The organism is Streptomyces sp. NPDC049627, from assembly GCF_044465645.1.
Taxonomy (GTDB): Bacteria; Actinomycetota; Actinomycetes; order Streptomycetales; family Streptomycetaceae; genus Streptomyces.
Genome location: NZ_JBITLW010000010.1, coordinates 1 through 57671 on the forward strand (window position 1 = coordinate 1; position 57671 = coordinate 57671).

48 protein-coding genes and 1 pseudogene (1 of these 49 running past the window's edge) are annotated in these 57671 nt (G+C 67.7%); 22 read left to right on the forward strand and 27 right to left on the reverse strand.

What is annotated here, in order from left to right:
* Window positions 1-273 precede the first annotated feature (273 nt).
* From ACIBU0_RS26475 to thyX, 3 genes are all read right to left on the reverse strand, one after another.
* Complete coding sequence (locus ACIBU0_RS26475) at window positions 274-1959, reverse strand: ribonuclease J (RefSeq protein WP_398822819.1); 1686 nt, start codon at window positions 1957-1959, stop codon at window positions 274-276.
* A gap of 154 nt (window positions 1960-2113) precedes the next feature.
* A complete protein-coding gene (gene dapA / locus ACIBU0_RS26480) occupies window positions 2114-3013 on the reverse strand; it encodes a 4-hydroxy-tetrahydrodipicolinate synthase (protein ID WP_398822822.1) in 900 nt (299 codons plus the stop codon).
* Between the two features lie 212 nt (window positions 3014-3225).
* Window positions 3226-3966, reverse strand: coding sequence for an FAD-dependent thymidylate synthase (gene thyX, locus ACIBU0_RS26485; protein ID WP_398822825.1), 741 nt, complete (start codon window positions 3964-3966; stop codon window positions 3226-3228).
* Between the two features lie 210 nt (window positions 3967-4176).
* On the opposite strand from thyX, the gene ACIBU0_RS26490 reads away from it, so the two are divergent.
* Both ACIBU0_RS26490 and ACIBU0_RS26495 read left to right on the forward strand, forming a co-directional pair.
* Window positions 4177-4413, forward strand: coding sequence for a hypothetical protein (locus ACIBU0_RS26490; protein WP_398822828.1), 237 nt, complete (start codon window positions 4177-4179; stop codon window positions 4411-4413).
* Between the two features lie 91 nt (window positions 4414-4504).
* Entirely contained in the window at window positions 4505-5059 is a 555-nt protein-coding gene (locus tag ACIBU0_RS26495; protein WP_398822831.1) for a hypothetical protein, read from the forward strand.
* Between the two features lie 87 nt (window positions 5060-5146).
* On the opposite strand, the gene ACIBU0_RS26500 is transcribed toward ACIBU0_RS26495, so the two are convergent.
* From ACIBU0_RS26500 to eccD, 6 genes are all read right to left on the reverse strand, one after another.
* A complete protein-coding gene (locus tag ACIBU0_RS26500) occupies window positions 5147-5599 on the reverse strand; it encodes a hypothetical protein (protein WP_398822834.1) in 453 nt (150 codons plus the stop codon).
* Between the two features lie 17 nt (window positions 5600-5616).
* Entirely contained in the window at window positions 5617-6369 is a 753-nt protein-coding gene (dapB, locus tag ACIBU0_RS26505; RefSeq protein ID WP_398822837.1) for a 4-hydroxy-tetrahydrodipicolinate reductase, read from the reverse strand.
* Window positions 6370-6445: 76 nt separating this feature from the next.
* Window positions 6446-7825, reverse strand: coding sequence for a M16 family metallopeptidase (locus ACIBU0_RS26510; protein ID WP_398822840.1), 1380 nt, complete (start codon window positions 7823-7825; stop codon window positions 6446-6448).
* Window positions 7822-10038, reverse strand: a complete 2217-nt coding sequence (locus ACIBU0_RS26515; protein WP_398822843.1) for a polyribonucleotide nucleotidyltransferase — start codon at window positions 10036-10038, stop codon at window positions 7822-7824. The genes ACIBU0_RS26510 and ACIBU0_RS26515 overlap by 4 nt, the downstream gene beginning before the upstream one ends.
* Window positions 10039-10370: 332 nt before the next feature.
* Window positions 10371-10658 carry a 30S ribosomal protein S15 gene (gene rpsO, locus ACIBU0_RS26520; RefSeq protein WP_010042739.1) on the reverse strand — a complete coding sequence of 96 codons (288 nt, stop codon included), beginning with the start codon at window positions 10656-10658 and terminating at the stop codon, window positions 10371-10373.
* Window positions 10659-10858: 200 nt separating this feature from the next.
* Window positions 10859-12316 carry a type VII secretion integral membrane protein EccD gene (gene eccD, locus ACIBU0_RS26525; RefSeq protein WP_398822846.1) on the reverse strand — a complete coding sequence of 486 codons (1458 nt, stop codon included), beginning with the start codon at window positions 12314-12316 and terminating at the stop codon, window positions 10859-10861.
* 273 nt (window positions 12317-12589) lie between these two features.
* On the opposite strand from eccD, the gene eccCa reads away from it, so the two are divergent.
* The 7 genes from eccCa (at window position 12590) to ACIBU0_RS26560 (ending at window position 23291) form a co-directional block, all read left to right on the forward strand.
* Entirely contained in the window at window positions 12590-16537 is a 3948-nt protein-coding gene (gene eccCa / locus ACIBU0_RS26530; protein WP_398822849.1) for a type VII secretion protein EccCa, read from the forward strand.
* A 166-nt stretch (window positions 16538-16703) separates the two neighbouring features.
* The gene (locus ACIBU0_RS26535) at window positions 16704-17090 is read left to right on the forward strand and encodes a hypothetical protein (RefSeq protein ID WP_398822852.1); all 387 of its coding nucleotides are present in this window, start codon (window positions 16704-16706) and stop codon (window positions 17088-17090) included.
* A gap of 84 nt (window positions 17091-17174) precedes the next feature.
* A complete protein-coding gene (locus tag ACIBU0_RS26540) occupies window positions 17175-17492 on the forward strand; it encodes a DUF397 domain-containing protein (protein WP_398822855.1) in 318 nt (105 codons plus the stop codon).
* A 962-nt stretch (window positions 17493-18454) separates the two neighbouring features.
* Window positions 18455-19462: a hypothetical protein gene (locus ACIBU0_RS26545; protein WP_398822859.1), complete on the forward strand. Its 1008-nt coding sequence runs from the start codon at window positions 18455-18457 to the stop codon at window positions 19460-19462.
* Between the two features lie 81 nt (window positions 19463-19543).
* On the forward strand, window positions 19544-21532 hold the full coding sequence (locus ACIBU0_RS26550) for an ATP-binding protein (protein WP_398822862.1): 1989 nt from the start codon (window positions 19544-19546) through the stop codon (window positions 21530-21532).
* 77 nt (window positions 21533-21609) lie between these two features.
* Window positions 21610-22938: an SUKH-4 family immunity protein gene (locus ACIBU0_RS26555; protein WP_398822865.1), complete on the forward strand. Its 1329-nt coding sequence runs from the start codon at window positions 21610-21612 to the stop codon at window positions 22936-22938.
* Between the two features lie 47 nt (window positions 22939-22985).
* A complete protein-coding gene (locus ACIBU0_RS26560) occupies window positions 22986-23291 on the forward strand; it encodes a hypothetical protein (RefSeq protein WP_398822868.1) in 306 nt (101 codons plus the stop codon).
* Window positions 23292-23325: 34 nt separating this feature from the next.
* Here ACIBU0_RS26560 and ACIBU0_RS26565 read toward each other — a convergent pair whose 3' ends face one another.
* The gene (locus tag ACIBU0_RS26565) at window positions 23326-23754 is read right to left on the reverse strand and encodes a hypothetical protein (protein ID WP_398822871.1); all 429 of its coding nucleotides are present in this window, start codon (window positions 23752-23754) and stop codon (window positions 23326-23328) included.
* A 60-nt stretch (window positions 23755-23814) separates the two neighbouring features.
* Here ACIBU0_RS26565 and ACIBU0_RS26570 point away from each other — a divergent pair, with 60 nt between their 5' ends.
* Both ACIBU0_RS26570 and ACIBU0_RS26575 read left to right on the forward strand, forming a co-directional pair.
* A complete protein-coding gene (locus ACIBU0_RS26570; RefSeq protein ID WP_398822874.1) occupies window positions 23815-24381 on the forward strand; it encodes a hypothetical protein in 567 nt (188 codons plus the stop codon).
* A gap of 61 nt (window positions 24382-24442) precedes the next feature.
* Window positions 24443-24946 (forward strand): hypothetical protein, encoded by a 504-nt coding sequence (locus ACIBU0_RS26575; RefSeq protein ID WP_398822877.1) that lies wholly within the window; start codon window positions 24443-24445, stop codon window positions 24944-24946.
* 93 nt (window positions 24947-25039) lie between these two features.
* On the opposite strand, the gene ACIBU0_RS26580 is transcribed toward ACIBU0_RS26575, so the two are convergent.
* Window positions 25040-25258 (reverse strand): hypothetical protein, encoded by a 219-nt coding sequence (locus ACIBU0_RS26580; RefSeq protein WP_398822880.1) that lies wholly within the window; start codon window positions 25256-25258, stop codon window positions 25040-25042.
* 228 nt (window positions 25259-25486) lie between these two features.
* Between ACIBU0_RS26580 and ACIBU0_RS26585 the strand changes: the two genes are divergently transcribed.
* The 6 genes from ACIBU0_RS26585 (at window position 25487) to ACIBU0_RS26610 (ending at window position 37011) form a co-directional block, all read left to right on the forward strand.
* Window positions 25487-26137 carry a hypothetical protein gene (locus tag ACIBU0_RS26585; protein ID WP_398822883.1) on the forward strand — a complete coding sequence of 217 codons (651 nt, stop codon included), beginning with the start codon at window positions 25487-25489 and terminating at the stop codon, window positions 26135-26137.
* Window positions 26138-26341: 204 nt separating this feature from the next.
* Window positions 26342-30577, forward strand: coding sequence for a toxin glutamine deamidase domain-containing protein (locus tag ACIBU0_RS26590; RefSeq protein ID WP_398823817.1), 4236 nt, complete (start codon window positions 26342-26344; stop codon window positions 30575-30577).
* 26 nt (window positions 30578-30603) lie between these two features.
* The gene (locus ACIBU0_RS26595; protein WP_398822886.1) at window positions 30604-32784 is read left to right on the forward strand and encodes an SUKH-4 family immunity protein; all 2181 of its coding nucleotides are present in this window, start codon (window positions 30604-30606) and stop codon (window positions 32782-32784) included.
* Window positions 32785-33058: 274 nt separating this feature from the next.
* On the forward strand, window positions 33059-35251 hold the full coding sequence (locus tag ACIBU0_RS26600) for an SUKH-4 family immunity protein (protein ID WP_398822889.1): 2193 nt from the start codon (window positions 33059-33061) through the stop codon (window positions 35249-35251).
* A gap of 426 nt (window positions 35252-35677) precedes the next feature.
* The gene (locus ACIBU0_RS26605) at window positions 35678-35965 is read left to right on the forward strand and encodes a hypothetical protein (protein WP_398822892.1); all 288 of its coding nucleotides are present in this window, start codon (window positions 35678-35680) and stop codon (window positions 35963-35965) included.
* 8 nt (window positions 35966-35973) lie between these two features.
* Window positions 35974-37011, forward strand: coding sequence for a hypothetical protein (locus tag ACIBU0_RS26610; protein ID WP_398822894.1), 1038 nt, complete (start codon window positions 35974-35976; stop codon window positions 37009-37011).
* A 21-nt stretch (window positions 37012-37032) separates the two neighbouring features.
* Here the strand turns inward: ACIBU0_RS26610 and ACIBU0_RS26615 are convergent, their stop codons facing one another.
* Both ACIBU0_RS26615 and ACIBU0_RS26620 read right to left on the reverse strand, forming a co-directional pair.
* Window positions 37033-38337, reverse strand: coding sequence for an SUKH-4 family immunity protein (locus ACIBU0_RS26615; protein WP_398822897.1), 1305 nt, complete (start codon window positions 38335-38337; stop codon window positions 37033-37035).
* 57 nt (window positions 38338-38394) lie between these two features.
* A complete protein-coding gene (locus ACIBU0_RS26620) occupies window positions 38395-38877 on the reverse strand; it encodes a hypothetical protein (RefSeq protein WP_398822900.1) in 483 nt (160 codons plus the stop codon).
* Between the two features lie 437 nt (window positions 38878-39314).
* On the opposite strand from ACIBU0_RS26620, the gene ACIBU0_RS26625 reads away from it, so the two are divergent.
* Together ACIBU0_RS26625 and ACIBU0_RS26630 are read left to right on the forward strand one after the other, a co-directional pair.
* Window positions 39315-40616, forward strand: coding sequence for a hypothetical protein (locus ACIBU0_RS26625; protein WP_398822903.1), 1302 nt, complete (start codon window positions 39315-39317; stop codon window positions 40614-40616).
* Window positions 40617-40858: 242 nt separating this feature from the next.
* Entirely contained in the window at window positions 40859-41392 is a 534-nt protein-coding gene (locus ACIBU0_RS26630; RefSeq protein ID WP_398822906.1) for a hypothetical protein, read from the forward strand.
* Window positions 41393-41427: 35 nt separating this feature from the next.
* Here ACIBU0_RS26630 and ACIBU0_RS26635 read toward each other — a convergent pair whose 3' ends face one another.
* From ACIBU0_RS26635 to ACIBU0_RS26665, 7 genes are all read right to left on the reverse strand, one after another.
* On the reverse strand, window positions 41428-41844 hold the full coding sequence (locus ACIBU0_RS26635; RefSeq protein WP_398822909.1) for a hypothetical protein: 417 nt from the start codon (window positions 41842-41844) through the stop codon (window positions 41428-41430).
* Between the two features lie 87 nt (window positions 41845-41931).
* A complete protein-coding gene (locus ACIBU0_RS26640) occupies window positions 41932-42216 on the reverse strand; it encodes a hypothetical protein (protein WP_398822912.1) in 285 nt (94 codons plus the stop codon).
* A 21-nt stretch (window positions 42217-42237) separates the two neighbouring features.
* Complete coding sequence (locus ACIBU0_RS26645) at window positions 42238-43368, reverse strand: hypothetical protein (protein WP_398822915.1); 1131 nt, start codon at window positions 43366-43368, stop codon at window positions 42238-42240.
* A gap of 36 nt (window positions 43369-43404) precedes the next feature.
* The gene (locus ACIBU0_RS26650) at window positions 43405-43818 is read right to left on the reverse strand and encodes a hypothetical protein (RefSeq protein WP_398822918.1); all 414 of its coding nucleotides are present in this window, start codon (window positions 43816-43818) and stop codon (window positions 43405-43407) included.
* A 209-nt stretch (window positions 43819-44027) separates the two neighbouring features.
* Complete coding sequence (locus ACIBU0_RS26655; protein WP_398822921.1) at window positions 44028-44486, reverse strand: hypothetical protein; 459 nt, start codon at window positions 44484-44486, stop codon at window positions 44028-44030.
* Window positions 44483-45646 (reverse strand): PE-PGRS family protein, encoded by a 1164-nt coding sequence (locus ACIBU0_RS26660; protein ID WP_398822924.1) that lies wholly within the window; start codon window positions 45644-45646, stop codon window positions 44483-44485. Before ACIBU0_RS26660 ends, ACIBU0_RS26655 begins: the two co-directional genes overlap by 4 nt.
* Before the next feature lie 31 nt (window positions 45647-45677).
* Window positions 45678-46004, reverse strand: a complete 327-nt coding sequence (locus ACIBU0_RS26665) for a hypothetical protein (RefSeq protein WP_398822928.1) — start codon at window positions 46002-46004, stop codon at window positions 45678-45680.
* Between the two features lie 130 nt (window positions 46005-46134).
* Between ACIBU0_RS26665 and ACIBU0_RS26670 the strand changes: the two genes are divergently transcribed.
* The gene (locus ACIBU0_RS26670; RefSeq protein WP_398822931.1) at window positions 46135-46725 is read left to right on the forward strand and encodes a hypothetical protein; all 591 of its coding nucleotides are present in this window, start codon (window positions 46135-46137) and stop codon (window positions 46723-46725) included.
* Window positions 46726-46791: 66 nt separating this feature from the next.
* Window positions 46792-47376 carry a hypothetical protein gene (locus ACIBU0_RS26675; protein WP_398822934.1) on the forward strand — a complete coding sequence of 195 codons (585 nt, stop codon included), beginning with the start codon at window positions 46792-46794 and terminating at the stop codon, window positions 47374-47376.
* A gap of 108 nt (window positions 47377-47484) precedes the next feature.
* Here ACIBU0_RS26675 and ACIBU0_RS26680 read toward each other — a convergent pair whose 3' ends face one another.
* Both ACIBU0_RS26680 and ACIBU0_RS26685 read right to left on the reverse strand, forming a co-directional pair.
* Window positions 47485-49083 (reverse strand): PQQ-binding-like beta-propeller repeat protein, encoded by a 1599-nt coding sequence (locus ACIBU0_RS26680; protein ID WP_398822937.1) that lies wholly within the window; start codon window positions 49081-49083, stop codon window positions 47485-47487.
* A complete protein-coding gene (locus tag ACIBU0_RS26685; RefSeq protein ID WP_398822940.1) occupies window positions 49083-50567 on the reverse strand; it encodes a hypothetical protein in 1485 nt (494 codons plus the stop codon). Before ACIBU0_RS26685 ends, ACIBU0_RS26680 begins: the two co-directional genes overlap by 1 nt.
* A gap of 947 nt (window positions 50568-51514) precedes the next feature.
* On the opposite strand from ACIBU0_RS26685, the pseudogene ACIBU0_RS26690 reads away from it, so the two are divergent.
* Window positions 51515-51920: pseudogene (locus tag ACIBU0_RS26690) on the forward strand (ATP-binding protein).
* Window positions 51921-52439: 519 nt separating this feature from the next.
* On the opposite strand, the gene ACIBU0_RS26695 reads toward ACIBU0_RS26690, so the two are convergent.
* The 5 genes from ACIBU0_RS26695 to ACIBU0_RS26715 form a co-directional block, all read right to left on the reverse strand.
* Complete coding sequence (locus ACIBU0_RS26695) at window positions 52440-53882, reverse strand: hypothetical protein (RefSeq protein ID WP_398822943.1); 1443 nt, start codon at window positions 53880-53882, stop codon at window positions 52440-52442.
* Window positions 53879-55003, reverse strand: coding sequence for a WXG100 family type VII secretion target (locus ACIBU0_RS26700; protein ID WP_398822946.1), 1125 nt, complete (start codon window positions 55001-55003; stop codon window positions 53879-53881). The genes ACIBU0_RS26695 and ACIBU0_RS26700 overlap by 4 nt, the downstream gene beginning before the upstream one ends.
* Entirely contained in the window at window positions 55000-55338 is a 339-nt protein-coding gene (locus tag ACIBU0_RS26705) for a hypothetical protein (RefSeq protein WP_398822949.1), read from the reverse strand. The genes ACIBU0_RS26700 and ACIBU0_RS26705 overlap by 4 nt, the downstream gene beginning before the upstream one ends.
* Window positions 55339-56065: 727 nt before the next feature.
* A complete protein-coding gene (gene mycP, locus ACIBU0_RS26710; protein ID WP_398822952.1) occupies window positions 56066-57409 on the reverse strand; it encodes a type VII secretion-associated serine protease mycosin in 1344 nt (447 codons plus the stop codon).
* A 72-nt stretch (window positions 57410-57481) separates the two neighbouring features.
* Window positions 57482-57671 carry the end of a hypothetical protein gene (locus tag ACIBU0_RS26715; RefSeq protein ID WP_398822955.1) on the reverse strand. Its footprint extends 1373 nt past the window's final position, so 190 of the gene's 1563 nt are visible here — the last part of the coding sequence; its start codon lies off the right edge, out of view; it ends in the stop codon at window positions 57482-57484.

Sequence of the window (57671 nt, forward strand, 5' to 3'; positions counted from 1 at the left end):
TTCGGTCTTGCGTTTCCGACTCTATCAGATCTTTTTCCGATCCGATTTCCTCGGCGCTTTCCAGGTTCCCGCTCTCGCGTTTCCCTTTCCGGCGGCTCCGACTTTATCAGAGATTCTGAGTCGGAATTCCCGCCCCCTCCGGGGACTGGTTCCGGCGCACGAGGTGGCCGGGTTCCCGATCAGGCGGAGCCGTAAACGTACTGGAGCGGGGCGCCCCGATGCAAATCGAGGCGCCCCGCTCCTGGTTCGCGCGGTCGCGTGTCCGACGGACCGTCAGACCTCCACCACCACAGGCAGGATCATCGGCCTGCGCCGATAGGTGTCCGAGACCCACTTGCCCAGAGTCCGGCGCACCAGCTGCTGCAACTGGTGCGGTTCGACCACACCGTCCTGAGCCGACCGCTCCAGGGTCTCCGTGATCTTCGGGATGACGTCACTGAAGGCGGAGTCCTCGATGCCGGAGCCGCGGGCCTGGATGTGCGGGCCTCCTGTGATCTTGCCGGTGGAGGAGTCCATCACCACGAAGACCGAGATGATGCCCTCGTCGCCGAGGATCTTGCGGTCCTTCAGGGCCGGCTCGCCCACGTCGCCGACCGAGAGGCCGTCGACGTAGACGTATCCGGCCTGGACCTTGCCGGAAATCTTGGCCTTGCCCTCGACGAGGTCGACGGCCACTCCGTCCTCGGCGATGACGATGCGGTCGTGCGGGACGCCGGTCAGGGCGCCCAGTTCGGCGTTGGCCCGCAGGTGACGCCATTCGCCGTGCACCGGCATCAGGTTCTTCGGGCGGCAGATGTTGTAGAAGTACAGCAGCTCGCCCGCGGATGCGTGGCCGGAGACGTGGACCTTGGCGTTGCCCTTGTGGACGACGTTCGCGCCCCACCGGGTCAGGCCGTTGATGACGCGGTAGACCGCGTTCTCGTTGCCGGGGATGAGCGACGACGCCAGGATCACCGTGTCGCCCTCGACGATGCGGATCTGGTGGTCGCGGTTGGCCATCCGGGACAGGGCCGCCATCGGCTCGCCCTGGGAGCCCGTGCAGACCAGGACCACCTCGTGGTCCGGGAGGTCGTCCAACGTCTTGACGTCCACGACCAGGCCCGGTGGGACCTTCAGGTAGCCGAGGTCGCGTGCGATGCCCATGTTGCGGACCATCGAGCGGCCGACGAAGGCGACCCTGCGGCCGTATTCGTGGGCCGCGTCCAGGATCTGCTGGATGCGGTGGACGTGGCTGGCGAAGCTCGCCACGATGACGCGCTTGCGGGCGCCCGCGAAGACCTGGCGCAGGACGTTGGAGATGTCGCGCTCGTGCGGGGTGAAGCCCGGGACCTCCGCGTTCGTGGAGTCGGAGAGGAGGAGGTCGATGCCTTCCTCGCTCAGCCGTGCGAACGCGTGGAGGTCCGTGAGGCGGTTGTCCAGCGGGAGCTGGTCCATCTTGAAGTCGCCGGTGTGGACCACCATGCCGGCGGGGGTGCGGATCGCGACGGCCAGGGCGTCCGGGATGGAGTGGTTGACCGCGACGAACTCGCAGTCGAAGGGGCCGATGCGCTCACGGTTACCCTCCGCCACCTCGAGGGTGTACGGGCGGATGCGATGCTCCTGGAGCTTGGCCTCGATGAGGGCGAGGGTCAGCTTGGAGCCGATCAGCGGGATGTCCGGCTTCTCGCGGAGGAGGAAGGGGACGCCGCCGATGTGGTCCTCGTGGCCATGGGTGAGGACGATGCCCTCGATGTCGTCGAGGCGGTCCCGGATGGACGAGAAGTCCGGCAGGATCAGGTCGATTCCGGGCTGCTCCTCCTCGGGGAAGAGCACTCCGCAGTCGACGATCAACAGGCGGCCGCCGTACTCGAAGACCGTCATGTTTCGGCCGATTTCGCCGAGGCCGCCGAGCGGGGTGACCCGCAGGCCGCCTTCGGGGAGCGGCGGGGGCGGGCTGAGTTCAGGATGCGGATGACTCAAAAGACTCTCCTCACCACGCGCGCCACGTACCGGTCGGGCACGTGGCGCGCGTGACGTTCGTGCAGAAGCAGTTGTCGTTGTGGGGTGCGGGCACCGGTGGCCCGCTTATTCAGTTGTGAAGTCCGATGCACGCCCTGGCGCGCGAAGTCTGGTGCTAAAGCTGTACCCCGCCTGCGGCAAGATCGATCTTGAGCTGTTCGATCTCCTCGGCCGAGCACTCGACCATGGGGGCGCGCAGGGGGCCGGCGGGCTGGCCCTGGAGGGCGAGTGCGGCCTTGGTCGTCATGACGCCCTGGGTGCGGAACATGCCCGTGTAGACCGGGAGCAGCTTCTGGTGGATCTCGGTGGCCTTCTGTACGTCTCCCGAGACGTACGCGTCGACGAGCGCCCGCAGGTCGGGGGTGACGACGTGGCCGACGACCGAGACGAAGCCGACCGCGCCCACCGAGAGCAGGGGCAGGTTCAGCATGTCGTCGCCGGAGTACCAGGCGAGGCCGGAGCGGGCGATCGCCCAGCTGGCGCGGCCGAGGTCGCCCTTGGCGTCCTTGTTGGCGACGATGCGCGGGTGCTCGGCGAGGCGGACGAGCGTCTCGGTGCTGATCGGGACGCCGCTGCGGCCGGGGATGTCGTAGAGCATGACCGGCAGCTCGGTGGCGTCGGCGATGGCCTTGAAGTGCCGGTACAGGCCCTCCTGCGGGGGCTTGTTGTAGTACGGCGTGACGACCAGGAGGCCGTGGGCGCCCACCTGCTCCGCCGCGCGGGCGAGCTGGAGGCTGTGGTGGGTGTCGTTGGTGCCGACGCCGGCCACGACGTGGGCGCGGTCGCCGACCGCCTCCAGTACCGCTCGTACGAGGTCCGATTTCTCCGCATCGCTGGTGGTGGGCGACTCGCCGGTGGTGCCGTTGATGATCAGGCCGTCGTTGCCTGCGTCCACCAGGTGCGTGGCGAGCCGCTGCGCGCCGTCGAGGTCGAGTGCGCCGTCCGCCGTGAAGGGCGTGATCATGGCGGTGAGGACCCGCCCGAAGGGGGTCTGCGGAGTGGAGGTCGGAGCCATGGGTTACACGCTACTCGTTGCGCACGGCCTGGTCTGCCCTCGGGGGGTGCGGAAAAGTCCTGACAAAGATGGAGCCCGGCACTGCCTGCTCGGGGGTTCAAGCAGTGCCGGGTCCGTTTGATCAGGCTAGATGAACTTCTCTAAATGCCGCAATACGGACACTTCATGAGGCTGATCCGTGGAGCCGTGCCCGGCTCGAGAACGGAGCCTCGCTAGGGCGCCACCCGGCCGTTCGCATTGAAGGCGGCGTACGTCAGAGGCATGAGCTTGGCCCACTCCGCCTCCATCCTCTCGCCGACCATTTCGATCTCCCGCTGCGGGAAGGACGGCACCTTGGCCAGCTCGTGCTGGGTGCGCAGGCCGAGGAAGTGCATCAGGGAGCGGGCGTTGCAGGTGGCGTACATCGAGGAGAACAGGCCGACCGGGAGGACCGAGCGGGCGACCTCGCGGGCGACGCCGGCGGCGAGCATCTCCTGGTAGGCCTCGTACGACTGCCGGTACGAGTCCTCCATGACCCGGCCGACCAGCTCCTGCTGGGCCTGGGTGCCCTCCACGAAGACGTACTTGCCCGGGCGGCCCTCCTGGACGAGCTTGCGGGACTCGTCGGGGACGTAGAAGACCGGCTGGAGCTCGCGGTAGCGGCCGCTCTCCTCGTTGTACGACCAGCCCACGCGGTGCCGCATGAACTCGCGGAAGACGAAGATCGGGGCGCTGATGAAGAAGGTCATCGAGTTGTGCTCGAAGGGGCTGCCGTGCCGGTCCCGCATGAGGTAGTTGATCAGGCCCTTGGAGCGCTCGGGGTCCTTCTGCAGCTCCTCCAGGGACTGCTCGCCGGCGGTGGAGACGCGGGCGGCCCACAGCACGTCGGAGTCGGCCGCGCTGTGCTTGACCAGCTCGACGGTGACGTCGCTGCGGAAGCTGGGCTTGAGGTCGTCGGCGGGGGTGTCGGTCACGGCTCGGAGGGTCCTTCCATCACTTCTCTCGGGCGGCGACCACTCTACGGGCCGCCACTGACAACGGGGCGTTCGGTGCCGGGCCGCGACATCTTCGGCCAACTTCGACGAACTTCTGCGAATTCGGGGAAACCTGGCACCTTTTGGGGCACTCGCTCGTCTGAGTTGGTGACAGAGATTCGTTCGATCCCCGAAGGAGAAGGACCCCCGATGTTCCGTCGGCGCGAGCCCGTCCCGTTCGCCTTCCTCGCCGAAGCCGACAGGTTCCGCAGCAATGTCACTCCCCCGCCCCGTGAGCGGGCGTCCGCCGGTCAGATAGCCGGGCGCTGGCTGCTGGGGCTCACCATCGTCGCCGGGCTCGTGGGCTCGCTGGTCCTCGGTATGCCGGCGCTGTCCACCGACACCCCGGCGCAGCACCAGCAGTCACAGGCCTCCCAGGGGCGCTGACTCCATCCGGCCCCCTCAGGGTGGTGAGTGGGGACACAGGTCGATAGCCTCACCGGGCACAGCCCACGCATGGATCGAGTGAGGACCAGCCGTGCCCCTGCCCTTCCTGACGGCCGACCGCACATTCGAGGCAGCCGAGGACGTCGCGCTGCCCTTCGAGGACCGGGACCGCTGGCGGCGCCCGTACCGTCCCGGTCCCTGGCGGGTGGGCGTGGCGGCACTGTGGTTGCTCCTCGCCTCGTACGTGCTGTTCGCCGCGGTCATCATCGCCCTGACCGGCACGGTGACCGAGGCGGCTGTCGTCTTCGGCGTCGCGCTGCTCGTGATCGCCGGTGCCCTGCGGCTGCTGCGCATGGGTGTGTGGGTGAGCGCGCGCGGGCTGCGCCAAGTGGGCTTCTTCGTGACGCGTACGGCGCCCTGGGAGCAGATCGTCGCCGTGCGGACAGTGCAGCAGCCGGTGCGCTGGCTGGGGTTGCCGCGGACCGTGCAGGGGCAGGCGCTGATGCTCGTACGGCGCGGTCGTCCGGCCGATGACATGCCGACGCTGCTGACCACGCACAATGCGGACTTCCTGGGGCGGGTCACGGCGTTCGACCGGGCCGCCGACGCCGTCGAGGCGTGGGCCTCCGAGAGCACGCGCGGCTGAGATCGACGCATACGACGCCGAAGGGGCCGGTCCGCAGTGGGTGCGGGCCGGCCCCTTCGGCGTATGCCTGAACCGTCGTCGTGGGAGTCAGGCCTCGACCGTCTTGCCGTCGTGCAGGGCGATCGCGCGCTGCATCGCCTTGCGGGCCCGTGGGGTGTCGCGGGCGTCGTGGTAGGCGATGGCGAGGCGGAACCAGCTGCGCCAGTCGCCGGGGGCCGCTTCCGTCTCGGCCTTGCGCCTGGCGAAGACCTCGTCGGCCGAGTCCCGGTCGATACGGCCGCCGGGGGTGCGCTTCAACTCGTCCACGGGCAGGCCGCCCTCGGCGTCGAGTTCGGCGGCGAGGGCGTTGGCCCTGCGGACGAACTGGGTGTTCTTCCACAGGAACCACAGGCCGATGACCGGCAGGATCAGCACCGCCACACCGAAGGTGACGGTGAGGACCGTGCCGGACTGGATGAGCATCACGCCACGGCTGCCGACCAGGACGAAGTAGACGACCAGGACGGCGGCCGTTATGGCGTAGGAGAGTTTCGCGCGCATGGGTCCGGGGCCTCGTGTCAGCCGAGGTCCAGGAAGTGTTCCAGGCCGAAGGTCAGGCCCGGAGTGCTCACCACGCGGCGGGCGCCGAGCAGGATGCCCGGCATGAAGCTGCTGTGGTGGAGGGAGTCGTGGCGGATGGTGAGGGTCTCGCCCTCGCCGCCGAGCAGGACCTCCTGATGGGCCAGCAGGCCGCGCAGGCGGACCGCGTGGACCGGGACGCCGTCGACGTTCGCGCCGCGCGCGCCGTCCAGCGCCGTGGTCGTGGCGTCCGGCGCCGGGGCCGTACCGGCGGCGCGGCGGGCCTCGGCGATGAGCTGGGCGGTGCGCGTGGCGGTGCCGGACGGGGCGTCGACCTTCTTGGGGTGGTGCAGCTCGACCACCTCCACCGACTCGAAGTAGGGCGCGGCGACCTGCGCGAACTTCATGGTCAGGACGGCCCCGATGGAGAAGTTCGGCGCGATGAGCACGCCCGTCTCCGGGGAGCCGTCCAGCCAGCCCTTCAGCTGCGCGAGGCGCTCGTCGGTCCAGCCCGTCGTCCCGACGACCGCGTGGATGCCGTGGTTCACGCAGTAGTCGAGGTTGGCCATCACCGAGTCCGGCGTGGTCAGTTCGACGGCGACCTGGGCGCCCGTCTCCGCCAGGGTCTCCAGCTTGTCGCCCCGGCTCAGGGCGGCGACCAGCTCCATGTCCTCGGCGGCCTCGACCGCCCGAACCGCCTCGGAGCCGATGCGGCCCTTGGCACCGAGGACCGCCACGCGCAGCTTGCTCATCTTCTTGCTTCCTTAACCGGAGGGATGGGGACCGGAGGGATGGGGACCGTTGGGGACGGGGCGAGCCCCGAGCGGCTCAGGCGACGGCGTCCTGCAGCCGGGACGCCTGCTTGTCCTTCAGCGGGCCGATGACCGACAGCGAGGGCCGCTGCCCCAGGATGGCGCGGGCGACCGAGCGGACGTCGTCCGGGGTCACCACCGCTATCCGGGCCAGCATGTCGTCGACGGACATCTGCTCGCCCCAGCACAGTTCGCTCTTGCCGATGCGGTTCATGAGCGCGCCGGTGTCCTCCAGGCCGAGGACGGTGGAGCCCTTGAGCTGGCCGATGGCGCGGTCGATCTCGTCGTCGGGCAGGCCGTGCTCGGCGACGTGGTCGAGTTCGTCGCGGCAGATCTTCAGCACGTCGTGCACCTGTGACGGCCTGCAGCCCGCGTACACGCCGAACAGGCCGCAGTCGGCGAAGCCCGAGGTGTACGAGTAGACGCTGTAGGCCAGGCCGCGCTTCTCGCGGACCTCCTGGAAGAGCCGGGACGACATGCCCCCGCCGAGCGCGGTGTTCAGCACGCCCAGCGCCCAGCGGCGCTCGTCCGTGCGGGACAGGCCGGGCATGCCGAGGACGACATGAGCCTGCTCGGTCTTGCGGCCGATCAGCTCGACGCGGCCCGCGGTGCGGATGCTGCGCCGGCCGGCGCGCGGCGCGATGGGGGCGGCGTCGCCGTTCTTGAAGGCGCCCGCCTTCTCGAACGCGGCGCGGACCTGTCGTACGACCTTGTTGTGGTCGATGTTGCCGGCGCACGCGACCACGAGGTGGGTCGGGTCGTAGTGCTTCTTGTAGAAGCGGCGGATGCGGTCGGCGGTGAGGGCGTTGACCGTGTCGACCGTGCCCAGGACCGGGCGGCCGAGGGGGTTGTCGCCGAACATCGTGTGCGCGAACAGGTCGTGCACGCAGTCGCCCGGGTCGTCCTCGGTCATGGCGATCTCTTCGAGGATGGCGCCCCGCTCGACGTTGACGTCCTCTTCGAGGATCAGGGAGCCCGTCAGCATGTCGCAGACGACGTCGATGGCGAGCGGCAGGTCGGCGTCGAGCACGCGCGCGTAGTAGCACGTGTACTCCTTCGCCGTGAAGGCGTTCATCTCGCCGCCGACGGCGTCGAGGGCGGAGGAGATGTCCAGGGCGGACCTGCGGGTGGTGCCCTTGAAGAGCAGGTGCTCCAGGTAGTGCGTGGCGCCGTTCAGCGCCGGCGTCTCGTCGCGGGAGCCGACGTGCGCCCAGATGCCGAAGGTCGCGGAGCGGACCGAGGGCAGGGTCTCGGTGACGATGCGCAGGCCACCGGGGAGGGTGGTCTTGCGGACGGTGCCGATGCCGCCTGTGCCCTTGATGAGGGTTTGGGTACGGGCGACGGCCCGCGCCTCCGAAGAGGTGCGGGCCGTCGCCGTGGAGCTACTCGACGTCACTGGTCGGCGTCGTCCTTCTTGTCAGCGTCCTCTTCGCCCTCGATCACGGGGACGAGGGAGAGCTTGCCGCGGGAGTCGATCTCGGCGATCTCGACCTGGACCTTCTGGCCCACGCCGAGGACGTCCTCGACGTTCTCCACGCGCTTGCCGCCGGCCAGCTTGCGGATCTGCGAGATGTGCAGCAGACCGTCCTTGCCGGGCAGGAGGGAGACGAAGGCGCCGAACGTCGTCGTCTTCACGACCGTACCGAGGTAGCGCTCGCCGACCTCGGGCATCGTCGGGTTGGCGATGCCGTTGATCGTCGTACGGGCGGCCTCGGCGGACGGGCCGTCGGCGGCACCGATGTAGATGGTGCCGTCGTCCTCGATGGTGATCTCGGCGCCCGTGTCCTCCTGGATCTGGTTGATCATCTTGCCCTTGGGGCCGATGACCTCGCCGATCTTGTCGACCGGGATCTTCACGGTGATGATCCGCGGCGCGTTGGGGGACATCTCGTCCGGCGTGTCGATCGCTTCCATCATCACGTCGAGGATGTGGAGGCGGGCGTCACGGGCCTGCTTCAGGGCGGCGGCCAGCACCGAGGCCGGGATGCCGTCCAGCTTGGTGTCGAGCTGGAGCGCGGTCACGAACTCCTTGGTACCCGCCACCTTGAAGTCCATGTCACCGAAGGCGTCCTCCGCACCGAGGATGTCGGTGAGGGTGACGTAGTGCGTCTCGCCCTCGATCTCCTGGGAGATCAGACCCATGGCGATACCGGCGACGGGGGCCTTCAGCGGCACACCGGCGTTCAGCAGCGACATGGTGGAGGCGCAGACCGAGCCCATGGACGTCGAGCCGTTGGAGCCGAGGGCCTCGGACACCTGACGGATCGCGTAGGGGAACTCCTCGCGGGTCGGCAGGACCGGGATCAGGGCGCGCTCGGCGAGGGCGCCGTGGCCGATCTCGCGGCGCTTCGGGGAGCCGACGCGGCCGGTCTCGCCGGTGGAGTACGGCGGGAAGTTGTAGTTGTGCATGTAGCGCTTGCGGGTCACCGGGGAGAGGGTGTCCAGCTGCTGCTCCATGCGGAGCATGTTGAGGGTGGTGACGCCCAGGATCTGGGTCTCGCCACGCTCGAACAGCGCGCTGCCGTGCACCCGCGGGATGGCCTCGACCTCGGCGGCCAGCGTGCGGATGTCGGTGACACCGCGGCCGTCGATGCGCTTCTTCTCCTTGATCACGCGCTCACGGACCAGCTGCTTGGTGAGCGAGCGGTACGCGGCGGAGATCTCCTTCTCGCGGCCCTCGAACTCCGGCAGGAGCTTCTCGGCGGCGAGCGCCTTGACGCGGTCCAGCTCGGACTCGCGCTCCTGCTTGCCGGCGATGGTGAGCGCCTGGGCGAGCTCGGGCTTGACGGCGGCCGTCAGGGCCTCGAACACGTCGTCCTGGTAGTCCAGGAAGATCGGGAACTCGCCGGTCGGCTTCGCGGCCTTCGCGGCGAGGTCGGCCTGGGCCTTGCACAGGACCTTGATGAAGGGCTTCGCGGCCTCCAGACCGGCGGCGACGACCTCCTCGGTCGGGGCCTCGGCGCCACCGGCGACCAGCTTGATGGTCTCCTCGGTGGCCTCGGCCTCGACCATCATGATCGCGACGTCGCCGTCCTCCAGGGTGCGGCCCGCGACCACCATGTCGAAGACGGCGTCCTCGAGCTCGGTGTGCGTCGGGAACGCCACCCACTGACCGCGGATCAGCGCGACGCGGACGCCGCCGATCGGGCCGGAGAAGGGCAGACCGGCCAGCTGCGTGGACGCGGACGCGGCGTTGATCGCCACGACGTCGTACAGGTGGTCGGGGTTGAGCGCCATGATCGTGGCGACGACCTGGATCTCGTTGCGCAGGCCCTTCTTGAAGGACGGGCGCAGCGGGCGGTCGATGAGGCGGCAGGTGAGGATGGCGTCCTCGGAGGGGCGGCCCTCACGGCGGAAGAAGCTGCCGGGGATCTTGCCGGCGGCGTACATCCGCTCCTCGACGTCCACCGTCAGCGGGAAGAAGTCGAGCTGGTCCTTGGGCTGCTTGGAGGCGGTGGTGGCCGACAGCACCATGGTGTCGTCGTCCAGGTACGCCACGGCGGAACCGGCGGCCTGCTTGGCCAGGCGGCCCGTCTCGAAGCGGATGGTGCGGGTGCCGAAGGAGCCGTTGTCGATGACGGCCTCGGCGTAGTGGGTCTCGTTCTCCACTAGCGTTTTCTCCGTTACTTGTCGTCTTTCGTCCCTCGCTGCCCGTGTGGCAGGGGGACGGTGGTGGAGAAGCGCTCCGTGCGGTGCGGGCCGGTCTTCGATCGAAGCACCCGGGGCTCGATTCCCCGGGGGCCACTACCGAGGACCGGCGGCGGCGAGGCGCGCTTCTCCTCTTCTTCTTGTCGTGCTGTGTCGTCCGTATTGCGTTGTGCTACCACACTACAAAGCGGGTGTGACACTCCGCATGTTTCCGCACGCACGGTTGACGTTCCGCACGTACAGCAAAGGGAGCGGCTCCCGATCTCTCCGGGAACCGCTCCCCTCACGGCGTCTTACTTGGCGCCCGCCGCACCACGGCGGATGCCGAGGCGGTCGACCAGCGCACGGAAGCGCTGGATGTCCTTCTTCGCCAGGTACTGGAGAAGGCGGCGACGCTGACCGACCAGGATCAGCAGGCCACGGCGCGAGTGGTGGTCGTGCTTGTGGGTCTTGAGGTGCTCCGTCAGGTCGGAGATCCGACGGGACAGCAGAGCGACCTGGACCTCGGGGGAGCCGGTGTCGCCCTCCTTGGTACCGAACTCGGACATGATCTGCTTCTTCGTAGCGGCGTCGAGCGACACGCGTACTCCTCGTGAGTCTTCATCGTTGCCACCGAGTGCCCCTGGTCTGCTTCTCAGGGGAGCTTCCGTGACTCGGGAGGCGGGGATCCGCTGGGCGCAGCCCCCAGATGGACCGGGGGCGCGTACACAAACGGCCGTCACACAGCGTACCAGCCCGCGAGCACGCTCTTCACAGGCGGCCTCGCGCGGTCCCGCGCCGGTCAGACTCCGCCGCGGACCTTGCCGTAGACGTCGAGGACGGCCAGGCAGATCGGGACCAGGGAGAGCAGCACCAGCGAGTCGGCGAGGTCGAGCATGCGGCCCCAGAAGGGGGAGAGTCCCTTCTGCGGCACGATCAGGGCGATCGCGATCAACAGCAGCACACCGGCGCCGACCGAGGCGCCGAGCCACAGGGTCCGTACGTCGACCGGGCCGGAGTTGCCCTGGAGCAGTTCCATGATGACGTCGGCGGGCGGCGAGATCGCGAGGCCGAGGACCAGCAGGCCCAGCGTGACGACACCGGCCACGAACAGGCAGGTGACCTGCGCGGTGTAGCGGAAGAGGCGGGCCCGCAGCATGGCGGCGAGGCCGGTGCACAGGGCGAGCAGCTGGGCCCAGCCGTTGTCGCTGAAGCCGAGCACCGCGCCGCCCGCGCCGATGATGACGGCGGCGCAGCCGCCCACCATGCCGAGCAGCAGTTCGTGGCCGCGGCTGGTCTGGGCGATGATGCGCTGGACGTCGACGGCCTCCAGGTCGCCCTCGATGCCCTCGCGGCGGGCCCGGGCCAGGTCCTCCGGGTTGCGGAAGCCGATCGGCAGCTTGGCGAAGCGGGCCGACCAGGCGGGCAGGAAGCCGACGACCGCCAGGGCGACGACCGCGGTGCCGGCGGCGATCTCCCGGGGCTCCGCCACGGTCAGCACACCGCAGAACACGGCGAGCGTGCCGATCGCGGCGGCCAGCGCGGCGGCCACGAACGGGGCGTCGCCCTGCGGCAGCAGCATGATCAGGACGACGGAGAAGAGCAGTACGGCGACGCAGCCGACGAGGAACTGGATCCGGCCGGGGCCTTCACCCGCGTCCTGGGGGATGGCGCCGGAGCCCGCGATGAGCGCGTGCGGCAGCGCCGAGATGCCGAGTGCGACGGCGGAGCCGCGGTCGTCGTACACCCGGGCCCGTACGCCGGCGAGTGCCGTCAGGGCGAGCGCGGTCACACCGGCGAGGATGCCCTGGAGGCCGTGCATGTCGTGCCGGATCGGGTCCGCGAACCAGAAGACGAAACCGAGCATGACCAGCAGCAGCGATCCCGCGACGAGACCGGCGATCCGCATCAGGTTGTCGTTCCAGCTGCGGGTGTCCTGCTTGACCGCGGCCGCGATCGCGTCCACCACGTCGTCGTGCACGGCCGGCGGCAGTGAGTCGGCGAAGGTGCGCAGCAGCAGCACCTCACCGTCCCTGACCCGGTGCTCGAGCAACGAGCGGCTGGCGTCGAGCACCTGACCCTCTCGGGTCACGAGGTGATAGCCCGAGGGACTGGAGTCCGACTGGACCAGGCCCGAGAGCCTCACGATCTCCGGAAAGAGGTCCTGGATCGGCAAGTCCTCGGGCAGCGCGACGTCGACACGGCTGTCCGGTGCTGCGATGGTGATTCGGCAGAAACCTGTCGAAGTCCCCGTGCTCACCTGGTGTTCCCCCTGCTAGACAAGGCTTCCTCGCGCCGCTCGTACGACGCGGAGCGCCACCATATCCGTTGCCGCACCGGCCGCAGGCGCTACCTCCCCCATTCCTCCCAGGACCTGCTCCGCATCTCCATGCTCCTGCCTCCCTCGGGCACCGTGGGCATCAGTAGGATCGACCACTGCGCGCGAACGACGCCTACGCGAACGAGAACACGTCGCGGTACAAACGGGGGCGTCGGTGCCAGGACGTATCAATCGCGAAGGATGAGTGCATCGGTGAGCGTCGTCATCATCAAACGACCACCGCGGATAGTGCCGCCGGCCGTCCCGGACGGCGAGGTCAAACTGGAGACGCCGCCCGAGATTCCTCGCGAGGGCGAGGAGAGCATGCTGATGAACCTGCTGCCCATGATGGGCATGCTGGGTTCGGTCGGCTTCTTCTTCATGCCGGGTCTCCCCTCGTACATGCGGCTGGTCGGCGGGCTGATGCTGGCCTCGACACTGGCCATGGCCATCGCCCAGTTCGCCAAGTCCCGGCAGCAGGGCGGCGGAGCGGGCATGGCCCAGGACCGGCGCGACTACTTCCGCTACCTCGAGCAGGTCCGCAAGGACGTGCACAAGACCGCGGAACTGCAGCGGCAGAGCCAGCTGTTCCAGCACCCCGACCCGGAGCAGCTGTGGGCTGTGGCGGCGGACGGCAAGCGGCTGTGGGAGCGGCGCCCGACCGACGGGGACTTCGCCTCCGTACGGATCGGCCGTGGCGTCCAGCAGCTCAACACCCCGCTCGTCGCGCCGGAGACGGCTCCCAAGGAGGAGCTGGAGCCGCTGACGGCGGCCGCCATGAAGGCCTTCCTCGACGCGCACGGCAGTCTGTCGGACCTGCCCGTGTCCGTCTCGCTGCGCGCCTTCTACCACGTGACGATCTGCGGAGAGACCGACACGGTCTACGGCAACGCCCGCGCGGCGCTGGGCCAGCTGGCGACGCTGCACTCGCCCGAGGACCTGCTGATCGCCGTGGTGGCACACCCCTCCGCGGCGGCGGACTGGGACTGGATCAAGTGGCTGCCGCACAGCCAGCACCCGAAGGCCAAGGACGGAGCGGGTTCGGCCCGGCTTCTCTTCGACGACCTGGGCGAGCTGGAGGAGGCGCTGGCGGACCAGTTGGACGACCGTCCGCGCTGGAACCGTGAGGCGACCCCGGTCTACGACCAGCCGCACCTGATCGTGGTGCTCGACGGCGGCACCGTGCCGCCGGACTCCGAACTCGCCAGCGCCGAGGGCCTCCAGGGCGTCACCTTCCTGGAGATCGCCCCGGGCGAACTGGAGGAGGAGCTGCGCGCGGGTCTGACGATCTACGCGAAGCCGGACCGGATGCGGCTGTTCGTCGGCCACGAGTCCGCGTACACCGGCAAGCCGGACCTGCTGAACCCGGCGCAGGCCGAGTCCCTGGCCCGGCAGCTCGCCCCCTTCCGGGTCGGCTCCGCGGAGGAGGGCGAACCCCTCCTGTCCAACCTGGACTTCACCGACCTCATGGGCATCGGCGACGCGGGCACGGTCGACGTCTCCCGCACCTGGCGTCCGCGCACGCTGCACGAGCGGCTGCGCGTGCCGATCGGTGTCGGCGAGAACGGCGAGCCGGTCATGCTGGACCTCAAGGAGGCCTCGCAGGAGGGCATGGGCCCGCACGGCCTGTGCGTCGGCGCCACCGGTTCCGGCAAGTCCGAGGTGCTGCGCACGCTGGTGCTCGGTCTCGCGGTCACGCACTCCTCGGAGACGCTGAACTTCATCCTCGCGGACTTCAAGGGTGGCGCGACCTTCGCCGGTATGGCGGACATGCCGCACACCGCGGCCGTCATCACCAACCTCGCCGACGACCTGACCCTCGTCGACCGTATGCGCGACTCGATCATGGGTGAGACGCAGCGCCGTCAGGAGCTGCTGCGTTCGGCGGGCAACTACGCCAACCTGCACGACTACGAGAAGGCCCGGGCCGCGGGCGCCGCGCTGGAGCCGATGGCCTCGCTGGTGATCGTGCTCGACGAGTTCTCCGAACTCCTCACGGCCAAGCCGGACTTCATCGACATGTTCATCCAGATCGGTCGTATCGGCCGTTCCCTGGGCATTCACCTGCTGCTGGCGTCGCAGCGCCTGGAGGAGGGCAAGCTGCGCGGCCTGGACACCTACCTGTCGTACCGGATCGGTCTGCGGACCTTCTCCGCCGCCGAGTCCCGTACGGCGATCGGTGTCCCGGACGCCTACCACCTGCCGTCGATCCCCGGTTCCGGCTATCTGCGCTACGACACCGACACCATGGTCCGCTTCAAGGCGGCGTACGTGTCGGGGCCGTACCACGGCGAGGGCCCGTCCCGGGTGCACCGCTCGACGCAGCTGCGCCCCGCCCTGTTCTCGGCGGAGCACGTGGCGCTGCCCCCGCAGCCGGTGATCGAGGAGCCGGAGCCCGACAACCGGGTCGACGACGCGCTCGCCGACACCGTCCTGGACGTCCTGGTCAGCCGGATGGTCAACCAGGGTCCGCCCGCCCACCAGGTGTGGCTGCCCCCGCTGGAGGAGGCGCCCTCGCTGGAGCAGCTGCTCCCCCAGCTGGCCGTCACTCAGGACCGCGGTCTGACCGCTCCGGACTACACGGCGCTCGGCCGGCTCAACGTGCCGGTCGGCCTGGTGGACAAGCCGTTCGAGCAGCGGCGTGACGTGCTGTACCGGGACTTCTCCGGCGGTGCGGGTCACGGTCTGTTCGTCGGTGGTCCGCAGTCCGGCAAGTCGACCCTGCTGCGCACGCTCATCTCGTCGTTCGCGCTCACCCACACCCCGTCCGAAGTGCAGTTCTACTGCCTGGACTTCGGTGGTGGCGGTCTGATCTCGATGGAGGAGCTCGCCCACGTCGGCGGGGTCGCCAACCGTCTCGACGCCGAGAAGGTGCGCCGTACGGTCAGCGAGGTCGAGGGCATCCTCAACGCGCGCGAGGAGTACTTCCGCGCCAACAACGTCGACTCGATCCAGACCTACCGTCAGCGCCGCAACGCGGGGCATCTGCCCGACCAGCCCTGGGGCGACGTCTTCCTCGTCATCGACGGCTGGGCGACATTCAAGACGGACTACGAGCTGCTCGAATCCACCGTCACGGAGATCGCGACGCGCGGTCTCGGCTTCGGTGTGCACGTGATCCTCACGGCGAGCCGCTACACCGAGGTGCGGCCCGCGCTCAAGGACATGCTGCAGAACCGCATCGAGCTCAGGCTCGGTGACCCGACCGAGTCGGAGATCGACCGCAAGGTCGCGCAGAACGTGCCGGCCACCGTGCCGGGCCGCGGTCTGACCCAGGAGAAGCTGCACTTCATGGCGGCGCTGCCCCGGGTCGACGGCTCCTCGGAGACGGAGGACCTGTCCGAGGCGACGTCGATCCTCATCCGCGGCATCAACGACAACTGGCAGGGCGCCCACGCTCCGGCCGTCCGGCTGCTGCCCACGATGTTGGAGGCGGGCCGGCTGCCCAAGGGCTTCGAGCACCCGGACCGCGGTATCGCCATCGGTATCGACGAGTCGTCGCTGTCGCCGGTCTTCGTCGACTTCGAGACGGACCCGCTGTTCATCGTGTTCGGTGAGAGCGAGTCCGGTAAGTCCGCGCTGCTGCGGCTGCTCGTCAAGCAGATCACCGAGCGCTACACGCCGGACCAGGCGAAGATCGTCATGGGTGACTACCGTCGCGCCCACCTGGAGGGAGTGCCCGACTCGCACCTGTCGCGCTACTGCGCGTCGGCGCCCGCCCTGACGGAGACGCTGGAGGGCCTGGCCGGCTCGATGAACCGCCGGATGCCCGGCCCGGACGTCACGCCCGAGCAGCTGCGCAACCGCAGCTGGTACAACAGCCCGGACGCGTTCGTCATCGTCGACGACTACGACCTGGTGGCGACGGGCGGGAACCCGCTGTCCCCGCTCCTGGAGTACCTGCCGTTCGCCCGTGACATCGGTCTGCGCATCATCATCGCCCGCGCCTCGGGCGGTGCGAGCCGGTCGCTGTACGAGCCCGTGATGCAGCGCATGCGCGAGCTCGGCGCCCAGGGCGTCGTCCTCTCCGGCGACCGATCGGAGGGCGCGCTCCTCGGCAACATCACGGCGACGCAACTGCCGCCCGGCCGTGGGTACTTCCACACGCGGCGCCGCGGTGGGCAGCTCATTCAGACGGGGTGGCTGCCGCCTCGGTTCTGAGAATCGGCCGCTGCAGCCGGAGGGGCGGTACCCGCGTGGGTACCGCCCCTCTCCGTTGCCCGTGTGGGGTGGGTGTCGTACGGGTGCCGGCGCTAAGGTGGCGTTGCGACAGAAAAGTCGCCACTGAACGGACGAGCCACGGGGGGCAGTTGTGCCGTCGGATTACATGGACTCCGATCCCGCGGTCCTCAAGACCGAGGGCTACCACATGTTCAACGTCGGGGTGGACTTCGCCAAGGCCGTCGCGGCCCTGCAGACCGGTCTGGGCGCCCTCGAGAAGGGCGAGACCCCGCCGTGGGGCGACGACGACATCGGCGAGAAGTTCGGCGTCGTCTACGAGGGCCTGCGCGACGGCATGTACGACTCGATGGGCAGCCTGGCGGAGCGGATCGCCGGCATGGGGGTCGCGTTCGGAAAGATGGGCGTGGCGCACGAGCAGAACGAGGCCGAGCAGGAAGCCATCTGGAAGGAGACGATGGCCGAGTACGACGGTCAGGTGCAGGTTCCCTCCGGAGGCGTGCACGCAAGGTTGCGGCCGCACCAGAGCCTCTGATCCGCGACGGACATGTGAGGGCCTCGGACGACAAGTAGGGTGAGACACACACGTCGTTCGCACGTCAGGAAGAGGCCCAGCAGCATGACCGAGGCACGGGACAACGAGGTCGCGACTCAGGCCGAGGACATCAAGGCGCGCAAGGAACGGGAGCGGGACGAGCTGTACGCCCTCGACATCTCCGGGGTCGAGTGGCAGTGCGCGCCCGGCACCGAGGAGCACGAGGAGCGCGTCGAGATCGCGTACCTGCCCGAGGGCGCGGTGGCCATGCGGTCGTCTCTCGACCCCGGCACCGTCCTGCGGTACACCGAGGCGGAGTGGCGGGCGTTCGTGCTCGGGGCGCGGGACGGGGAGTTCGATCTGGAGCCGGCGCCGGGCAAGGGTGGCATGCCGGTCGAGTAGGCCCTGCTGGTCGTACGCGAGCAGACCCTGCTGGTCGTACGCGAGGGCTTTCCGGCCGTCGTCCGCGACAGCGGGCGGCGGCTGTTCTCGCGACAGACGGTCGAGACCCTGGCCGAGCTGATGGAACAGGGTCAGCGGGGCCCTTCCCCCAGGACCCCGCAGGCCACCCCCAGCATCACAGCCACCATGGCCCAGCGGGTGCGTCCGCGCCGTGCCAATTCCACGCTGAGAGCGCAGAAACCGGCGCCCACGCCCGGTGCGACGGCCCAAAGCGCCGTCCGAGAAGCGCTGGTGAGGCACTGGACCATCACGAAGAGGCAGACCACCGCCATGATCGCCGCGACAGCCATGACGCTGCCGCGGGCATTCCGGGCCTCCCGTGACCGTGCCCTCGCGAATCCCGGATCCGGTTGCCCTCGGAAACGCCGCCTGAGGTCGTCCACGCCGGGGCGGAACGGTTCACCGTCGCCGCCTGGCGTCGGCTCCGATCTCTGCGCCTGGGTCTGCCCGTGCATCTGTGCCCGCATCCCCGCCTGTTCCCCGTCATGCGTCGTCCTGGTGAGGCAGCGTAGTGCGCGTCTTCACCGCGCTGCTCCGCAGGGCTCCGGCCAACGGTGGGGTCCTGCAACAGATTTGTGACAGCTAGCCCCTGAGGTTGCCTGCGGGTGATTCCGTAAACTTTGCGGGCGGCTGTACTCCTGTGTGTTTTCCCTTGACGGATGAGGGAGTTGTACAGCCGAGCTGTCTGACGGGGGTGCTTTCTGCTGTGGCGATGATGTTGCCGGACGAGCTCGAGTGGGTTCTCGAGATGCTGGGCTACAAGTGGCCCACGGCGAACGAGGACAAGCTCAGAGACTGCGCCGCCGTGTGGCGGCAGTTCGGCCCAGTCGTCGCCCTCCAGGCGGATGCCGCTCATGCGACCGCCTCAACCGCTTCTATGGACCAGAACCAGGCTGAGCCCCATGCCAGACACCGTTGAGGCCCTCGTGGAAAGCCTCTCCGCAAGGGACCGCACTGCTAGGAGGGCCGCGAAAGACGCCCTCGTCGCGCTCGGAGCGGAGGGGATCGACCAGCTCCTGCCCTACGCCCTCGACACGCATCCCAGGAACCTGAGGCATGACGTCCAGTCCATCATCGAACGCTGGGGGGACGAGGCGATGCCACGCCTTCGTGAAATCCGACGTACGGGCCCTGGGCAGCTGCGCAGGAAAGCACTTGAGATCCTGGTCGACATGGGCGGCCAGGAAGCGCTCGACGATGTCGACCGGCATGCTGTGGAACGCCTCGTGCGGATCAAGATCCTGGACGAACGCCCGGTGAAAGTCCCCTTCGAGGCGGGCCGCTGGCTGGCCTTCCCGGCGGATCGACTCGACGATGCCATATCGGCTCTCGGCCTGCACGACGTTCGGCCGGTCACCACAGTGATGGGCGTGGCCGCCGCTACACAGGCCACCGACTTCCTGGAATTCCGGGACGCCCAGAGCGCGACGCACAGGGCCTACCGGGTATTCATCACGCCGGCATTCGAGAATTCGTACGCAGAGGGGAGCATCAAACGCTGGCACATGCTGTGGGGAAACTCGTTCCTGGACGAACTCGACGGTTTCGAGCTGGCCAGGGAGCTCAGTGTGCGTTGCGGTGAGGCCCACTTCTACGTCCTCGACCCCTATAACGCCTCCGAGAACTGGTACGTCGCCCGCGACGGTCACACGCGGAGGAGCTACAGCACCTACGCCCACCCACAGTTCGAAGGAGAACCACTGCCGTTCGAAGCCTGGTACATGGAGAACGCCGACGAGGACGAAGCCGAAGCCTTTTCAGAAGGCGTTCCCCACGCCTCCACGGCAGCCGAAAACCTGTCGGTCGAACCCGGCCCTCAGCTCGCGGAAGACACCCATGGCCACGGCTGGCTCGCCACCACCCACCCCGACATACCGAACTCCCGCTTCAAGGGCGCCCTGCCCACCTGAAGCCAGCACCGGCCCATGGCCTGAACCGCTCGACAGTCAGAAGCCTTCGCACACGTCCGCGCCAGCGGAGGACGGGATCCCATGACCGATTCGACCGATGTCTACGCCCCACACCCCCACATAGGCGGCCGGGTCGCCGCCCTGCGCGCGCTCGCCGCGTGGCGCGGGGCCGCTCCCGGCGCTCCACGCGTGGTCGTGCTCACCGGCGGCTCCGGCAGCGGGCGTTCGCGGCTGCTCACCGGGTTCCTGATGCTGTGCGAGCCGGAGTACCGCAAGCGCCTGCCGCTGGACGAGATGGACCCGTCGACGGTGCCTCCGGAGCTGCCGGCCCCCGCGGTGCCGTCCGCCGAAGGGTTGACCGCGGCTCAGGTGCTGTGGCTGCTCGCCGACCACTACGGCCTCAACGCGACCAGCGTCGAGGGTGTCCACGCCGAACTGGCCGCTCTCGACGAGCCGGTGACCGTCGTCGTACCGGATGTCGACCGTGCCGGTCCGGTTCGGGCCGCGGGCGAGCCCGCACGGCTCGTACGGGAGGTGCTCGCCCCGCTGGCCGCCATCGAGACGGTCCGGCTGCTGGCCGAGGTGCCGCGCCCGCTGGCCGCCGAGCTGGCCGCGGGGCTGCCGAGCGGCACCGTGCAGGTCATCGACCTCGACGAGCCGGAGTGGGCTGACCCGGCAGGGCTGGTGCTGCACGCCCGGGCCGCGCTCAATCCGGAGTTCGGGGCACCCGAGCTGCCGTTCACCGTCGATCCCGCCGCCCGCCTCGCCCTGGGAGCGGCCATCGGTCGCCGGGCCGGGAGTCCGTTGGTCGTCGAACTCGCCGTCACCTGCATCCTGATGGCTCCGGAGGGCTTCGACCCCGCCGACGAGAGCCTGCTGCCGACCTCTGTCGGTGAGGCCCTCGACCTGCATGCACGGCGGCTCGGTGCCGACCCGCGGACGCTACGGCTGCTGCTGGCACCGCTGGCCCTGGCCGAGGGCGACGGGATACCGGTTCACCTTTGGGCGCGGCTGGTGAGCGCAGTCGCTGGGCAGGACATGAGCGAGGCGATCGCGGGCGGGATGCTGCTCGCCGGGCCCTTCGTGCAGCCCGAGGAGCAGGCCGCGGACGCGGCGGAGGGCGGGCAGGAGGACGGCGGGCGTACGCTGCTGCGGCTGCCGCACCCGGCCATCGGCGAGGAGGTCCGCGCCGGTCTGCCCAGCGTCCGCGCGGCTCAGACGCAGATCGCGATGGCACTGTTGGAGGCGGTGCCGGAGCAGGACTGGGGCAAGGCCGACCCGTATGTGCGCGACCACATCGCGGGCCACACCCTGGAGGCGGGCCTGCTGCCCCAACTCCTCACCGACCCCGGGCTGTTCGTCCACGCCGACCCGGTGCCGCTGCGCGCCGCCGTCGAGGCCGTACCGTTCGAGGAGCTCGGCGCACCGGCCCGTGCGTACCTGCGTACGGCCCCTCTGCTGACCCGCACCCAGGCGTCCGCCACGCTGCGGGCCGCTCTGCTGGAGACCGCGTTCGCCGAGGACGGGCTGCCCGAGTACGCCGAGGCCATCCATGGTCGGCTCGGCATCGAGCTGCCGTGGCAGACGCTGTGGAGCCTGCCCGTCCCCGGGATCAGCGCCGTGACCGTCGGCAGTCTGCCCCGGTCCGAGGGACCGGCCACCCCGGTCGCCGTCCTCGCCGTACCGGCGGGCACGCCCGGTGCGCGGCCGATCGGCGAGCCCGGCGCGGGGTCGGCCGACGGGGGGTCCGGCGAGGGGGCCGGCGGCGGGCCCGGTTCCGCAGTGCTCGTCCATGGGCTCGTACAGCCGGATCAGCTCGGCGACACCGACCCCGCGCAGATTCTGCGCCCCTCCGAGGACGAGCGGGCCGCCGCCCCGCTGGGGCTGAGCCGTGGCGCGGACTACCTGCGGGTCTGGGACCGGGCGAGTCAGGAGGTCGTCGCCGCGCTGATCTCCGACACGCCCTTCACCGCCGCCGACCTGTCTCCCGAAGGCATCCTGGTCGTCGCCACCGAGCGCGGAGCGAAGGCCCTCCGCATCCGTCCGACCGGCGCGGGGATAGCCTCGTAGTCGCGTACGACGCAGCCCCGCGCCGTCGTCCCATTTCCTCCTCACGATCGACCGACCACTCCCGAAGGAGCCTCCCCGTGACCAGCCAGGAGCAGGCGCTCGCCCTTGCCGACCGTTGGCTCAACCCGGAAGGCTCGGCGGAGCCGCGGCGCGAGGTCCGGATGCAGGAGTTCGACCTGGGCTGGGTCGTGTGGGCCGCGCCCGCGGAGCCCGAGCGTGACCCGGTGACCGGGGCGCGGCGGCCGCCCGCCGAGATCGGCAACGCGTGCGGGGTCGTGGACCGGCGTACCGGCGAGCTGACGGTCTGGCCGTCGGTGCCGGTCGACGAGGTCGTGCAGATGTACCGGCAGAAGCACGGCGGCGCGGCGCAGGGCGCGGGCTCACCGGAGGGTGCCCGTCCGGTCACCGGCCCGGGCAACACCGCCGTCTTCACGTACGTCGACCCGGCGAACGGCGAGGAGACCACGCTCTTCCGCACCTCCGCCCCCGGCCTGCCCCCCGCCGAGTACCAGGCGTGGGCCGAGCTGCGGCGGATGAACGTCCCCGCCGACAATGTGGTGGCCATCCACACCGACCTGCGCCCGAGCCTGCTCCCCGGCGGCTACACGGCCGAACTCCTCAACTCCTTCCGCAACGCCCAGCTCTCCTGCTCACAGACCTACGGAGCCCGTCCCGAGGCCCGTGCGGAGGGCGTCGCGGCGCTGGTCGAGCAGGTCGAGACGATGCACCGGATGGCCGGACAGCAGCCGCCGCCCCGCCCGCACCGGGTTCCGGTCCCCGCGCAGGTCACGCCTGCCGAGCCGATGCGGGACGTGGCCCTCGGCCGCCATCTCGTCGAGGTCTTCGGCGAGGACGGCGTACGCCGCTACGACGCCGACGACATCGCCGACAGCCCGCTGCCGGAGGCCACCAAGGCGACGCTCACCTGGGCCGGGCTGCCCGCCGACCTCCCGCTGTTCTTCACCGCCGACCGGCCCGACGCGCCTCCGGCCGGCGGCCTGTTCACCGACGTCTCCACGAATCTGCGCGAGCGGCGCAGCCCGGCCGGCGAGGAGAAGATCGGCGCCCTGGCGCATCTGGTGCGGATCGGCTTCGACGGGGTCGCGGTCGTGGCGGTGCAGTGCCTGCCGGGTTCCGGGCAGCCGGACGGTCTGGGTGCGGTGTGGGCGGTGGATCCGGTCACCGCCGAGGCTCGCTACGTCAATGTCTCTGTCGCCGCGTTCGCCCGTTCCCTGGCCCTGATCGCGGCGGTACGGCAGCGGATGCAGGGCATGGACGCTGTCGCCGCCGGCGGGGAAGTGGCAGCGCTGCAGGAGCAGTTGGCGGCCGTCGATGCGTCCGCGCCGGCCAACTCGGAGACCTGGTGGTCGCTGATCGTCGAGCAGATGTGGCACGGGTTGTTCTGACCGGGCCCCAGCACCATCCCCACTGAGCCGACAAGGAGCAAGGACCCGTGACTTCGGACAACCCCGCACCGCCCACGACCGCCGAGCAGGCCCTCGCCATCGTGCGCAGCCGGTATGCGGATCCCAAGCTGCCGGACGGCACCCCTGCCGAGCTGCGTGTCGAGGAGTTCGACATCGGCTACCTGGTATACGCGGTGTTCCCCCCTGTCACGGACGCCGCCGGCCGGCCTCAGCCCGCTCCGCCCGGCGGCAGCAAGATCGTGGTCTCGAAGGAGGACGGTGAAACCGTCACCGTCCCCAACTACCCGACGGAGACGGCCATCGCGTTGTACCGCAAGCAGCGCCAGTCGTGACTCGTACGGCGAGCGCGTGATCAGTCGCCTGTGATCAGTACAGCGAGAATCCGCCGCTGTGGCGCCCCTGGTTCTTCTTCCCGGACTGCGCGGCCTGGTCCTTGGAGCTGCTGGGGTCGGAAGGACCGGAGGAGGCGGTTCCGCTCTCCAGTGGCTCTCCGTGCCTGATCCGGTCGCGTTCCTCCTCCGACAGCGACTCCCACTGCCCGCGAAGAGACGCCAGGCCTCCGCCCACGGCACGGGCCACCGCGGGGTCGTCCAGGGCGTCGCGCAGGGCGAGGCGGCCGGAGAGCATCCTCTTGGCCGCCTCCTGCAGGTCCTTGCTGACACCATCGGTCTCGGTCAGCTTGCGCAGGGCGGAGTTCAGGGAACGTATCTGCTCCGGTTCCAGTGCCTCGTCGAGTACGCCGCGTTCCGGCGAAGAGCCGTGCGGGTTCGGTGAGTTCTCGGGTCGACCGGTCATGTCGCTTCTCCTCGTTTCTCCTCGCCTCTCAGCACTCGCAGTATCTCCTGTAACCCATGGGTGCCATGCTGCGCCCACCGGAACGGGAGACAGAACACGGGAGAAGGACTGGTCTTCCTGCTCGCGGGCCTCGCGCTGAGTGGGTGGGGTGCGTACGAGGGGGCGTACGCGGCGGGCTGGGCGGGCACGCGCGGCACCCTGACCGTGAACGTGTGCGAGGTGAGCTATCCGAACAACGCCTCGCGCAGCAGCCGTAAGAACCGACGGCCCGTGCGCTGCGAGGGCACGTTCGTCTCCGAGGACGGCAGGAGTACGGATGCCCATGCCGCCGTACAGGTCCGGAAACGGTATGCCGCAGGTACCGAGCTGGCCGTGCAGCAGACGGAGCCGTCGACGGCCGACGACGCGGCCGACGCCGAGTATCTCCAGGGCGGCATGGACCGGGCTTTGCGCTGGTTCGGGGCGTTCTTCGGGGGCTGGGTCTTCACTGATGATCGGGGTGGGGCTCGTCGGGGCCGGGGTGTCGTTTCTGGTCAGCTACTTCTTCTGACGGGCGCCCGGTTTCCGGCAGGCACCCGGTTCTCCGAGAAGCACCCGGTGGCGGTTCCCGATGACATCGGAGGGTAGTCTGCGCCGGTCAACTTCTCGTTGATCTCTCTTCGTTCAGTCAACCACGGGGTATCCAGGCATGTCGACGCCTCCACCGCAGTACCAGAACCAGCCGCCGTACGGGCAGCAGCAGCCGCCTCCTCCCTATGGGCAGCAGCAGCCGTACGGGTACCCGCAGCAACCGCAGCCTCCGCGCGGGCCACAGCGGCCGCAGCCGGGCGGTGCGCTGCGCGCTGTGAAGTCCGCCGTCATCGTCCTGGCGGTGTTCGGCGCCGTGGGCTACTGGGTCTGGGACTACAACACCAGTCCCACCGGTGGCAAGGCGAAGGCAGAGGCGTCGGCGTCTGCGGCCGCCGACGAGGCCAAGACGCATGAACCGGAGGTCGGCGACTGCGTCAAGGTCGCGGACCCGCAGGGCCACCCGGTGCCCACGATCGTCGCCTGCGACGCGCCCGAGGCCGAGTACAAGATGGGTGCCCTGCTGCCCGGCCAGGGCCAGGAATGCAGTGCGGAGTACGACTACGGCATCCAGCACTACGACCGCCGGGGCTTCGACTACACGATGTGCTTCACCAAGGTCTGACGGCCCGGCCTTCGGCGCGCTGAACCGGGAACGGGCCGCCGCCCACAGCACTGGGCGGCGGCCCGTTCGGGCTGACTATGAGGGTGGCGCAGGTCAGGGCAGCGCATCCGCCAGCGACGCGCCCGCCGCCCCGAGAATGATCGCCATCATGGCCCAGCGGGTGCGTGCGCGCCGTGCCAACTCCACGCTGAGAGCGGCGGAGGCGAGGGCCAGGCCGTACACCGCGGTTCCCACTCCCGTCGGCGTACCGCCGTTGAGTCGTCCCACGATCACGATGAGGCAGACGGTCGCCACCAGCGCCCCGGCAGCCATGAGGCCACCGCGAGCGCTCCGCGCCTGCTGCGACCGCTGTCTCGCGAACCCCGGATCCGATTGCCCCCGGAAACTCGCCCTGACCTCGTCCGCGCCGGGCAGGGCCGACTCGCCCTCGTCGCCTCGCACCTGCATCTGTACCTGACCCTGAAGCTGTTCCCCGCCGTGTTCCCGGCCGTCCGTCGTCATGACGTGGCAGCGTAGGTGAATTCGCTAAGCTCACGCACCATGTTGCCTTCGCACACGCCCTCCCCCGCGCCGGACGCCACGGTCATACGGACCGGCCGCCGCGGTGCCATGGTGGGACTCCCCTGCTCCGTCCTCCTCATCGCGATGGGCGCCGTCGGTGTCTTCGGTGCGGTCGTGATTGCCACCGGGAACCAGAAGGGCGAATCCTCTCCGGCCGGGTTCGCGGGCCTTGGGTTCATGGTGGTGCTGGGCGTGGTCGGCGTATTCCTCTTCCTCGCCAACTGGGCCAACCGCAGGACGAGGATCCTCGTCGACAACACCGGTCTGTGGATCGACAGCGGAAAGCTGCGGAACGTCATCCCGTGGCAGACCCTCGCCGGCGTCGGCCTCTACTGGAGCAAGTTCGGCCGTCAGACGGTCTACTCCCTGGAACTCTTCGCCACCGGTCCCATCGATCGGGACGACCCGGTCCTGTGGACCCTGGTCCGCGACGAGGAGCCGCTGCACCCCAACCTGCCCCGCCTGCGCTACCGCGTCCCCTTCCCCACCGGCTGCCGGCAGGAGGTGATCGCGGCGGTCCAGCAGTACGTCCCGCACCTCTGGCTCGGCGAGTCCGAGCGGGCGGAGGGGCACATCGGCCGGCCCGACGTGAAGGGGCACAAGGAGCGGACTCGGGGCGGTACGCGGTGAACGGTCCAGCACCGCACCACTCCGCACCGCACCACTCCGGCCAACGGTGGGGTCCTGCAACAGATTTGTGACAGCTAGCCCCTGAGGTTGCCTGCGGGTGATTCCGTAAACTTTGCGGGCGGCTGTACTCCTGTGTGTTTTCCCTTGACGGATGAGGGAGTTGTACAGCCGAGCTGTCTGACGGGGGTGCTTTCTGCTGTGGCGATGATGTTGCCGGACGAGCTCGAGTGGGTTCTCGAGATGCTGGGCTACAAGTGGCCCACGGCGAACGAGGACAAGCTCAGAGACTGCGCCGCCGTGTGGCGGCAGTTCGGCGAGACCGTCACCGATCTGCACACCAAGGCGAACACCAGCGCCGGCCAGGTGCTCGAGCACAACGCCGGTGAATCGATCGACAAGTTCCGCAAGACCTACGAGAAGTTCGACGGCGGAGGCGGCCAGGACGGCTACCTCCGCAACGCCGCCGACGCCGCCTTCCTCATCGCGAACGTGCTGGAGGCTTGCGCCTACCTCGTCGAGTTCGCCAAGTGGGCGGTGATCGCCCAGCTGATCGCCCTGGTCATCGAGATCGCCGCCGCCCACGCCGCCGCGCCCTTCACCTTCGGTCTGTCCGAGGTCGCCGGCCTCGGCGCCACCCAGGTCACCCGGCTGATCGTCCGACGCCTCCTGGACGAGCTCAAACAGGCCTTGATCGACGCGCTCATCGAGACGATGAAGGAGCCCGCGATCTCGGCGGTCGAGGCGATGATCACCGACCTCATCCGGCAGACGGTGAACGTCGGCTTCGGCGCCCAGGAGGGCTACAACATCGGCGCCACCATCAAGGCCGGCGGCGAGGCAGGCCTCGACGCCCTCAGGCAGAGCCCGCAGACCTTCCTCGAAGGCGTCCGCGACAGCCTGGGCGAGAAGGCCGGCAGCCGGGCCCGGCATGCGGTCGACAGCCGTATCGAGGGGTATGACGGGCCGTCGGGGGGCGATGTCGGCAGCGATGGTGGGAACAGCGGGAGCGGCAGCTCCGACGGCAGCGGCGAATCCGGGTCGGACGGTTCCAACTCATCGTCGGACAACTCCTCGTCCTCCAACTCATCCTCCTCCGACTCGAGTTCGTCGGGGTCGGACTCCTCCACGTCGACGCGTGCGAGCAACGGCCCGGGCGTGAACATAGGCGGCGGGATATCCGCCGACACCGGCGGTAACGACATCGGCGCCCCCGATGTGGGTGCCGGCCCCGACCCCGGGTCCGGGCCCGGACCCGGGTCCGATTCCGGAAGCCCGTCCTCTTCGGACAGCCCGTACTCAAGGCCGACGCCATCTGCAGGGCCGTCCCTGTCGGACTTCGACGACCCCTCGCCCGGCGGAACCTCGCCCGGTGGTGCGGACTCCAACGGTTCGTCCGGCACTCCGAGCACGTCCGGCCCTTCGCATTCCGGCGGCGGCTCCCCCGTGTCCGGCCTCTCCTCACCGACAGTGCAGTCCGCGCCCACCCCCTCGTCGTCCGGCGGTACGTCGTCGTCGCCGGGGGGCGGCTCGATCGGCACCCAGATCGACGGGCTGGCCGCGAGTGCGCCCACGCAGTCCAACGCGGTGCCGACGACGGCCGACTCGTCTGCCACCGGCACCGGCGGCCGTCCGGACGGCGGTTCGGGCATACCTACGTCGCCCACAGCGCCCTCCACCGGGGGCGCGGCTCCGGGCACAGGCACGCAGCATGCCCCGAGCGGCTCGGGCGGCACCCCGTCCTCGACGAGCCCGACGCCGAACTCGGGCCCGGCCCGGAACCCCTCCCCCGGCACGCCGACCACACCCTCCACAACGGGGACCGGCCCGGCGTCCACGCCGAGCCCCACGTCGCCGACGACGCCTCGGAGCACGCCGACCCCCACACCGGACGGTCGAATACCCGGTACGGCGGACGGACGGACGCCCGGCACGTCCAGCACGCCCGACGGGCGCATACCGACTCAGCGCACTCCTGGGAGCACGACACCGGGCGACGGAACGGCGCCCCGCACCACCCCGGGGAACACGACCCCGGGCGACCGTTCCACGCCCGCCAACACCCCTGGCACCACGCCGGGCGACCGCACATCGCCCCGTAACACCTCGGACCCGAGCACCGGCACCCGTACCACCACCCCGGGCCAGAACCCGAGCACGACCAGCCCGGGCCAGAACCCGAGCCAGTCGACCCCCACCAGGACCCCGTCGCCGTCCACCAGCACCCCTGCGTCGACGCCCTCGACCGGCACCGGCCCCGGGCGCGCCTCTACGCCGAACAGCGGCACCCCGAACTCGTCGCCTCAGCCCGGTCCCGGCACCCACTCCACTGCTCAGGGCACACCCGGGACACCCAGTACTCCGAACCAACCCAGTGTCGGCTCAACGCCCACCAGGCCACCCCACCATCCCGCAGGCAACACACCGAACACTCCTAGCACCCCGAACACCCCAAACCAGCCGGGTACGCAGCCCCACACCCAGCAGTCCCCGGCAAACACCCCGAACCAACAACAGCAGCCCCAGGTCACCCCGGTTCCGATCCACCACGTGACCCCGGCGCCGAACAACCAGCCCCACCACTCCACTCCACAGAACCCGGACTCCACCCCCAACAGCCCCAACCAGCAGAACTCGGACAGCCCGAAGCCGAAGGAGCCCCCGACCCCGGCCTCGGAGACCCGCAACACCACTCCCCCGGGCGGCGTCATCGATCCCACCCGGGCTGAGCAGGACGCCCTCGAGAACTCGGTCCCCCGAGACGAGAACGGCGATCCGACCCGACCGCCGGACCCGGCGGACGGCAACTGGGTCGAGCGCATCAACGGCGAAGGCCGAGACGCTCCCGGCCGCAACAACAACTGTGTCGACGTGGCCCTGTCCACGGTGGACACATACGCCGGCAACCCGACCGCCGCTGCCAGCCGCACCCCCGACACGGACGCCGACGGCACCCCCTCGGACCGCGGCGAGAAGGGTGGCCGCGACCGCATCGAGAACACGCTGGGCGCCCGCTTCAGCGACATGGGCAACGGGCGCGACGCCTTCAACCGCCTGGAGAACACCCTCCGCAACAGCGGCCACGGCTCACAGGCCGTGATCATCACGCAGGACTCCAACGGGCGGGCGCACGCGTGGAACGCCGTCAACCACAACGGCAAGATCACATACATCGATGCGCAGACGGGGCAGCAGAGCTCGAAGCCCCTGCATAGCGGTGACAACGGGGTCTTCGCGATTCCGCTGGACTCGAATCGGCAGCCTGTGACGCCCGACGGGACAGGAAACGCCGGCCGATCCACGCCGGACTCCGACCGACAGGCACCCGACACAGCCGGCACCACCGATCGTCGACCGGCTGAGGATCCAGCGGGGGCACCACAGGAATCCGATCCCGACAACACCGACGAGAAACCTCACCCCAGGGACGATCCGCAGCGCAGGGAACACCCTCGACTCACTGAGCCGGAGACAGTCGACTCTTCGCACTACGGCATGAATCCCATGCCGGACCAGCAGAACGTGCGGCAAACGAACAATGTCCGGCAGCTCGACATGGACCCGGTCCACCAGCAGCTGAACAACTGGCTGAACCCGGTTCCGACCGAAGACGGAACCGGTACGCGGGTTCCGCTCGTCGACGCCCTGCAGTCCTGTAGTCCGCCGCGCCCCGACGACCCCGATCACGAGCCGAGAATTCTGCGGCATGACGATCTGGTACGGATTCTCCCGGGCTTCGGGGACATGCACCCCGGGGAACGGGGTGCGGTGGTCGCGTCGCTGGCTCGTCTGAGCCTGAAATTCCATGAGTCCCACGCCGTGAGCGCGAGCCCGGAGCCGCTGGACGGCTATCCAAAGCCAGCGGTCGCGAAGCATGCCAAGGCGAACTGGGCACCATCGCGGCGAGACGAGGAAATCACGGCAGCACTCATAAATGACCTGGGTGGAGTTGCCGCAAGTATCAATGACGCAGGAGAGCACCGCCCCGACTTCACCGGACGCAATTACGCCACGGTCGAGGTCTACGATCCGGTAAGCAAACAAATAAGCTACGTCGTCGACAGTTCTTACCCAGGAACTGACAACAAGCATTCAGAGAAGAACATCCTGGATTACTTGGACAAACTCAACGAGCAACGCGAAGAAAATGCGCAATACGAGCCGCTGAGCATGTACACCGACCGTGAGCCATGCGGCAGGGGCGGAGGCTACGCGAACTGTGCGAGGTTGCTTTCGGAGAGAATGCCGGGCGTGGACGTTTTCTACGGGACGGGATACCGCAAGGAGGCAGAGATTGTGGACCCGGATGCGCTCGACCCGGACATCACCTTCAAGCAACAGTTCGAAAACGATCTGATCGAGAATCTCAACGAGATTGGTAAGGTTTGGATCCGCGCCATGAAAGACGGGGGCTTGAAGGGCGAATCCACCCCTGAGGGATGACCAGCAGGAAAAGGAACACAGTCACCATGAATTCTCAGCTCGGCCCGCAGGAAGCCTACGACCAGATCCGCGCGCAGCTGGGGCGCCTTTCACCCACAAAGGGTTTCCTGTACCTCGACGGCCCCTCGGGCGCTGGGAAGAGTCGACTCCTTCAGCATTTCGCCGACAACACCCCGGGCGCTTTGCTCGTCGATGCTGCGGGGTGCACTGTGGAAGAAGTAGCGGATCGCGTGATGCGGGCGATCAACCTTCCATATGGTGATCACCGGAGTTCCTTCGCTCTCTATACCCGCGTTGCAGAACAGGACTTGAGCCACATCGTCCTCGTGACGAATACGCAATGGGCGGGAAAAACGCGGTCCACGGACGAGCCCCTACGGGTCGCCACGGGCGGCATCGTGGGCCAATTCGGACGCAAATCCAAGAAAACCGGCATCAAATTCATCGTCGAAGTCGACAGTGAGGTACACGACCTCAGCCCCCGCAACCGGAACCCCATCCTGCTCACCCCCAACGACGACGTCGTCCGCCTGTCCCCCACCTCGCTGTCACCGCGTCAGCGCACAGCCATGACGGCCCTGGCCCTGTCCGAGCCGCACCGGGTGCGCTTCGAGGAGTGGCAGGCGCTCTGCTCCGCGTTCGGCACCGACTTCGACGTCGCGGAACTGCGGGCAATCGGCGAGGAGTCGCCTTTCGTCACGGTCGACCTCTCAGGCGAACTGCCGGTCGGGTTCACCCACGAACGCGATGCCCGAGTTCTTCGCGAAGAAGTCCCTGCCGACACCTTCCAAGCTTTTCAACAGGCCGTCGTGGACCGCCTGTTCGCCTGCACCGACGGCGCCCCGCTCCACGACTATCTGACCCGTGCCCTGCCCGCCCACGCCGCGGCCGCGGGCCGCTTCGAGGAACTCCTCGCGGATCCCCGCACGCTGGTCAAGTGCACCCACACCGCCCTGCTCAACACACTCCGCATGGCCTTCCCCGACAGCATTCCCGCGGGCAGTTTCGCCGCGGATCTGTATTACCTCGACAACCTCGGTCTGGCGCCCTCCTCACAGGCCGAGTGGGTCTCACTGCTGCATCTCGTGGCGCTCAGCCAGGGTGATACGGAGCGGGCCGACGCCTTGATCGAATCCGCCGGTCCGCTGCCCTGGCGGACCGTCTGGACGCACTGGCGAGCCCCCGGCCGGGTCCGTCCCCGCCCACCCCAGATCGACGTCGTCGAAGCGTTGCAGGCCGAAGCGGACGGCACCACCGTGACCAGCCGCACCGCGGACCGTCTCGAGCAGACCTGGCACGCTGCCACCGGCCGGCTCCTCGCAGCCACGGGGCAATTCCTCGGGGCCAAGGGGCCGTTCATCGAGGAAGCCCCGGCCACACGCCCGGCGCCGGCCCGTTGGAGGGCCGAGGCCTCGTGGAACCTGGTCCGCGCGGCAGCCGTCGACGATCCCTCCACACTGCGCGTGATCCAAGCGCCCAAGGTCAAGGATGTGGTCTGCGCCGGCGATCTGGTCGTGCTCGGCGGAAACCGAGGGATCTATGCGATCAAGCCCGACCCGGACTACATCGAAGCCACCCCGCTGCCCGCACTCCCTGCCTTCAGTCGGCACACAAAGGTCACGCCGCGCCCGTTCGACGAGACCGCCTGCCGCCCCACCCGCGACCTCGTACTCGACGTGTTCGATGCGGACATCGCACCTCTCCTGACCGAGGAGCAACTGCCCGTCGGCCTGACGCACGAGCCGACCCGTCGTTTCCTCACCGAGGTCGGTTTCCCTGCCGTCGGCAACTTCCTCAGTCTCAGCACCCACAACCTGGCCGGCACCGGCTTCGCCGAGCACACCTGGGAAGGCACCAAGGAGTTCGAAACGCCGGTGGGAGACGGCCCGTTCTACGAACTGGGCACCTGGATCGGCGGCATCCTGCTCCTCGACGGTCCCACCGGCCGGGTACTACGGCAGTCCAGGAAGGGCGCGGTCGACGACGACCGGCCCGGCGACCCCCTGGCCGGCTCCTCCCTGGCCCAGTTCACCGCGATGGTGTGCCTGCAGTGGACGTACATGCTGGCCTACCACACGAGCGGCGGCCTCGACGGGGAGGATCTCATCGACGAGCTCAAGTCCTGGCTTGCGGGCATCGACCCAGCCGCGGCAGCCACCAGAAACTGGGGGCACGTCACGGATACCGACGAATTCATCTACCTGTAGGCGTCCACGGATCTCGGACGTCGGGCCCCACAACAGCCCCGCCGTTCCCGGCTCAGCGTCTCTCGACCTCCCGGCGCCGGCCGCGGACCCCAGGGTCATCGCGCAGGCACCATATGTCCGCGAGGGCATTCGTCGCCATGCCCCAAGTGCACGTCCTCGAACATGCCTGCCTCCCATGGCAGCTCACCAGCACCGGCCCTGCCCAGCTGGATGAGTCTCGCCACCAGCGCCGACGTAACCTGATCGGTCAGGCCGGACAGAGGTGATGAGAGTGTTGAGCGAGGATGCAGAGCTGGAAATCCTGAACTGGCTGCTCGACCCTCCGAAGGCCACGCCGATGCTGTCGCTGCGCGGATCGCCGGGGGTGGGGAAGTCGGCCCTCCTGGCAGGCCTGCACGAGGAGTTGCCCGATTCGCTCCTCCTGGACTGCCGTGGCCTGACCGCAGAGCAAGTGCTCGACCGGCTTCTCACCCACTTCGGTCTCGAGGTCAGGCAGCGGCCCCTGCGGGATCCACTGGAGGATGCGCTCGCGGGGATGCGCACAGGGGGCATTGTGTTCCTGACCAACGTGCAATGGGCGGGCCGTCTCTTCTCCTCAACGGAAGAGGCATACGACATCCGGCGTGTCGCCGCGCAGTTCAGTAGCCGGGGTCAGGGCCGTGTGCTGCCCGTCCTCGAACTCGGCGGGCCGAGCGGCCCAGCCCGGGCCGACGGCGCGAACCAGATTCTGTTGGAAGCGGAGGCCGAAGGCCCCGACCCGGCCGCCCTGCTCATGGAGCATCGCGCATTGCGCGCTCTGGCCGCGGCCGAGTTGCGTGAAATCCCGCTTCAGGTTTGGGCATCCCTGGACACCGCGCTAGGTGGACGGAGCGCAGAGGCCGACTTGCGCAACAGCGGACAGGAACTGTCCACCGTGTTGCGCCTGGAACGGGACGGGGACGGCGCAACGACCGTGAGGCTGTGGACGGACGCCCTCAAGCACCTGCTCCGCGAGGCCGCGCCCCTCAACCGTGCCGAGCAGCGATCGTTGACCGATGCGCTCCTCGCCGAGGCCCGGCAGACAGCAGAAGGCACGGCCGACGCGCGGGTCGTGGCGTACGCGAATCGCGCACTCGCCGTCCATGCGGCACTCTCCGGAACGCTGCCCCGACTCATCGATGATGAGCCGTTGTTGGCCGCGTTTGCCGATCGCGTCTCGCTGCAGCACGCGATCAGGCTGGCATGGCCCGGAGGCCCGCCGGTGGGCGGCGTCGCCGGCGACGCCCACTACCTGGACGGCGACGGCGTTACCGCCGACTCACAGAGCGAGTGGCTGGCCTGGCTGCACTGGGCAGCCGTGAACCGTGGGCGCCGTGACTGGGCCGACGAATTGGAGGCCGCAAGTCCGGTACCGCTCGCCTGGCGCACCACATGGTCCAAGTGGCGCCCCTACGGCGTCCTGGGCGACCTGCCCGAACTCGCCGGTTCCGTGGACGGGGTGGACATCGGCACGTACGCCGGCACGCCCGTCGCGGCAAGCCAATGCGAGGGTTTCTTCGACAAAGAGGACGAGTACGACGTCGAGTTGGGCGATACAGAAGCCCTGGAACGCGTATGGCGGCTGTCGGACGGCAGGGAGTTGCTGGCACCTCGGGTGGTCCAGCAGTTCATCACTTCTGAGGGAGCCGTGGAACGGACAGCCGGAAGTGCGCTCGACACCCGCCGCCACATCCCCTCCCCCGACCCGGCGTGTCCCGAGTGGCCGGGGCACCTGCTCCCTCACTGCGGGGCAGAAGCGGTGGACGGGGATCGCTGGGTGGCGTACGGGCCGAAAGGCCTCTACGCGTTCGATGTCCTGCGCCCCGAAGAGCTGACGCTTGGGCCGGGCCCTTGGCGGCGCTCCCTCGTCCCGTCCTTCCGCTCCACGGCCGTATGGCCTATGCCCGCCCCCGTCTCCGGACAGCGCGAAGCGCTCGCCGAGTGGTTTGCCACCGCATTCGGCGACCAGGCTCTGCGCCGCCTCCCCGTCGCCTCCCTGCCCGCCGCCTTGACCGAGGCAGAGGCCGGTGCGTTGCTCTCCGAAGTCGGCTTCCCTGAGCTCGACGGAAGCGCGCCGGCCTTCTTGACCACCGTGGCCGTGGACGAAGCCGGGCTCGCACCTGTCGAACGTTCGGAATCCTCCGAACCCGCCTACCTTCTCGGCCATTGGCTCTCCGAACCCATCATCCTGGAGGGTCGAAGCGGCCGCGTTCTGCTCGCCTCGGTCGCCGGAGCCGAACTCCTCGGGAGCAGTCTGTCCCAATTCATGACCCTGGTCGGCCTGTACCGTCTCCTGCCCTTGAGTGACTTCCCTCGCGGGAGCGCCGAGAAGTTCGACGCTCACTGGAGCGTGAAGGCATGGGCGAAGGAGATCGACCCCGAAGCCGCCGCATCGTTCAACTGGCAAGGTGCGCTGGACGGACACCTGGACGACCCGGAATCGCTGTGACACGGGCGCCGCGGGACCACACCTGCTGAGAACCGAAGCCATGACCCACGCGACCGAGGGCCGGGCCCCCATCGGTGGACGGCTACATGGTCTGGTGGCTGCCAGGGCTCGCTCTCCGGCTGCAGAACGTCGAAACCGGCGAGGAGTTGGCCGGCCGCTGGCCGGAGATGATGCCGAAGATCGCCGAACAGGAACAGGAAAAGCGCAGACAGGCTGCCTGGAGCACGGAATTCTCGCACCTTGAGAGGACGTCATGGCACCAAATCCCACCCAAGCCGCAGCATCCGCCGACCAGTGCGTCTTGCGAATCCAGTCGTGGTGGCACGACGGTGGCCCTGAGCGATCGGTGGAACTCCTTGGGGATCCCGGGACGGAAGGACCGAGGCCCTGCTGCGGCTGCGGGACGCACTTCCCGACCCTGTGTGGGTGGACGCCACCGGGCTCACTGCCGAGGAGATCCTGTGGAAGGTGCTCGACGCTTTCGAGGTGCCCGACCTGTGGTCCCGCCGCGTGGATTGGGTACGGGAGCTCAAGCGTGCGGGAGTGGGCAGCAGGCCTCTGATCATCGCCAACTCGCAACGGGCCGGCCGTACACGTCGATCCATCCAGCCCAGCCGATTCATCAAGCGCGTTCTGGGCCCGCTGGTGATGGATGGGGGGCCAAGGCGATCGTCGAATCGCGCCCGGAGGATCGTTGGCTGCGGGACTGGCTGACCCTCCATATGGAAGCATCGGTGAGCCCACCTCCAGGCCTTGGTGCCGCACGTAGCCAGCCGGCTCTGCGCGCTCTCGCGTTCGCCGAATTGCGCTGGACGCCATTCCGGGTCTGGTCGGCGTTGGCACAGGCCTTCGGTGCCGAAGGCATCGATGAGGACGCCCTGGCCGCCCTGCCCCGGGAGTTGCCCGGCATCGTCGAGGCGACCGAAGGTCGGGTCCGGTTCGTGGACGAGCGGATCGCCGATGCGCTACGGGAGGAGACGGCCCCTTCGGACAGGAGCCAAATTCACGCACGATTCACCAGTCAGCTGCTTTCTTTGGCAGAGCAGTTGTCCCCCTCGGATGGCTGGGCGGCAAGCGGCCCCGTCGAGCACTACATCGCTCATGCGTTGCCCGCTCATGCGCTGCAGGCCCACAGACTTGATGAAGTACAGGGTGAAGGGCGCCTGGTCGCTCATCTCGACCCTGTAGCGCTCCTCGACGCGGCGAATCAACCGGCCGGGGCGATCCCCAACGAGACTCTCATCGGCGACGCGGCCGCACTGGGGGTGGCAGGCGTTGGTTCCGTCAGTCAGCCTGAATGGGCGGCGTGGCTCCACCTCATGGCCACCGCGCGCGGCGATTCGTCATCCGCACAGGCGCTGGAGGACTCGGGGATCGAATTTCCGTGGCGCACACGCTGGGCGCATTGGCGCCCTCCGTACGGCTGGTGCAAGGCGTACCTCCGTGCCGGATCTCTGAGAGAGATCACCGAAGTCGAAGTGGGCGGACGTAACGCCATAGGAGGGAAGGGGCAGTGGGACAGGCGGGTCCGGCTGTGGGACGTGGAGTCGGGTGACCTCATCGCCGGGCCATGGAGTGACGGAATTCCGGAGCCAGGACAGTCGGAGCCGCTCTGGCCACGTGATCAGGACAATCAACTGGCCCAGCCATGGCTGGCGTTGAACGTATATCGCAGCAATCTGGCCGCTCCTGGAGATGGAGCCCGACTACATCCCCAAGTGCCTGCTGGAACGCGGCCGCGTCGGCGACTTCCCCTCTGACGCCGACGCGTAGTGCCCGCGCTAGAAGCCATCCACACCCAGCTCGGTGATCCCCGCGTAGAGCCAGCTCCACACCATCCCGCTGGGCGCCTCCGGATCGAACAGGCCCGGAGCCAGCTCCTCCACCTCATCTGTGAACGCCTGTGCCACCGCTTCCTGGTCCCCCTCCACCGAATAGGGATGCCAGCACGCGTTGCTGTAGCGGTAGACGGCCTCGAGGATGCGGGTGAAGACGTCGAGGTCGGGTGCGAGCGGCACCAGTGTGCGCTTCGTCGGTCCGTCCAGCTGGCTACAGATGTGCACGGTTCCGTCGCGGCGGTGCAGATACAGCTCGCCGTACTCGCACGCGCCGAAGGCGATCAGGTCCGCGGCGGCCACGCCGGCGGGCAGGCCGTTCTCGGACAGGTCGCTTTCGGCCGGGGAACGCATGGCGTCGGCCGGGTGGGTCTCGTACTCGACCCAATAGCACACCCACCATTTGGGCAGGCCGATGTCGCGCAAGTGCCGTCGGCTACCCCTGTGTTCGAGCCCTTCGGGCAGAGCGCTCTCGGGTATCCGAATCACGTGCCGCTCCCCGAAGGAGTCGTCGACCCGGGCCGCGTTGAGCGGGCCCGTCGGCCGCCGGAGCACCGGTTCGAGGCCGAGCGGCGGGGCTTCGGACGACGTGCGGTCGATCCTGCCGCGCGGCCAGTCCCGCAGCACATCGGCGTCCGTCTCGAGCACCGCGATGCCATGCGCGCTCTCGACGAGATACCGGGTCCTGCCGCCCTCGGCGGCGAACGCAACCGCCCCCTCCCAGCTCTCCGGTGCGGTCAGCGCCCAGTCGCCCAGCCCGGGTGCAGCAAGCACTTCGGGTGGCAAGGGCGCTTCCGACAGCGCTGCTTCGTCCCTGACCTTCACCCTCCGCCCCGTCTCCGCGTCGAGCCAGAGCGGGCCGCGGTGGTCGACCACGTCGACGAGCTCCCGGCCTTCGTACAGACGGCGGTGGACCTGGTAGTAGTCGCCGTTCAGGCTCGGGTGGGCCATGAACCAGTTCGCGGGTCGCCACCACGCCCACACCGTTCGCCACGGCATCCCCGGCTCGGCCTTCGCTATCTGCTCGGCGTACTCCTCATGGCCGGTCGCCTTCGCCGCGAAGTGCAGCCAGGAGGCGAACTCGGCGGGCGTCACCTCCGCGCCGCCGAAGATCGCCTCGGCCTGCAGGAAAACTTCTCGTCCCACGCCGTCGGTGTCCTTCGCGGCGGCGATGTGGTCGCGCACCGCAGCGCGGTCGGTGGTCAACAGCCGTGCGGGGTCCGCCAGTACGGCGTCCAGCTCCTCGATCATGCGGTCATCGTCGCACCCAGCACTGACAGCAGCCCCCGCAGCCGCTTGCTGGGATCACTAAAAGAGCACGGAGTTCACCAGGGCACAGAGGCCACAGCCCAGCAGCCCTCCGAAGAGCAGGCTGAGACCAGTGATGAACGTCCCGCGCCGCATGGGGCGGTTCCCGCGGCGGAAGGCGGCGCTCAGCGGGAAGAGCGCCACGCCGAACATGGCGGCAGCGACGCACCAGACCTTGACAGCCTCGACGTAGAACTCCGCGAAGGTGCCACGCCTGTACCAATCCGAGTCGTATCCCACCGCCTCGACCTTCTCGCCCTTGCCGTGGTCCTCACCGGGCTCGAAGTCCTCCACGTCGGAACGGACCTTGCCATCGTCGGAGCGGAAGGTGCCGGAGCACTCCACGTCGTCCCCGATGATGTCCTTGCCGCAACGCTCGACGGTGATCGTCCCTTGCGTGCCGCCGGACACCTTCCTGGGGCCTTCCTCGTAGCCCACGCCGACGAGGATCAGGCCGAAGAGCAAGGTGAGAATGCCGAGCACTCCGATCCCTATCCGGCTGCCGACGCTCCGTTTCGCGGCAGCGGCCAAACCCGGAACTCCCCTTCCGGGAAGTCCCGTTCCGGCCTTCCGCAGGTTCCGCCCGCCGCTCGCGTCCGTCTTCAATGCTGTTCCGTTCCTCTGCGTCGTGCCTCTGTGTCGTGCCTCTGCACCGTGCCTTTGCACCGTGCTCGTGCGCCGGCCGGCTCCGGAGATCTTGACGACGCCGGTTCGCGCAGGTCAAGCCGCGGCCCCAGCGCCGCCATTCGACGTGCCCTGCCTCAACCGCCCGGGCCTCGCGGGACAAGCGCTCCCAGCAACCGCCGTAGCCCATACCGCGTCGTCAGGAAAGATGATCCACACGCCTGAGAACCCCGACATCGCCCCCACCCCCGCTGACCTGCGCGAGACCGCACCTGTGGGTCGCCGGACTGGCGGAGATGGTGCCGTACCTCGCGGGGCAGCCCACGCCCGACGCCGAGCGTGCGGCCGTAGAGGCTCTGCCGGCCGCCGCGGGGGCCTTCGGCGAGCACAGCTGCGCGCACGAAACACACCCGTACGAGGAGGAGTTCGGCGAGCTGGCCGAGGACGACCCGGCCTGGATCGGACTGCCTACCGGATATCTGTTCGCCGATGAGCCGGAACGCCGCCCCCGCCGAGACACCGATCTGTGCCCGGCCGACATCGCCGGCATCGCTCGCGTCACCGCCGACATGATCAGGCCCTTCTCGGCCGACGGCAAAGCCGCGGTCCTCGAGTGCAACGCGGGCGGCGCCACCTGGCTCGCCACCAAAGGCGCTCGAGCGGGCTACGTCATCACTCAGCACGCCAGCTGCTGGTACGCCGTCTCCCGGATCACGGAACGCTCGGTCTTCGACGCGATGATCGACGGCTTGGAGTCGGTGCTGCCGAAGCTCGGGGACCCCGCGGCCTGCACCCACAGCGACGACGAGCATCCGGACCCCGGGTTCGAGTCGGCCGACACCGCCGAGATCGGCTTCCACTTGCCCAGCCCCGGAGGCCGTGCCGAGCTCCGGGACACGCTCGACGAGTATCCGCCCGATGCGTGGCTGTGCCCGCGCTATCTGCGCTGTCTCGCCGACGAGGCGCTGACCGAGCTGCGCGCCGCGCACGCGTCGAAGTTCGGAGTACGCGACACCGGCGCCCTGGACGAGACGTACGTACGGCCCGACGGAACCCTCGATGTCGACAAGTTGACCCAGTGCGTCATCGACGGCGACGACTTCGACGAGGGGCCTGAGAACATCGCGGTGTGGGCCGCCCGCCGGCAGCCCGCGACGGATGACGTGCACGAGCGACTGGTCCTGCTGCTCCTCGCCCTCTGGATCACCCGACTCCGCGACCCGTCCTACGGCGTCGGCCGCGAGATCCGCGAACTGCTTCGCACAGTCGACCCTACGGCGCTCTCAACCGACAGCTGCCCGCACGACGGCGACCACCCCGACGAGCGCCTCAAGCGCTGGGATCAGCGCGGGTCCGCGGCCCACCTCCGGCACCTGTACGCACCCGACTCGTTCCCGGCACCCGAGGCCGCCCGGTCCGCCGACGTATGGGGCTGCCCACGCTTTCTCGCCGCGCGCATACGGCTCAAAGGACTGACGAGCGGGCAGGCAAGGGCTGACGGGCACCCTTCACGCAGCCCGCTCCGGCTCCGACGACCCCCTCCTGATCTCACTGATAACTTGCTGTTCCTACCAATTCACTCCGTGGGAAACCGATGAGCCAGCCCCCCTTCCAACCGCCCCCGCAACCCCCACAACCACCCCAGCAGCCGCCTCACCCGCCACAAGCACAGCCGCAGCCACAGCCACCGCAGCACGCGCAGCAAGCGCCGAACGCCTACAACCCGTACGCCCAGCCCGCCCCGCCGCCGCAGCAGCCACCGGCGTTCGGAGCGCCCCCCGCTCCCGGCCAACCGCCGATGCAGGGCGGGCAGCCGCCGATGCCGGGCCAGCAGCCCCACATGCCCGGCCAGCCCCCCATGTACCCGGCTCCGCCGTACCAGGCGCCGCCCTTCGGGCAACGGCCGAATGCCAGCGGTCACCCGGTCGGTGCGGTCTTCCTCGGGTTCTTCGTCTCGGTCGTCGTCTCGCTGCTCTACAGCGGCCTGATCCTGGCCACGTACAAAGACCAGACGGTCACCGTGGCCAACACCCTCTACCTGGGCCACGCCCTGATCAACGGAGCGATCGTCGGCGCCTTGGTCGGGTCAGTCGGTCACCGGCACACGGGCGCCTGGGCCTGGGGGACCGTCATCGCCGCACTCGGCGCCTTCTTCGGCTACACCAACGCCTGGCCGCTCATCGTCGCCGAGAGTCAATCGCTCGGTACCCTCTGGGACCTGTTGAGGTACGACGCCCTCCTCCCGGCCAAGGCCTGGTGGAACGACGAATCCTCCGGCGGAGTCGACTGGTTCTCCCCGCTCGGCCTCGTCCTTGCGGCGGCCGCCGCCTGGGGACTCGCCTACCTCGTGGGCAACAAGCGCGGTCGAGCCTGACTTCTCATCAAGTCCGTCTCAGCAACACGTGCGTCTCAGTGGAAGGCGGGGCTGTCGCCGAGCCCCGCCAAAGCCGCCCCGATACAGGTCACGGCCATGGCCCAACGGGTACGCCCGATCCGCGCGAGCACGAAACCCCACCCGCTGAGGGCCACACCCACGGCATACAGGGCGGCCCAGGCACCCACCGCGTCACCCCTGCCAAGGCGTACGGCGATGAGGACGAGGCAGACGACGGCAACCAGCCCGGCCAACGCCGCGTACGTCCAACGTGCCCGCGTCGCATCGCGTTGCCGGCTCTCCACAACTCCCGGCCGCCCCTGGGCCTGGAACTGCACCCGCAGTTCGTCCGCGCTCACGCCGGAACCGGAGTACTCCGACTGCCCGCCCGTGCCGCCCGTGCCGCCCGTGCCGTCCGGCCCGTTCGCCGCCTCACCGCCATGCGTGGTCATGGCGGCCGAGCTTAGCCCTCCGCCAGGACCAGCCCGTCGGCAGGCGCCGGGACAGCGGGGCGGCAAGCGGGCGGGAAGCGGATCGCGCTACATGCCTGCGAGATACCCCAGTGCAATCATCAACGGCAGCGACACGAAAGCGAGTCCGAATGCCGTAGCCGACATCCCCGTACGAATTTCCCGTTTGCCGCGGATCCCCAAGTAAGCGGCGATCAGTGGGAGGACGGCGCCCAGCAGATAGCTGAAATGCCACCCGGAATCTGCTACGAGGAAGACCATGAGGGCCCAGCTGACCGGGACGGACCCGATGCTCAAGTAGCACGAGCGCGTGAGGAAACGCTCCAGGTCGTCGACTCCGCCCAGGAAACCCATGAATTCGGTCCGCCTTCTCCGCTACACCGCGGCGTGATCATAAGCACCGGTCCCCACCTGGGGGAACCCGTCCGCCGCCGAGAACCCGTTCACGGCCGTGGACATCACCACGCCGAGCGCGCTGAGCGCCGCCGCGAACGTGTCGAACGCCTTGGCCGCCTCGGCCCACAATTGCATGAGCCGAATGGCCTCGGCAGCGGCCAGCGCGAACATGGCCGCCGAGGCGACCTGCCCGCCGACGGGGATCGCGTTGACGGCCTGCGCCGCGAGCAGGTTGACCAGCCAGATGACGAGCAGGTCGCAGAACATCACCAGGAACGACTTGAGGAATTCCGCAAACTGGAACGCCATCTGCGCCGCCTGCGAGTAACAGCTCTGCAGGGACTTGAAGGTCTCCTTGATCTCGTCCAGCTTCTTGGCGAACTCGTCGAAGTACACGGTGGCGGCATTGGCGGCGTTGCCGTCCCAGCTGAGACCGACGTTCTGGTTCCCCTTGCGCACATTGGCGGCCACCGCATCGCAGAACGACGCGAGATTGCCCCATACGTCGGCGCAGTCGTTGTACTTGTTCCAGTCCCCGAACACCCAGTTCGTGCATTCGGCGAAGGGATCGAAGTCGAAGAGCAGCTTGGACGCCTCCACGGCCATCGCCGAGGGGCTGCCCAGGTCGAGGACGCTGCCGAGCGTCTTCTGCACCGGGCTCATCTTGTATTCGTCGGCATGGCCGGACGCGTACTTGGCGAGGGGGTTGGTGGGGTCGCTCGGCGCCTTCAACGTGTCGACGGCGTCACTGGCGTCGGAGAAGTCCTGCGGATCGCCGCCGGAATCGCCGCCCGACACCTTGGAGCCCGGGTAGGTGGCGTCGAGTTTGGCCGCCTGGTCGGTGTCCGTTTCCCGGTAGTACTTGGCTGTGCCCGTCAGTTCCTTCTGGGACGCCTCCAGAACGCTCTTGACCTTGTCCAGAGCCTTCTTGGCCTCGCTCACATAGCTGTCGTGGTCACCCGCGACCAGGTCCCAGGCCGCTCCGCCGACGGAATTGTCGATCTGGGCGTTGGTGCCGACGAACGTGGCGGCCTGCGCACTGGCGTCCGCGGCGCGCCCCACCAGCTTCGCGAAGCCGTCGATCGCGCCCGGCTCTACATGAAAGTTCAAAGCTCCCCCATCACCTGCATCACCGGATACGACCGCTCAGTACAAGGACCAGCCACGCCCGTCGTGACGCGACTTCGCAGCGGACCGGTTCTCGGACTCAGCACGCCGCTCCTCATCGAGCTGCCGCCGCTCCTCCGCAAGCCGGCGCTCTCCCTCCGCGGCGAGCTCGTCCCGCTCACGGTCGGACATGGAGGCCCACTTCTCGGCGAGCGGCGCCGCCGTTTCCACTGCCTGCTCGGCGTACGCCGACACATTGGCCGCCTCGCGCAGCCCCATACGTCCGGAGAGGACCTCTTGCGCCATTTCCTTGAGCGCATCGCCACCCAGCCCCGAGGCGAGATGCTCCAGGGACTGCCGAAGAATCTTGGCCTGAGCGGGATCCTGCTGGGTCATCTCCAGGAATTCGGAGTCGTCCACGCGCTTGTCGGAACTGTCACGGGCGCTGTCCAAGGGGTACCTCATAGGGAGGGTCGGCGGTCTCGACCGGCGTGAACCTACCAACGCGCCTGCGCATGCATCAACACACCACCGACACAGGAAACCCCCTCAGTGGTGTCAACTCGGCGTGAGCACCAACCCATTGGCCGTACGACCTGTTGCCATGGAGATTTCGAGGAGAACCGTGAAATGTATGGCCACCGGCTCCCGGCCCCGCTGCCTCAGCGCTGGGTCCGCCGCGCTTCCCGGCCGGAGCCGTGCACCGGCGCATCCCGCTCGGCACGCTCCCGGTCCAGCTCGGCCTGCTGCCGTACGTCCCATTCCGCGAACTGCGCCTTGGACTGCCGGCGTTCCGCGTACGTCTGGTCGTCGGCCGCCCGGCGGATCTCGTGCATCCGCTGGTAGACGGCCTCGGCGTACCGCGGGTCCTGGAACGCGTCCTTGATGTCGACGTGCCCGCTCAGCACCTCACGCGCCATCTCGCGCAGTGCCGGGTCGAGCGACGTCGCGCCGGCGATGGTGCGCAGGGAGCGGCGCAGCCGCAGGGCCTGCTCGGGGTCCTGGGCGACCCCCATGAGTTCCTCGTCCTGGATCTCCCGGTCGGCGGTCACGGGTCCGGCACGTCCTTCCTGCCGCTCGCTGTCGTAACTGTCATTGGTGGAGAGCAGCGGCGGCGTCATCCGAACTCGCTGCGAGCCCACTCCTGTGCGCCGCCCGTGGTGTTCGAGGAGCGGGACCCCGCGGTGGAGGTCGCGGCCGCGGGCCTGTTGGACCCCTGCGTCGTGCCTGAGGTGCCGGACGAACCGGAGGAGCCCGAGCCCGCCGGCGCGGAGGCAGTGTCGGCAGCCGCGTCGGACCCGTGTGTGGTGTCGGCGCCGTGTCCGGACAGCGCGTCGACCCCATGCTGCACGCGATCCCCGGCCGCCCCGGTGACACGTTCCGTCGCGGCGTCCACGGCGTTGTTCACATGCGTGGTGGGGTCCACGTAGTCGGCGAAGGTGGATCCCTCGCCCCCGGTGACCTCGTTCTTGAGGCCGTCCACGTATTCGCCGGCCGCCGTCCTGGCGACGTCCGCCGTCTCGCCGAGGTCGATGCCGGACCGTGCGTCGAAGTAGGCCTCGACGCTCTGCTGGCCGATGTTCTGCGCCATTCCGATGGCGGCTTCCTTGGCCTTGTCCTTGGCCGCGTCGACGACCTTCTCCTGGACGAACTGCTTGGCCTGCTGCTTGAGCTGGTCCTTGGCGAACTGCTTGACCTTCTCCTTGGTGATCTTCTCGAGCTGCTCCTTGGCGATCTTCTTGAGGGCGTCCATGGTGGCGTGCTCCATGGCCTTGGTGATCGCCTCCATGACCTCCTTCTTCAGCCTGTCCAGCAGCTCCCGGACGATCAACCGCGTGGCCTGTGTCGCCCCGAGTGCACCGATCTCGGACAGCCCGAAGGTGAAGGGAGCCGCCGCCTGCGCCGCGATGATCTCGATGGCCAGGGCGACGAGCTGGGCGATCACGGACAGCTTCGCCGTGAGCACGGCCAACGCGGCCGCGTCGAAGGCGAAGGCGATGACTTCGCAGGCGGTCTTCGCGTCCGGCAGGTAGCTGTCCTCACCGTTCGCGCCGGTGTAGGCGCCCCAGTCCTTGCTGAACCCGTCGACGGCCGTACCGAAGTTGTGGGCGACGACGGTACGGGCGAGGCCCTCGCCCTCCCGCTGGATCTCCTCGAGTTGCTCGCCGAAAGCCCGCCAGGTCTCGGCGACCTGGTGCAGGGCTTCTTCGTCGGCCTCGGGCCAGCTGTAGCCGAGGAGGTCGAGCACCCAGACGAGCTCACCGGGCAGTGTGAGCGCCATGCCAATTGCCCCCGAATTTAATTGAATTTGGTTAGAGTTGACCGGTGAGGCCGTTCATGAGGCCGCTGTTCGACGTTTCCGACTCGTCGTAGCTGCGCGCCATGTCCTGCAGGTTGTGCCCGATCTTCTCAAGCCGTTCGGCGAGGCTGTCCATCGATGTGAAGATTCCGTCGCGAATCGGCGTGTAGACCTCACCGAAGATTTCTCCGAAGTCCGCGTCCGCCCAGGGCTCTCCGAGGCCTTCGAGACTGTCCTGAAACCGCTTGGATGCACTCGCGAAATCAGTCCCGAGGTCGGTGAACTTCCCTCCCTGCCGCCGGAGTACATGCGTGTCCACATCGAAGGCGTCGAACCCCATGGCGCTCCCCCGAACTCCCGTTTGCCGTAGTTCATATTGGACGACAGACCGATACCTTAGACTCCTCGCGCACCGCCCTGCCAAACCCGTAAGTCAAGAGATCGTCAAGTCGTTCAAGGGGACACCAAAAGTGGTCACAACACAGCCGCATTACGGCAGCACGGGGAGCCTCTGGAAGGGAAGGCTCCTCGGACTCGGGCTGCTTCTCGTGGCCGTTGTCGTCGCCGCGGTGACCATTCCTGAACTACGCAGTGAACTCGCCGGGGAGGGTACCGAAGGAACCCTCACGATTTCTTCATGCGAAACACACACGAAGACCCATTACGGCACGCACAGGCGTTCCACGGAACTCAAGTTCAGCTGCACGGGAAGCTGGAGCGCGCAGGACGGCAAAAACGGCAAGACCGCCTACCCGGACGTGGTGGTGGAAACATCGTCACGTTTCGAATCCGGCGCGAAAATCCCCGTGGCCCAGGTGGACGACACCTTCCAGCAGCCTCAGGACCGGGACCCCGGAGACGACGCCGCGATCCTCGCGTTCTGCCTCTCCCTGCTGTCCTTCGGCATCTACTGCCTCCTCACCGGCTTCGGCACCCGCAACGGCCCCGGCTTCACGGCCTCTTGGCAGCGCCTGCCGGCCCGGACCGTCACCGGCCCCGTGCTGGGCGGCCTCGTCACCGTGGGCGTCCTGGCAGCACTCGTCTGCGCCCTCGTCCTGTGACCTGTACCCCCCTTTGTCCCCTCCTGCCTCCCTCGCCTCCCTCGCATCCCTCCTGAGGAACCCTCAATGACCCAAGTGCACGGGAACGCCGCGCCGAACGCCGCCGCACCGGAAGACCGCTCGAACCTGAGCCGCCTCATCGGCGCCGGCCTGATCCTCGTAGGCGTCGTCCTCATGGCTCTCGGCGCCTACCTCGGCCCCTACACCTACGCCACGTCCACACCCGGCAAGCTGACCGTCGACACCTGCACCGTCGACTACAAGTACCGCTCGAGCACGTCGAGCAGTTCACGCAAGAAGACCAAGACCAGGTGGTGCTACGGCACGTTCACCTCCGACGACGGCACCGTCAAGGACCTCAACGCCGAACTCAAGAGCGACGCGCTGCACCAGCGCGGCTACGTCATCGAGGCCCTCAAGACCGGCGACACCTCCTACAAGCTGGACCAGGGCTGGGTCTACGCCATCGCGGTGGGCTGCGCGTGGTTCTTCGGCGCCCTGATCGCCCTCACCACCGGCATCTTCGCCACCGTCACCGGCTTCCCCTTCGGTCGGACACCGAGTCAGGGTCTGTTCCGGACGTGCCTGGTGCTGGTCGGGGTCGGCGTGGTCGGCCTCGTCGTCAGCTTGCTGGTGGCGTTCTTCGCGTGAGGAAAGCCCCGGCGCGTTCCCTGGAAGGGGGGCGCCGGGGCCGGTGTCCCTGCTGTGACGCCCTGCGGCGAGCTGACCATCACGGTCTGCCCGCCGCAGAGTCAATGCCTAGGAAGCGGTCGTGGGCAATGCGACGAGGGCGGGGGAATCCCCGCCGAGGCCGGCACCGACCGAGGTGACGTAGAGCACGTCCTTGTGCCAGAACGGCCACGCACCGACACCCATGTTCTTGTCCACCTCTTCCGGATACTCGACGAGTGTCGTCATCGCACCGTCCTTGGGGTTGAACTCCACCAGTTTCGGCCTCTCCGTGGCCTCGGTGACGTACACCAGCAGACGCTCGCCACCGGTCTCCCGCAGCGGGATGTACTCCATCTTGGGTGATGCCTTTGACCGCCACAGCTCCTTGCCACTGTCAAGGTCGTAGGCAACCAACGACCTGGGACTGCCGGCGCCCCCGTCAGGGTCATAGCCGCCCATGAGGAAGATGTTTCCGAACCCAGCAGACTGGCGCATCGGACTGCCATTCTCCTCAAGCCCAAGAAGGTACTTTTCCGGATTCCCTTGGAACTTGCCGCCGCGCTTCTCGCCAGTCTTCTCATCGAGCGCGTAAACGCCGGCTTCCTCACCACTGACGACGAGGGGAGACGTGGAAACCACGCTCTCTGCCTCTCCGTCAGCAAAGCGCTTGGTCCACTCCGCCTTGCCAGTACCGGGGTCGATCAGCGACACCTCGTCCCAGTCCTTGTCACTGGGCTCGTCGGTGCACGCGCGCACCCGAATCAGGTTCTTGCCACCGGTGTACCAACCGGCTGAGCAGCCGCTCCCATGCAGCTCCTGCGGGTCCCAGACCTTGCTGCCGTCCTCCAACCGCTGCGTGTCCCAGGCCGTGCTGCCATCGGCCACCTTCAGAGCTACATGCTCCTTGTCCGCCCGGATCACCACGGCCTCGCCGGAGCGAGCCACCCAAAGCCCCTCGCCCGTGTTGAACTCGTCCTTCACCTTGAAGGCCCGGTGCCACAACACCTTGCCGGAGTTGAGGTCGAATGCGGCCACATGGTCGCACTTACCCCTGGCCCCTGCCCCACCCATGCCCGAGGCGCCATAGGCGACGATTCCGATCCCGCCATCAGAACCAGACGGAGCCACGCACGCCTGGTTACCCGCACCCGGCAGCGGTGTCGCCCAAAGCTGCTTGCCGCTATCGAGCGCATAGGCCTTCACACCACCGGACAGCGTCTGAATCACCGCTTTGTCGGTGAACCAGGTGCCGTCCACTTCCTTTTCGCCCAGGCCCCATTCCGCCTTCGACGGGACACTCCACAGCGGCTTTGTGGCAGAGCTCGCCATCAGGTACCACGCCGCCCCTCCGGCCCCACTGAGCACCACGAGTGCGACAACGAGCAGCACGATCAGCCCGGTCTTCTTCTTCCGCGGCTGCTGAGACGGAACGGGCGCCCCGGGGTACTGCTGTGGATGGCCTGGCTGACCGTAGGTCGCCTGAGGAGCCATGGAGTACTGCGGAGGCGCCGGCTGCTGGGGGTAGCCGTAGCCCGGCTGTCCCGGTGGCGTTGCGGGCGGCTGTTGCGGGTAGCCGTACCCCTGCGGCGGCAGGGGGCCCTGCTGGGGTGGCATGGGGGGCTGCTGCGGCGGAGGAGGCTGCTGCCCGTAGGGGCCGGTGCCCGGCACAGGTCCGTTGACGCTCATCAGATGCTGCTCCTGACGTACTGGGCCCACGCGGTCTCGAATTCACTCTCGTTCATGCCAACTGCCTTCTGCAGTTGCTGATCGAGCTTCGTAGGCTGCCTGTAGTGGTCCACGACGAACTCGAAGAGCGCTTCCTCGCCACCCTTCTCCGCAATGAAACGCATGACCAGATAGCTGAGGGCGTAGTTCGCACTGACCGAGTTGTATTCCAACTCGAAGTCCTGACCAGGCAGCTGGCCGCTGAATTCCTCGCCAGCCAGATCACGACGCACCCGCGCGTCACCTCGAGCCCGGTCGAACCGGTAGGAAACGTACTCTGCAAATCCTTCGACAGCCCAAGCACGAATACTCGTTTTCTCATCGTCGCCGTATGCGCCAGGGTCCTGCGGCTGAACAAGAGCGTGAGCGATCTCGTGGCGGGAGATGTCTCCGACACCCGCCTGCCATGTCGATGAAGTGAATCGGCTCGTAGAGGTGTCCATCTTGATGCGCGCACCACCGTACTCAAGCCGGTCCTTGTCGCCGCTGGAACCAACGTTGAAGGCGGGCATGGGCACGCTCTGTCCGGCGTCCCATCCCACGTCGTCACCGTTGTTGTTGTACAGCTTCGTGTACGTCTTCCGGTCTGGTTCGAGTACGACGAGGAATCCCTCAGGCGTGTTCGGAACCGATGCGGTATTCGATCCCCACAGCTCGAGATCCTTCTTGGCGCTGTCCTCGACGATGGGCGCGAAACGGTCGGCCGCGGCGCTGTTCTTCCTGGCCGAGATCGTGACGGTGTGCGCCTGGCGCTTGACGTACATGTCGTCGTAGAGGTCCCAAGGGGCCGGATAATAGACCGCGTTGGCCAAGGCGGCCGCGCCCGGAGATCCCCCCACTTCGCTGATGCGTGGCTCAGCCGACTCGGACTCCTTCTCGACCGTCCACCGATACCACTCGGAGACCGGCCGGACATCAACGCCCTTGATCTGATGCACGAAGGCGACATCGAGCGTGAGCTTCACATCAGAGCCCCACTCGTTCGAGCCGTCGCCCGTCTGATTGAGGACCATGTACTTGCTCTCCGCGAAGGGAATCTTCCGGAGGTTCTTGAAGATCTTGCGCTGCTTGTCCTTCGCCGCGCCGTCGAAGGGCTTCAGGAACTCCTCTTCGTCTCCGCTCTTCAAGGCAGTCGTACGGCCGTTGAGCAACGTCTCGATCTCATCCGAGCTCAGGATCTGCTGCTCTTCATCGCCGCCTCCCCGGGCACCTGGCAGCGAGCCCCCACCGACCGCCTGATAGAGAGCCAGCCCACCGACACCGAAGAGGGCCACCACAGCAAGGACCAGCAGACCGATGACGACACGCTTCAGCCCCTTGCCCTCGCCGGAGTTGCCAGGCGGCGGAGGCGGTGGCGGCGGTGGCTGATACCACCCTTGCTGCTGGACCGGTGCCCCATACGGGCCGGCGTTCCCCGGCCCTCCTGGTGGCGTCGAATAGGACATGACAACCTCTCGCGGACATCCTGATGAGGGGCAGCACGATGCGGTTCGGCCACACGTGACGGAGGACGGGTGACTCACCCAGGCCTCAGCGGGCGATGCGTGCAGGCTCTCTGAGCGGCACTCGCACGGCCCTGCTTACCCTCCCCTTAAGTCACACAACACCTTATGACCTTGGTTAAGGCGGCCGTACTTGCAGCCATGGGGCTTTAGTGCAGAAAGTGTGATCAGAAGTTGTAAAGGGCTGCGGGCGGGGGAGCAGCACACTCCTTCCTGGACCCCGCATGTCGCGCATCCCAGCGGCAGCAGCGCCAAGACCCCGAGTGCCACCGGATCTCCACGGTCAACGGGATGCGCAGGTGACTACGCTGCCGGGGATTCGATTATGCTTTTTGTTGACGTGCGATGAGTTCTGACAAGGGACGTACGCCCTGTATCCACACCCAACATGGGCCCGGATCCTCGCACCGCATCCCAACTGCCACAGCCCGACACGGACCGGGACGTGCGGGACATGGACCCCACTCCCGGCACCCATCCCGATCCGGGCGGCCTTTACACCGAGGACCTACGCCCCATGCCGGCGCCCGCAGGCTTCACTCCCGGCCCCAGACCGGCGAGTTCACCCATCGCCGGGCCCGACCAGCCCGCGGACGTACGCGATCTCGACCCCGAGCCTGGTGCGTGCTCCTCGGCACCGACGGGCGCTGGAACCCAAACCATGTCGAGCGGCGGCACCGGTGGCGTGCGAAGCACGGGGTTCAGCGGGGTCGACGATCCGGCCGCACTGAACCGCGCCGGTAAGAACTCCAATCAGCTGGCCAGCCCGGTGCACTCCAACGGGGACGTCGGCGACGACGGAGACATCATGAGGGCCGTGGTGTCGCTGCGACATGTGGGGGCCTCTCGGCGTGGCCCTGATGAACACGATGCACACTGGGACAAGCGTCATGCCTGAAAGCGAACCCTGGGAGTACTCCCCATACATCCCGAACGACCCACGCGCCGTCACCGTCTGTCGCCGTACGGTCCGGCTGATCCTCACGATGCACGGCTTGATCCACCTCGTCGACACCGCCGAACTCCTCGCCACCGAACTGGCCTCCAACGCCGTACGCCACACCAAGGGCCCGCTGCCCTACGCCTGCGGTGGCTCGACGGCGCACTGCGCATCGGTGCCTGGGACGCCGACCCCGAGCCGCCCGAACCTCCGTCGAAGTTGTGCGACTTGGTCGACGCGGAGGAAGGCCGCGGTCTCGCGCTGGTAAGTGCCTGCTCTGCGTATGGGGGTGGCAGCCGCTGGTCAGAAACGGCAACCGAGGTAAGTACATTTGGTGCGAGCTCGGTGCCGCGTAAGTCAGACGGTTGCGTCAGCTGGAGTCGACCAGCCCCGGCGTGGGTCGCAGTCCCTCGACTGCGACCCACGCCGCGGCATTCCCAGTCGCCCCACGCCATCAGCATCCGCCGCACGCGACGTGACCCATACCGCCCCCTGCAGGGCCTCCTCGAGCGCAATACCGAGCTCGCTCACAACTTCGACGGTGTTGAACTCGAACTGCAGTTGAGCGGGACATCGGCCTTGGGGACGTTCGGTAGGCCAGCGCTTCAGGACCCTGCATAGACTCCTGGATCATGTCCGACGTACCCCCCACACAGTCCCGCCCCCACGGCCACAGTCATCCACTACGGCCGCGGATCCGCCCGGCAGGGATTCGTGCTCGGTGGGGTCCTCATGGCAATAGGCGCCGTCTGGGGGCCTCGCGGTAGCCATGACCGCAAGTTACGGCCAAATTGCGTTTTCGGCTCGACCGCACTCTTGTTCGGCAAGCCCACCGGCCAGCCTCGCTCGCCGCTCCTCGGAGTCTCCCTGCATTGTTATACTCGCCGAGCATCTGGTGTCGTTCCCTGCGGCGGCTTCGAGTCCATCAAAAAGGAACCTGCCAACAGTGCCGAGGCCAGGGGGCCGGCAATTCCTACTGTCCAGCGCCATCCCGATGCAACGTCGAATGTCATCAGGGCTGCACCACCAATGATCAGCACCAAGAGGCCCAAGGTCGACCGACTCACGAAAAGGGACCACTTGGAATGCGGATCCCACAGACGGAGCGGCCGACCGTCGCCCGCTGCGTCAGTCAGTTTGTGGACCGGAGTACTGCCGCCCGTCAACAACCGCCCTTCGGTGACGGTGAGCATTCCATGCATCACCCAGCCCTGATCAGAAATCAGAGCCGCAGGAGTCACACGAGGTGAGAAACGGCCACCGCCCGTACCCCGGTGCCCGTCCCAGCACAGCCAGGCCTGCTTTCCCTTCACCGATTCGGGCAGATCCTGTTCTGTGAGGTCCACGAGAAAGTGCGCATGACCGGCGACTGTCTCGACACTCAGGCTTCGCGACGGTGAAGCATTCTTTCCCGGTTCGCTAGAGGCCTCATGAAATTGAGCAGCATGAGAGACCCTCCCTCGAATGGCACGATCGTTGATTGTCAGACGAGAAAAGGTGCGAAAACCTTGCTCGGTGTATACCGACACCACGATTACGGAGAGCCCGATCCCCCATCCACCAAGAAGCAGCCAGACCAAGCGAACTGGAAAAGTAGTGCCACGCAGATCGTCTTCCAGATCGCCCTTGTCTCCTGCCACAGCCCCCAGGCGAGGTTGGCTTGGGGCATAGAGTACCGACACCCGGTCTCCAGGCGTCAGTCGATCGGGAGACTTCGTGGTTACCGTCGCCTGTGCTGGTTCCCCACCCTTCAGGTCCGGTAGCTGAACAACAGTCGTCGCTGTGTAGTACGACTCGCCCCTACTCGGGTTGTGGAAACGAACACCGCTGACTTTGTCGACCTGAACATTCGCGAACACCGCCCCGGCCGAGTGAATCTGCTCCACCAAGGCAGGCCTCTGCGGCGATCCCCATGCCATGGCAATCAACCCCACAAAGAGGCTCCAGACGCCGACAGGGCCGACGAGGGAACACCACAACTGTCGCCGCCTTGAGGGGATACGGCGAGGCAAGGGGGCCGACTCGGAGTTTGACCAGCTTCGCGCTGTATCTGCCTCGGTTCCAGTGAACTCGGCCGCTGCCACCGCACTGAATGGCTGTCGGCCACCGACCTTTCGCTGGTACAGAGCGATCGTGGCAACACTGAGCAGGGCACAAGCAAGAGCGACGAGGATCGTCTGGCGTCGCAGGGCCGGCTCGGAGCTGAAGAACCAGAGCGTGAACACGACGGTGCCAGACACGAAGCCGACCCTGGCAGCCCAGCGGCCGACTCTCTCGGCAGACGCGAAGTTCACGGGACGGGTGGCTTCGCCGTTCACCCGAAGTCCTCGCGAATCCGGTCGGTTGCCGTCTTGTGGTCGCCCTCTACGCCCCGCTTACCCGCCTTCTGAGCCCCCTCCGCGCTCTTGTCCACGTCTTCGAACCCGTCCTTGGCAGTGTTAGCGGAAACGCCCCCCGCAATGGGAGTGGAGGCTCCGAAGGCCGCGTCGATTCCGGACTGCTGGTGTTCCGGACGATCCCCGATGTACGAGAAGTCATTTTCGTTTCTCAGGCCCCGAGCCATGTCGTCGAAGCCTCTGTCGACCGCCCTTGCCCCACCGCCGATTCCACCAGCTGCGCCTCCGGTGATACCGGTGACGATGCTCTGCCGGATGTCGAAGTCTTCCCCCTTGCGCACGGAGTCCAGGTAGTCTCCCGACATCCCTCCCGCCGCACCGCCGGCTATCCCGCTGACGATGTCCCCACCGCCCAGTTTGGTCGCGACCTTGCCCGCGGCGGTACCGACCGTCGCGCCCGCCAGACCTCCGACAAGGTTGGTCCCGACTTCCCACCCCTTGCCGCTGAGCTTGCTGGTAACCATGCCGCCGACAGTGCCACCGGCCCAGTTCAGCAGGAATTCAGCGAAGCGTCTGCCCCATTTTCCTGAGTTGTACAGGGTCCGGAAAATGGTGGCGATCGTCCGTAGAAGCCTCCCCAGGCGACCCGCGGCATCGAGAGCTCTTGTCACCAACATGGTGACTCGCGCTGTTCCGGCCGCTGCCGAGACTCCCAGTGTGAGGAACGACATCCCCACCGATACGCCAATGGAGATGCCAATCTCCACGTAAATGTCGTGAATCTCCTCATTGACCTCCTCAATACACTTGGCAGCGTCCTCGAGGCCCTTGGCAGCTTCATCGAAGTCGTCCGTCGCGTCCCGCACGGCAGCCGCGAACTCGTCCCAATGAGTCTGGAAGGCATTGGCTGCCTCGCCACGCCATGTGTGTCCGACGGTTCCCTTGACGTCCTTGTCCAGGGCCTTGAGCATGCCCTCGACATCGGCTTTCAGCTGGCGCCACGCCTTGGCCGCTTCTCTCAACTCATCCGGACGACCGCCAGGATTAATGACCTCGATGCCGAGTTCGATGATCTCTTCGGCTGCGGACTCGTTGCCGCTCACTGATCACCGTCCGACTGCTTACCGAAGAGGACCGAGAGGTCGTCGTCGGTGACTTCAGTGTTCTTGTTCACCTTCCGCAAAGCGTCGGCGATCCTGTCCAAGTGCTCATGAACAGTCTTCATGGCACTGGCAACGTCCGCAGAGTAGGAGATATAAGAGGATGTGACCTCCTCCGATTCCGTGAGGACGCCGAAACCATCAGTGATGGCCTCTTCACCAGTCTCCGCCTCGAACTTCTTGAGGTAGGCCCTCAAGTCATACGCCTGCATCTCAAACTTCCGAGCCAATTCCCTGCCCGCTCCAGGCTCGTAATACGAGGTTCCGTCGTCAGCCATTTGCTGTCCTTAGTTCGATGGTGCACCCAGGAGTTCAGCCCTACCGGATTGAGAGCTGAACCGACTACTTACTGGCCATAGCCTGGAGGCTGCTGGGTATAAGGGTTGGGGTGCTGGGGCGACTGTCCGGAAGGAGAGGCGTATCCCTGATAGGGAGTTTCCGAATACGTCTGCTGGACGTTTGGGTAAGCTGGGTGCTGGGGCGGGGGGTAGCCCGTGCTCGGGGGATAGGTTCCGGCGTTGGGCATAATCGGGCCGGTACCCGAGTTGCGCCTGCTACGCAGTACAGCGAAGACGACGACGGCGCCAATTACGGCTCCAAGGCCGACAACGCCAACCACAAGGACAACAGCGCCCATGAGGCAGGATCCCTTCTCGTTCTTGGCTTCTCGGTCATTCGCAAATCTCGGCTACAACGAGACAGAGCAGCAGAGTCGTGGAATGAGTCCTGCCCCCCACCTCTTCAGAGCTCGATTGTCCTCGCGGTACCCACGCAGCATGACCAAGAGACCCATATGCGTGCCGATCAAATTGAGCACTGTCAACCACAAAAGCGTGCCGGACATGATCGACATGCCGAAGAGCAGCCCAGGGGCGACGACTGCAATGCCGAGGAGAATGGCACGGAAGTGGTTCGCGGTATGCGATGTCATCTCATCGGCAGCCGTTGGGGAATTCAGGTCCGGTGCAGTTTCAGGTTCACTGCCTCTCCCAAAGGGAGCAACGCCTACTGCCCCTGGCCCGGGGGCTGTTGGGCATAGGGGTTGGGGTGCTGCGGCGACTGTCCGGGAGGCGCCGGGTAGCCCTGGTTGGGAGCCGAGTTGGGGTACTGCTGGTAGCCCGTGCCGGCAGAGGGCGTTCCGCCGCCGGAGCCGGGGCCGCCGTTGCCGCTGTTGCGGCGGCTGCGGATTACCACGATGGCGATGCCCATGACGACCACGGCTGCTGCGATGCCGGCGATGAGAAGGATGCTGCCCGAGGAGGACTTCTTCTTTTTCTTGGCGGCCTGGCTCGTGCTGTCGTTGTCGTCGGAGGCGGCACCCGAATTAGTGGAGGTGGACGGTGACGCCTGGTCGAGAGGGCCCTGCTTGGGGCCCTTGGGGATGTCCATCGTCAAGGCCGCGTACGGACGGATGATGCCGTAGCCGTACTCCTCGTCAGGGGTCTTCTTGACGTCGTGGTCGAGCAGCGTGGCCGATTTGATCAGGCGGTTGATGACCTGGCCTGCCGTGAGGCCAGGGTATTTGGCGCGGACGAGGGCTGCGGTGGCGGAAACGTAGGCAGCGGCATCCGATGTACCCGTTCCCTCCGCGTAGCCGCTGGACTGGGTCGGGTCTGCTTCCACAATACTGACGCCGGGAGCGGTTAGTGTCATACCTTCACCGAAATTGGAGTTAGACCAAATTTTCAGTGATTCATCAACAGCTCCGACCGCTACCACGCCTGGAAGCTTCGCTGGATATGCCAGACCTGCGTCTCCATCATTTCCTGTCGCGGCGACGACAACAACATCGTGCTGTTGCGCGTAATTAATTGCTTCGGCGCCCTCAGAACCAGGAGTAGCGAGAGAATCACCAAATGACATATTGATGACGTCTGCACCCTGATCAACTGCGTAACGCACTCCTTCTGCCCACTGATCGTCATCGAAGTCGTCACTCTCCGCCGCCTTAATGGGGAGGATCTTGGCCTTCGGCGCCAAGCCGATCACGCCTGAAGCATTGCTCGTCCCATGTCCGTGACCAGCGATGAGACTTGCCATACCGGTGCCATGCCCGTCGGTGTCATTCTGGGCATCACTGCCTCCGGTGACATCTTTGCCCTTCAATACCTGTCCGGTCAGATCGGGATGATTACCGTCCACCCCGCTGTCAACGACGGCAACTGTCACGCCCTGCCCCTGTGACTCTGACCAGACTTTCTTAAAGTCAATGACATCAATGACCCACTGCTTGTCGCGGATGTAATCCGCTGAGGCAGTAGGGGCAGAAGTGAGGAGCAAGGCTCCTGTCAACGTCACGACTCCCGTCGTCGACCAGAATCGCTTGACACTCAATTCCTTGCTCCTCACTCAACTATGACTGGTTCCGCCAGTCTTCATGCAGCGAGCCGCACGTATTCTCCGTGCGGCTCGCTAGTGTGACTACTCGATGGTCCGCGGTACGTTCCGGTTGCGGTCCTCTTCCGAAATCCAGGTCTCTTCGTCCTCGACCAGGTAGTCGGGACGGTCCCCCTGGCTGTTCTCCTCAGACCTTCGGCCGTTGCGGCCGCCCATGCCGCCGGCCATTCCGCCTGCTCCGGCGCCGCGCTGAGTTCCGCCCCGGCTGCCGTGC

Bases quoted from the DNA above. Each gene is read 5' to 3' on its own strand.
- dapA (WP_398822822.1), bottom strand. From the start codon at position 3,013: ATGGCTCCGACCTCCACTCCGCAGACCCCCTTCGGGCGGGTCCTCACC.
- ACIBU0_RS26490 (WP_398822828.1), top strand. From the start codon at position 4,177: ATGTTCCGTCGGCGCGAGCCCGTCCCGTTCGCCTTCCTCGCCGAAGCC.
- ACIBU0_RS26500 (WP_398822834.1), bottom strand. From the start codon at position 5,599: ATGCGCGCGAAACTCTCCTACGCCATAACGGCCGCCGTCCTGGTCGTC.
- dapB (WP_398822837.1), bottom strand. From the start codon at position 6,369: ATGAGCAAGCTGCGCGTGGCGGTCCTCGGTGCCAAGGGCCGCATCGGC.
- ACIBU0_RS26535 (WP_398822852.1), top strand. From the start codon at position 16,704: ATGGACTCCGATCCCGCGGTCCTCAAGACCGAGGGCTACCACATGTTC.
- ACIBU0_RS26540 (WP_398822855.1), top strand. From the start codon at position 17,175: ATGACCGAGGCACGGGACAACGAGGTCGCGACTCAGGCCGAGGACATC.
- ACIBU0_RS26545 (WP_398822859.1), top strand. From the start codon at position 18,455: ATGCCAGACACCGTTGAGGCCCTCGTGGAAAGCCTCTCCGCAAGGGAC.
- ACIBU0_RS26550 (WP_398822862.1), top strand. From the start codon at position 19,544: ATGACCGATTCGACCGATGTCTACGCCCCACACCCCCACATAGGCGGC.
- ACIBU0_RS26565 (WP_398822871.1), bottom strand. From the start codon at position 23,754: ATGACCGGTCGACCCGAGAACTCACCGAACCCGCACGGCTCTTCGCCG.
- ACIBU0_RS26575 (WP_398822877.1), top strand. From the start codon at position 24,443: ATGTCGACGCCTCCACCGCAGTACCAGAACCAGCCGCCGTACGGGCAG.
- ACIBU0_RS26580 (WP_398822880.1), bottom strand. From the start codon at position 25,258: ATGGCTGCCGGGGCGCTGGTGGCGACCGTCTGCCTCATCGTGATCGTG.
- ACIBU0_RS26585 (WP_398822883.1), top strand. From the start codon at position 25,487: ATGTTGCCTTCGCACACGCCCTCCCCCGCGCCGGACGCCACGGTCATA.
- ACIBU0_RS26590 (WP_398823817.1), top strand. From the start codon at position 26,342: ATGATGTTGCCGGACGAGCTCGAGTGGGTTCTCGAGATGCTGGGCTAC.
- ACIBU0_RS26595 (WP_398822886.1), top strand. From the start codon at position 30,604: ATGAATTCTCAGCTCGGCCCGCAGGAAGCCTACGACCAGATCCGCGCG.
- ACIBU0_RS26610 (WP_398822894.1), top strand. From the start codon at position 35,974: ATGGAAGCATCGGTGAGCCCACCTCCAGGCCTTGGTGCCGCACGTAGC.
- ACIBU0_RS26615 (WP_398822897.1), bottom strand. From the start codon at position 38,337: ATGATCGAGGAGCTGGACGCCGTACTGGCGGACCCCGCACGGCTGTTG.
- ACIBU0_RS26625 (WP_398822903.1), top strand. From the start codon at position 39,315: ATGGTGCCGTACCTCGCGGGGCAGCCCACGCCCGACGCCGAGCGTGCG.
- ACIBU0_RS26630 (WP_398822906.1), top strand. From the start codon at position 40,859: ATGCCCGGCCAGCCCCCCATGTACCCGGCTCCGCCGTACCAGGCGCCG.
- ACIBU0_RS26635 (WP_398822909.1), bottom strand. From the start codon at position 41,844: ATGACCACGCATGGCGGTGAGGCGGCGAACGGGCCGGACGGCACGGGC.
- ACIBU0_RS26640 (WP_398822912.1), bottom strand. From the start codon at position 42,216: ATGGGTTTCCTGGGCGGAGTCGACGACCTGGAGCGTTTCCTCACGCGC.
- ACIBU0_RS26655 (WP_398822921.1), bottom strand. From the start codon at position 44,486: ATGACGCCGCCGCTGCTCTCCACCAATGACAGTTACGACAGCGAGCGG.
- ACIBU0_RS26660 (WP_398822924.1), bottom strand. From the start codon at position 45,646: ATGGCGCTCACACTGCCCGGTGAGCTCGTCTGGGTGCTCGACCTCCTC.
- ACIBU0_RS26665 (WP_398822928.1), bottom strand. From the start codon at position 46,004: ATGGGGTTCGACGCCTTCGATGTGGACACGCATGTACTCCGGCGGCAG.
- ACIBU0_RS26675 (WP_398822934.1), top strand. From the start codon at position 46,792: ATGACCCAAGTGCACGGGAACGCCGCGCCGAACGCCGCCGCACCGGAA.
- ACIBU0_RS26680 (WP_398822937.1), bottom strand. From the start codon at position 49,083: ATGAGCGTCAACGGACCTGTGCCGGGCACCGGCCCCTACGGGCAGCAG.
- ACIBU0_RS26685 (WP_398822940.1), bottom strand. From the start codon at position 50,567: ATGTCCTATTCGACGCCACCAGGAGGGCCGGGGAACGCCGGCCCGTAT.
- ACIBU0_RS26705 (WP_398822949.1), bottom strand. From the start codon at position 55,338: ATGGCTGACGACGGAACCTCGTATTACGAGCCTGGAGCGGGCAGGGAA.